This window comes from Duganella guangzhouensis (assembly GCF_009674535.1).
Lineage (GTDB): Bacteria > Pseudomonadota > Gammaproteobacteria > Burkholderiales > Burkholderiaceae_D > Rugamonas > Rugamonas guangzhouensis.
Map to the genome: position 1 here is coordinate 1 of NZ_WKJK01000004.1, position 57,671 is coordinate 57,671.

46 protein-coding genes (1 of these 46 running past the window's edge) are annotated in these 57,671 nt (G+C 59.4%); 24 read left to right on the plus strand and 22 right to left on the minus strand.

What is annotated here, in order from left to right; translation table 11 throughout:
- Positions 1 to 341: 341 nt before the first annotated feature.
- Positions 342 to 767, minus strand: coding sequence for a GFA family protein (locus GJ699_RS35425; RefSeq protein WP_154375159.1), 426 nt, complete (start codon positions 765 to 767; stop codon positions 342 to 344).
- Between the two features lie 180 nt (positions 768 to 947).
- Positions 948 to 2,048: an ATP-grasp domain-containing protein gene (locus GJ699_RS08660; protein ID WP_154375161.1), complete on the minus strand. Its 1,101-nt coding sequence runs from the start codon at positions 2,046 to 2,048 to the stop codon at positions 948 to 950.
- A 482-nt stretch (positions 2,049 to 2,530) separates the two neighbouring features.
- On the opposite strand from GJ699_RS08660, the gene GJ699_RS08665 reads away from it, so the two are divergent.
- On the plus strand, positions 2,531 to 3,391 hold the full coding sequence (locus GJ699_RS08665) for a helix-turn-helix domain-containing protein (protein ID WP_154375163.1): 861 nt from the start codon (positions 2,531 to 2,533) through the stop codon (positions 3,389 to 3,391).
- A gap of 14 nt (positions 3,392 to 3,405) precedes the next feature.
- Here the strand turns inward: GJ699_RS08665 and GJ699_RS08670 are convergent, their stop codons facing one another.
- From GJ699_RS08670 to GJ699_RS08700, 7 genes are all read right to left on the minus strand, one after another.
- A complete protein-coding gene (locus GJ699_RS08670; protein WP_154375165.1) occupies positions 3,406 to 4,842 on the minus strand; it encodes a sensor histidine kinase in 1,437 nt (478 codons plus the stop codon).
- 251 nt (positions 4,843 to 5,093) lie between these two features.
- Positions 5,094 to 6,410, minus strand: coding sequence for a cation:proton antiporter (locus GJ699_RS08675; RefSeq protein WP_154375167.1), 1,317 nt, complete (start codon positions 6,408 to 6,410; stop codon positions 5,094 to 5,096).
- Positions 6,411 to 6,517: 107 nt separating this feature from the next.
- Positions 6,518 to 7,588 (minus strand): L-histidine N(alpha)-methyltransferase, encoded by a 1,071-nt coding sequence (gene egtD / locus GJ699_RS08680; RefSeq protein WP_229262023.1) that lies wholly within the window; start codon positions 7,586 to 7,588, stop codon positions 6,518 to 6,520.
- Between the two features lie 14 nt (positions 7,589 to 7,602).
- Positions 7,603 to 8,817, minus strand: a complete 1,215-nt coding sequence (egtB, locus tag GJ699_RS08685; RefSeq protein ID WP_154375169.1) for an ergothioneine biosynthesis protein EgtB — start codon at positions 8,815 to 8,817, stop codon at positions 7,603 to 7,605.
- A complete protein-coding gene (locus GJ699_RS08690) occupies positions 8,814 to 10,274 on the minus strand; it encodes an efflux transporter outer membrane subunit (protein WP_154375880.1) in 1,461 nt (486 codons plus the stop codon). The genes egtB and GJ699_RS08690 overlap by 4 nt, the downstream gene beginning before the upstream one ends.
- A gap of 61 nt (positions 10,275 to 10,335) precedes the next feature.
- On the minus strand, positions 10,336 to 13,533 hold the full coding sequence (locus GJ699_RS08695; RefSeq protein ID WP_371867505.1) for an efflux RND transporter permease subunit: 3,198 nt from the start codon (positions 13,531 to 13,533) through the stop codon (positions 10,336 to 10,338).
- Positions 13,534 to 13,544: 11 nt separating this feature from the next.
- Positions 13,545 to 14,738, minus strand: coding sequence for an efflux RND transporter periplasmic adaptor subunit (locus GJ699_RS08700; RefSeq protein WP_195763503.1), 1,194 nt, complete (start codon positions 14,736 to 14,738; stop codon positions 13,545 to 13,547).
- Positions 14,739 to 15,346: 608 nt separating this feature from the next.
- Between GJ699_RS08700 and GJ699_RS08705 the strand changes: the two genes are divergently transcribed.
- The 8 genes from GJ699_RS08705 (at position 15,347) to GJ699_RS08740 (ending at position 22,783) form a co-directional block, all read left to right on the plus strand.
- Entirely contained in the window at positions 15,347 to 16,297 is a 951-nt protein-coding gene (locus GJ699_RS08705) for an alpha/beta hydrolase family protein (RefSeq protein ID WP_154375173.1), read from the plus strand.
- A 15-nt stretch (positions 16,298 to 16,312) separates the two neighbouring features.
- On the plus strand, positions 16,313 to 17,437 hold the full coding sequence (locus tag GJ699_RS08710) for a PrnB family protein (protein ID WP_154375175.1): 1,125 nt from the start codon (positions 16,313 to 16,315) through the stop codon (positions 17,435 to 17,437).
- Between the two features lie 7 nt (positions 17,438 to 17,444).
- Entirely contained in the window at positions 17,445 to 19,013 is a 1,569-nt protein-coding gene (locus tag GJ699_RS08715) for an NAD(P)-binding domain-containing protein (RefSeq protein ID WP_154375177.1), read from the plus strand.
- A 74-nt stretch (positions 19,014 to 19,087) separates the two neighbouring features.
- The gene (locus GJ699_RS08720; protein WP_154375179.1) at positions 19,088 to 19,618 is read left to right on the plus strand and encodes a cupin domain-containing protein; all 531 of its coding nucleotides are present in this window, start codon (positions 19,088 to 19,090) and stop codon (positions 19,616 to 19,618) included.
- Between the two features lie 105 nt (positions 19,619 to 19,723).
- Positions 19,724 to 21,088, plus strand: a complete 1,365-nt coding sequence (locus GJ699_RS08725; protein ID WP_154375181.1) for an FAD-dependent oxidoreductase — start codon at positions 19,724 to 19,726, stop codon at positions 21,086 to 21,088.
- Positions 21,078 to 21,734, plus strand: coding sequence for a glutathione S-transferase family protein (locus GJ699_RS35295; protein WP_154375183.1), 657 nt, complete (start codon positions 21,078 to 21,080; stop codon positions 21,732 to 21,734). The genes GJ699_RS08725 and GJ699_RS35295 overlap by 11 nt, the downstream gene beginning before the upstream one ends.
- An 83-nt stretch (positions 21,735 to 21,817) precedes the next feature.
- The gene (locus GJ699_RS08735) at positions 21,818 to 22,105 is read left to right on the plus strand and encodes a YciI family protein (RefSeq protein WP_154375185.1); all 288 of its coding nucleotides are present in this window, start codon (positions 21,818 to 21,820) and stop codon (positions 22,103 to 22,105) included.
- A 72-nt stretch (positions 22,106 to 22,177) separates the two neighbouring features.
- Positions 22,178 to 22,783, plus strand: coding sequence for a DNA-3-methyladenine glycosylase I (locus GJ699_RS08740; protein WP_154375187.1), 606 nt, complete (start codon positions 22,178 to 22,180; stop codon positions 22,781 to 22,783).
- Between the two features lie 707 nt (positions 22,784 to 23,490).
- Here the strand turns inward: GJ699_RS08740 and GJ699_RS08745 are convergent.
- Complete coding sequence (locus GJ699_RS08745; RefSeq protein ID WP_154375189.1) at positions 23,491 to 24,492, minus strand: TniQ family protein; 1,002 nt, start codon at positions 24,490 to 24,492, stop codon at positions 23,491 to 23,493.
- Between the two features lie 244 nt (positions 24,493 to 24,736).
- Here GJ699_RS08745 and GJ699_RS08750 point away from each other — a divergent pair, with 244 nt between their 5' ends.
- On the plus strand, positions 24,737 to 25,162 hold the full coding sequence (locus GJ699_RS08750; RefSeq protein ID WP_154375191.1) for an organic hydroperoxide resistance protein: 426 nt from the start codon (positions 24,737 to 24,739) through the stop codon (positions 25,160 to 25,162).
- Positions 25,163 to 25,221: 59 nt separating this feature from the next.
- Positions 25,222 to 25,677 (plus strand): GNAT family N-acetyltransferase, encoded by a 456-nt coding sequence (locus GJ699_RS08755; protein WP_154375193.1) that lies wholly within the window; start codon positions 25,222 to 25,224, stop codon positions 25,675 to 25,677.
- Here GJ699_RS08755 and GJ699_RS08760 read toward each other — a convergent pair.
- Complete coding sequence (locus GJ699_RS08760) at positions 25,674 to 26,906, minus strand: sensor histidine kinase (protein ID WP_154375195.1); 1,233 nt, start codon at positions 26,904 to 26,906, stop codon at positions 25,674 to 25,676. The two genes, GJ699_RS08755 and GJ699_RS08760, sit on opposite strands and share 4 nt — an antisense overlap.
- Positions 26,896 to 28,269, minus strand: coding sequence for a sigma-54-dependent transcriptional regulator (locus tag GJ699_RS08765; protein ID WP_154375198.1), 1,374 nt, complete (start codon positions 28,267 to 28,269; stop codon positions 26,896 to 26,898). The genes GJ699_RS08760 and GJ699_RS08765 overlap by 11 nt, the downstream gene beginning before the upstream one ends.
- Positions 28,270 to 28,438: 169 nt before the next feature.
- On the opposite strand from GJ699_RS08765, the gene GJ699_RS08770 reads away from it, so the two are divergent.
- Genes GJ699_RS08770 through GJ699_RS08790 form a run of 5 tightly spaced genes read left to right on the plus strand, consistent with a single transcriptional unit; the run spans position 28,439 to position 37,644 of the window.
- A complete protein-coding gene (locus tag GJ699_RS08770) occupies positions 28,439 to 29,737 on the plus strand; it encodes an efflux RND transporter periplasmic adaptor subunit (RefSeq protein ID WP_229262024.1) in 1,299 nt (432 codons plus the stop codon).
- 32 nt (positions 29,738 to 29,769) lie between these two features.
- A complete protein-coding gene (locus tag GJ699_RS08775; RefSeq protein ID WP_154375200.1) occupies positions 29,770 to 30,450 on the plus strand; it encodes an ABC transporter ATP-binding protein in 681 nt (226 codons plus the stop codon).
- Positions 30,447 to 32,840, plus strand: coding sequence for an ABC transporter permease (locus GJ699_RS08780; RefSeq protein ID WP_154375202.1), 2,394 nt, complete (start codon positions 30,447 to 30,449; stop codon positions 32,838 to 32,840). The genes GJ699_RS08775 and GJ699_RS08780 overlap by 4 nt, the downstream gene beginning before the upstream one ends.
- Positions 32,841 to 32,844: 4 nt before the next feature.
- A complete protein-coding gene (locus tag GJ699_RS08785; protein WP_154375204.1) occupies positions 32,845 to 35,241 on the plus strand; it encodes an FtsX-like permease family protein in 2,397 nt (798 codons plus the stop codon).
- 3 nt (positions 35,242 to 35,244) lie between these two features.
- Positions 35,245 to 37,644: an ABC transporter permease gene (locus GJ699_RS08790; protein ID WP_154375206.1), complete on the plus strand. Its 2,400-nt coding sequence runs from the start codon at positions 35,245 to 35,247 to the stop codon at positions 37,642 to 37,644.
- A gap of 50 nt (positions 37,645 to 37,694) precedes the next feature.
- Here the strand turns inward: GJ699_RS08790 and GJ699_RS08795 are convergent, their stop codons facing one another.
- The gene (locus GJ699_RS08795) at positions 37,695 to 38,552 is read right to left on the minus strand and encodes an FKBP-type peptidyl-prolyl cis-trans isomerase (RefSeq protein WP_229262025.1); all 858 of its coding nucleotides are present in this window, start codon (positions 38,550 to 38,552) and stop codon (positions 37,695 to 37,697) included.
- Between the two features lie 113 nt (positions 38,553 to 38,665).
- On the minus strand, positions 38,666 to 40,546 hold the full coding sequence (locus tag GJ699_RS08800; RefSeq protein ID WP_154375209.1) for a potassium transporter Kup: 1,881 nt from the start codon (positions 40,544 to 40,546) through the stop codon (positions 38,666 to 38,668).
- 205 nt (positions 40,547 to 40,751) lie between these two features.
- Here GJ699_RS08800 and rarD point away from each other — a divergent pair, with 205 nt between their 5' ends.
- The 3 genes from rarD (at position 40,752) to GJ699_RS08815 (ending at position 44,035) form a co-directional block, all read left to right on the plus strand.
- A complete protein-coding gene (rarD, locus tag GJ699_RS08805) occupies positions 40,752 to 41,627 on the plus strand; it encodes an EamA family transporter RarD (RefSeq protein ID WP_154375211.1) in 876 nt (291 codons plus the stop codon).
- Positions 41,628 to 41,697: 70 nt separating this feature from the next.
- Positions 41,698 to 43,365: an energy-dependent translational throttle protein EttA gene (gene ettA / locus GJ699_RS08810; RefSeq protein WP_154375212.1), complete on the plus strand. Its 1,668-nt coding sequence runs from the start codon at positions 41,698 to 41,700 to the stop codon at positions 43,363 to 43,365.
- Positions 43,366 to 43,735: 370 nt separating this feature from the next.
- Positions 43,736 to 44,035 (plus strand): hypothetical protein, encoded by a 300-nt coding sequence (locus GJ699_RS08815; protein ID WP_154375215.1) that lies wholly within the window; start codon positions 43,736 to 43,738, stop codon positions 44,033 to 44,035.
- Positions 44,036 to 44,114: 79 nt separating this feature from the next.
- Here GJ699_RS08815 and GJ699_RS08820 read toward each other — a convergent pair whose 3' ends face one another.
- From GJ699_RS08820 to GJ699_RS08830, 3 genes are all read right to left on the minus strand, one after another.
- Positions 44,115 to 44,717 carry an outer membrane beta-barrel protein gene (locus GJ699_RS08820; protein WP_154375217.1) on the minus strand — a complete coding sequence of 201 codons (603 nt, stop codon included), beginning with the start codon at positions 44,715 to 44,717 and terminating at the stop codon, positions 44,115 to 44,117.
- A gap of 185 nt (positions 44,718 to 44,902) precedes the next feature.
- Positions 44,903 to 46,621, minus strand: coding sequence for a methyl-accepting chemotaxis protein (locus GJ699_RS35125; RefSeq protein ID WP_154375219.1), 1,719 nt, complete (start codon positions 46,619 to 46,621; stop codon positions 44,903 to 44,905).
- A 78-nt stretch (positions 46,622 to 46,699) separates the two neighbouring features.
- On the minus strand, positions 46,700 to 47,296 hold the full coding sequence (locus tag GJ699_RS08830) for an alpha-ketoglutarate-dependent dioxygenase AlkB family protein (RefSeq protein ID WP_154375221.1): 597 nt from the start codon (positions 47,294 to 47,296) through the stop codon (positions 46,700 to 46,702).
- A 43-nt stretch (positions 47,297 to 47,339) separates the two neighbouring features.
- Here GJ699_RS08830 and GJ699_RS08835 point away from each other — a divergent pair, with 43 nt between their 5' ends.
- The gene (locus GJ699_RS08835; RefSeq protein WP_154375223.1) at positions 47,340 to 47,921 is read left to right on the plus strand and encodes a putative pterin-binding protein; all 582 of its coding nucleotides are present in this window, start codon (positions 47,340 to 47,342) and stop codon (positions 47,919 to 47,921) included.
- Here GJ699_RS08835 and GJ699_RS08840 read toward each other — a convergent pair.
- The 5 genes from GJ699_RS08840 to GJ699_RS08860 all read right to left on the minus strand — a co-directional run bounded on the left by GJ699_RS08840 (position 47,912) and on the right by GJ699_RS08860 (position 52,168).
- Positions 47,912 to 48,274, minus strand: a complete 363-nt coding sequence (locus GJ699_RS08840) for a hypothetical protein (protein WP_154375225.1) — start codon at positions 48,272 to 48,274, stop codon at positions 47,912 to 47,914. The genes GJ699_RS08835 and GJ699_RS08840 overlap by 10 nt on opposite strands.
- Positions 48,275 to 48,520: 246 nt before the next feature.
- Positions 48,521 to 49,348: a Rossmann-like and DUF2520 domain-containing protein gene (locus GJ699_RS08845; protein WP_154375227.1), complete on the minus strand. Its 828-nt coding sequence runs from the start codon at positions 49,346 to 49,348 to the stop codon at positions 48,521 to 48,523.
- 3 nt (positions 49,349 to 49,351) lie between these two features.
- Complete coding sequence (locus GJ699_RS08850; protein ID WP_154375230.1) at positions 49,352 to 50,098, minus strand: MgtC/SapB family protein; 747 nt, start codon at positions 50,096 to 50,098, stop codon at positions 49,352 to 49,354.
- A 7-nt stretch (positions 50,099 to 50,105) separates the two neighbouring features.
- Complete coding sequence (locus GJ699_RS08855) at positions 50,106 to 50,357, minus strand: hypothetical protein (RefSeq protein WP_371867506.1); 252 nt, start codon at positions 50,355 to 50,357, stop codon at positions 50,106 to 50,108.
- A complete protein-coding gene (locus GJ699_RS08860) occupies positions 50,354 to 52,168 on the minus strand; it encodes an aminopeptidase P family protein (protein ID WP_154375234.1) in 1,815 nt (604 codons plus the stop codon). The genes GJ699_RS08855 and GJ699_RS08860 overlap by 4 nt, the downstream gene beginning before the upstream one ends.
- Positions 52,169 to 53,289: 1,121 nt before the next feature.
- Here GJ699_RS08860 and GJ699_RS08865 point away from each other — a divergent pair.
- The 4 genes in view from GJ699_RS08865 to GJ699_RS08880 are tightly spaced (at most 14 nt apart) and all read left to right on the plus strand, a layout consistent with a single transcriptional unit that may run on beyond the window.
- Positions 53,290 to 55,194: an AMP-binding protein gene (locus GJ699_RS08865; RefSeq protein ID WP_229262048.1), complete on the plus strand. Its 1,905-nt coding sequence runs from the start codon at positions 53,290 to 53,292 to the stop codon at positions 55,192 to 55,194.
- Positions 55,195 to 55,208: 14 nt separating this feature from the next.
- Complete coding sequence (locus GJ699_RS08870; RefSeq protein ID WP_154375886.1) at positions 55,209 to 56,030, plus strand: ABC transporter ATP-binding protein; 822 nt, start codon at positions 55,209 to 55,211, stop codon at positions 56,028 to 56,030.
- Complete coding sequence (locus GJ699_RS08875; RefSeq protein ID WP_154375238.1) at positions 56,027 to 56,929, plus strand: branched-chain amino acid ABC transporter permease; 903 nt, start codon at positions 56,027 to 56,029, stop codon at positions 56,927 to 56,929. The genes GJ699_RS08870 and GJ699_RS08875 overlap by 4 nt, the downstream gene beginning before the upstream one ends.
- 3 nt (positions 56,930 to 56,932) lie before the next feature.
- Positions 56,933 to 57,671, plus strand: the 5' portion of a protein-coding gene (locus GJ699_RS08880) for a branched-chain amino acid ABC transporter permease (protein WP_154375240.1). The gene runs 320 nt beyond the window's last position; the window shows 739 of its 1,059 coding nt (coding positions 1–739); it begins with the start codon at positions 56,933 to 56,935; the stop codon falls past the right edge of the window.

Below are 57,671 nucleotides of genomic sequence, written 5' to 3' on the forward strand. Positions count from 1 at the left end.
TTTGAAGCAGCTCCATCTGGAACTGAAAGAACTCGGCTATGAAGGGTCATACGACCGCGTGGCGGCGTTTGCCAGGCAGTGGAAGGCGGGTCAATTGGAATGGGTCAATTCTGCGAGCAAACGAACACGTTAAGCCCATTTAGCCTGACCAGACGGCCGTAATATCCCTCCTGAAATTCGTCGGGAAGAGTTGCGGGGTAAAACAATACAAAGTCCTATTTCACCGTGCGATGTCAACGGAAATACATTCATGTTTGAGCCGTACATCAAGACAATTCGGACGGCGTAGGCACGCAGTATAGACTTGAGCTGGACTAGGTTCAATATGGAAAGTAAGCTGGTTATAGATAACGCACTTCCTCTGGTGGCGTCTCCCAGTTGTCGTTCTTACCGTCTAAGTACGTGATTGGAGCATTCACGAGCTCTTCAGGCGTCACATCGTCAAGGCAAGTTAGATTGACCGCGTAGAACTCTCCCCACCGAGGCGAGCGTCCGATTCCGAAAGAACGAACTCCGCAATGTTTGCAAAAAAGGTGTTGGTCCGTCTTTGTTAAAAATTGATATTTAGTTAGGTCGCCCTCGCCAGACATTAATCGGAAGGAACTTGGCTTAACTATGGCAGGCCAGAACCTTGCCTTAGAACAAATTGAACAGTTGCAGCGTATGGTTCCTTGGCTCAGGTCGATGTCCGCCTCAAATCGAACCGCACCGCAATGGCAACTGCCATGATAAGTTTTCACTTTCGCTCCACTTACTTGAGATGCCATCGACTTTAGCAGAGGGTTGCATATACAGCAACCTCTCTCGACCCGCTGCCGCGACAAGCTAAACAGGCAACTCCGAGGCTTGGTTGCGACACTTGCCAATGCATTTTCCGATCACACATCAATGCATTCTTATCAAAGTAGCGGTGTCGAAAAAACAAGGACGACGTCTCAGACGTACATTTAGTGCGATGGGGCCAGACCACTTCCATTGGCCAGTGCGACTACCACGGCAAAGCCTCCTCCAGGGGTGCGAAAATTGGTGGTCTGTCCCTGGAACATGCGAGCTGACATCAATTGCACCTTTCCATCGTAGACATAGTTGCGCACATCAACTTTCAGTTCCGTCGCTTGGCCCGCAACGAGAATACTCCGCACACTGGGCGGCACAAATTCCTGTGCGACATAAGTAGCGTTTAAAATTTCCTGCCACACTCTGCGCGTAAGTTTATCGCCGCGATAGGCCCCTTTGCTTCCAAATCCAGCGGCCGGCTTGAAGAACAACTTTCGGCGGCGCTCCCATAGCGATTCGCTGTTCTCAGCATTCACTAAAGTCGTGCGCGGAATGCCGGTCCTTAGCACATCGCGCAGCGTCTTCGGGACCTCCCAAGAACTGAGCAGCGACTCATCGCTCAGCACCGCAAGGATACGTTTGTCAGCATACATCGCATGAGCTCGAGGATGCGGCGTCAACACCACTTTGTCCTCAAGATATGCCATTCGCAGTGCCGTACTAAACGGCTTCTCGAGCGAGAAGTCCGTCAACCGGTTATAGACCAGATCGATCTTTTGTTCTCCGCACCACAAAGCCTCATCGTGATACTCCAGCGCCGCCGGATCCACCACAACGGCATGGACTCCGGCACGCCGAAACAATGCCGCGAACAACTCAAATTCTGGGTACAGAAACTGTTCTTCCGGCGTCTCGTCGACAATCGCGATGCCGCGCAAAGGCGCGTCACCGCGCTGGAGACGCCATTCCTCAAAGAACATTTCTAGGAAGGTACGTTCTTGCGACGACAACACTCCGTCCGCATCTGCGCACGGCGTCCCCTGCTGCAGGCCCAAAGTTCTCACCAGATGCGCATTGAGCAATGCACCGCCTGCGTTGGTGTTGATTTCGATCAATTGAGGTTCACCTTCGCCGAGGTGGAAATCGTAGCCAAAAAACACCCCGCGCGCGCCCTTTTCGATGCTGGCAATATCTGGAGACCACTGTCGCACGTGAGCCTGAAACGCTGGCAGGGCCACGACAGACTCGATTGAAAAAATCAGTTCTGCCATCGATCGAGCCTGAGCGTGTGTGACGCAATACGGCGCAGGTGAAAACAAATGCGGACGCCCTATAACGTCCAGTACGGAGGGAGGGACCTGGGCATACCAGGTATGGTCCTGGTTACGCGAGGACACCAAGGCTTGGCTACTGCTATCTGCGTTCAAATGAATTGTCATTGCAGGAAATCCTCCAGAATTCAAAGGCAACACGCGGTAATTGTTGCAAATGCTATCATTTTTCACATGTAGTTGTCAGATTTTTCCTTAAATGCTAACTTTTATAAAAAAGTTAAAATTTAACATCATTTAACACCATTTAACGCAAGTACCGTGTAAAATCAGCAAGAAAATATTGTCGTGAAATTTCCATTTCATGCGTATTTTGGATATATTTACTTGACGCCTTTCAGGCATGCAGTAGCCCAGCGAAGACTCAAGAACAGAGACATCATGTTGATAGTTAATTAAATTAACAATAAGGAACATCAGAGATGCGATCCACTGGCGGCACTTCTTCCCCCCTCGACTGTATCCAAAAGGCAGTGCATGGCTTGATGACACGTCATGGCGTATCACCAAGGCAGCATTCGAACAAGCTGGCCGAAATTCTCGCGCTAAGCTATTCGCAGGCGCACCGTATCCTCAATGGCGGCGACTGGACCATCCTCCAGCTATCTTCGGTCGCCGAGCATTTCGGCGAGAACCTACGTAGTTTGCTAGTCGGCCCAGAGACGCCTGTGGTGATTTCGCTGGGACCTGACAAGGAATCGCGCGAAGCGGATTTCATTATCGGAGAACATCATCTACCCTGTCGGGTTACGCTTGGGGCACAGCTATTCCATCCGCCGCGCAATGTCGACTATGTTGCGCTCGAGACCCCGGATGGATTAGAAATCGTCGCCTCCGATCTCTGTCCGGAACATGCAAAGAAATTCAAGATTGAGCGTATCGAGATTTCGATACGCCAGCCCAACGCCCCAGCCATTGCCGTGGTGGACGATGAAAAGCCGTCCGCCGACAACCTGCGCGATTACCTGAACGATTGCGGCTTCCAGGCCACTGCTTTCTATGATTCGGTAGCGCTCGAAAAAGCAAACCAAGAGCGCAAATTCGACGGCTATGTCATTGACTGGATCCTGGGCGAGCAAACCTCTGAATCGCTGATCCAGCAAATCCGCACCTCCGTCAATCCCAGCGCGTCCATTATCCTGCTGACCGGCCAATATGACTCAAGCCGCATGAACGTCTCCGAGGTAGCTAGGGTTGTCCGCCAGTTTGACGTGGTCTATCAGGAAAAACCAACACGTTCGCCGGTCATTGCGGCAGAACTGTCCAAGGCGTGCGACTGCTGAAACTGTCGGGAAATCTACGCTTGCGGCGCGCCTGGCTGCGCGCCGCCGGATGATGTCAGTAGGTCTACCGGCAGCAGGACGCAGAAACGAGTCCCGCGTCCTAATTCGGAGACCACCGTTACCTTACCGCCCAACAACGCGACCAGCCGTTGCACTATCGCAAGTCCCAAACCCGCCCCGTCAAGTCGGCGTGACGCCCCGTTATCAAGCTGAGTGAACGGCTCAAACAAATGCGGTAGATTTTCTGGCGCAATCCCTGGACCAGCATCCTCCACGGTAAGTTTGAGCTGCCACGGCGCCTGATCGCTTTCCTTTTCCAGCACTAGTTCGGATGACACCGTAACCGGTCCCGCAGATGCATATTTGATTGCATTGCTAACCAGATTCGTCAAGATTTGCTGTATACGGTGGGCGTCGGCTACGATCATATAGTCTGACCTAGGGCCAGCCTGCTCCAGTCCCAGGCCCTTCCCCTCTGCCTGAAACTTCAGATCGTTAAGGACGCGCTTGACTAGCTCGTTCGGCGTGAACTCATTGCGCCGTAAAGCGACGCGCCCGGATTCCAGTCTGGCATATTCGGTCAAGTCCTGCATGTGCGCCTGTAGGCGGCTAGCACCGCTATTGAGCCGTTCAATCACCTCCAATTCGCGCGCGGTCTTGATGCGGCTGGCCAGCAAATCAACTGACGAAATAATGGTCTGCAATGGCGACTTCAATTCGTGACTGACGATCCCTAGCACCGTGGTCTTGGCAAACACCTCTTCCCGCAGCCGGGCCATCTCGCGGCTGTGCTTCTGTGTCAATTCGTCACAGGCATGCTGAGCCTTACGGTACCACCGCTGCTCAATCAGATAGGTTAGCAGGCCGAGCACCAGAGCCGTCCACAGCACCAGCCAGCACTTGAACAGACCGCGGCGCCTATCCTCATCGCCACTCAACGACGAACGCAGGCGCTGTATTTCCTCAAAATGCGCCGTGGTGGCGGCATCTTCTGCCGCACGCCGCAGCTCCTCCAAATGAAGCGCCAGCCCGTCCCCATCGTCGCGCCCTTCCTGCAGGCTGGTCAAATCAGCCTGTACCCGTAGCATCAATTCGCGCAAAATACCATCCGTTGCCTGACCCGAACGGGCAATGTTGCCGGTGCCTGCCTCCCGCAACTGCGATGTCAGCAGCTGGTACTTAGCTTCGAGCTCCTGGTAAGAGCGAGCCAACCGAGAAGTATCATGCTCCAGCCCGCTTGCATACCGGATTGTCCGTATCTCCAATTCGTCAAGCTGACCGCGGAACTTGCTGACAGCCCACAAGTATTCACCGATTGAGGCGCTCGCTGTGGCATCGCGCCCTGCGAATAACAAGCTGGAACCGAAGATGGTGGCAGCGATGGTGGCGAGCATAGCCGCGAGCAGGCAGGAGGCTACCAATATCCAGGAATAGCGTAGTAGTCGTTTCATTTCACCAAAACATGGATGACTTCACGGCGCGAGCCACAGCGGAATTTGTGACCGCCGCAGCCCAACTCATTTCGCCACGCGCGTCCCCGCCATTCCTGTCTTGCAGCTCGCACCACCGGGAAACTGCCTAGGCTTAAAAGCTCAAACCGCGATTGTCGTAGAAATACGTGCATTTCTCAATGGTGCAATCATCTTCCCGTGCGTTACAAGCTGCAAGTACTATCGAAAACCGTGAAATCAGCCGCAATGTGTCAGGCATCAATTCCCACAGGAATCAAATGTCCCATGCGCGGCAAGCGATTTCTCAACGCCGGGCCGGTCATGATGGTGGTCGCGATGGCCATTATCACCAGCATGGTAAACACATCGCGCGGGATGAAGCCAAGGTCAAAGCCGATGTTTAGCACTATCAGCTCCATCAATGCGCGCGTATTCATCAACGCACCGATGGTACTGCTCTCACTGGCGCTGAGCCCTCCCAGGCGCGCACCGACGAATGCTCCCCCCAGTTTGCCCAACGTTGCAGTAACCAAGAACACCAGGCACCAGCTCCACAAAGTCATGGTATCCAGCCCTGCGATATTGGTCCGCAAGCCAGTGTAAGTGAAGAACACCGGCAGAAAGAACACCATCACGAAGTCACCCACGGATTTCTTCCATGCTTCGACAAACGCGTGATTGTCATGCATCAGGACGCCCATCATGAATCCACCGAAAATTGCGAAAATTCCGATCTTGAATGTCGCCATGGCTGACAGGAAGATTAGCGCCAGCATGATTGCCATCAAATCACCACTGATTCGCGCCTGTTCAAATGCGAACCTCTTCATCAATCGACGTAATATCGGACGGACGGCGAATAGGCAGATTAGACAATACAAGGCCAGGCTTCCGAGTTGCATCAGCGTGTGCTGCAAAGAGAACTGGCCAAGGGCGAGAGAAGAGATTACCGCTAAGAGTATCCAGCCGACGACATCGTTTACCGCCGCAGCACTGATGGCAATCGCTCCAACATGGGTACGAGTCAGCCCATACTCAGCCATAATGCGCCCCAAGATCGGCACCGCCGTAATCGACAGCGCAGTGCCAACAAATAGGCTGTACGGCAGCACCGGTACATCCGACGCCAGATACGGAGCTGACAGAACGCCCAAGCCGATGCCCAACGCGAATGGCAAGCCAATCGACAGTATCGAAATCCAGCTAACCGCTTTACGGTTACGCTTATCGGTTAGGTGCGAAAATTCAAAATCCATCCCGATCTGGAACATCAGCAAGATCAAGCCAATCTGGCTAAGGATGTTAATCGGGAGTGACGGCGCACTTTTGAACAAGAAGTCTGCCACATCAGGAAATACTTGCCCCAACAGCGACGGCCCCAAAATCAGGCCCGCGATCATCTCACCAACCGCGCGCGGTTGGCCAAAGTTGCGCGCAATCTGGCCAGCGATACGGGCGACGACCATGATGATCACTAGTTGAATTAGTACAAAGAACAACGTGTGTTCTAGCGCGTGTACCGAAGAAGCCGCCGACGCGGCCGAGGCTACTACGTTTGCATTACTCATTTCGTCCTCTTGGCTAAGGTGATGGTCATGGCATAACGCCATGGCAGTTAATTGACGGCAGCATGCTGCTGCAACTGCCCCGCGTGCATAAGAACTGCAAGCAGTAGCTAGCAGGTCATGAACCCTGGCCAGCCAACTGAAAAAATTGTTGCGGGCGATGCGCTGCGCGTAGCTTGCTGAGTGCGCGCCCGCAAGATGGCGATCGCGTACAAGCCGAAGTCGTCAGTAATGACATTGGCGACATCGAAACCGCTGGCCACAGCCAGCTGTGTGATCATTTCCGTCGAATATTTCTGCGACTGCTCGGTATATATGGTCTCGCCGCAAACAAAGTTGAACTCGCGGTCCAAAATGCGGCTACGTACTGTCTGCCGGCGCTTGCTGACCAGGAAGCTCCGTGCCGTCCCGTCTAAAGGCGAATAGCTGGCGTAATGCGAGAAATGCTCGGTATCGAAATCCATCTCCAACTCACGGTTCAGACGTCGCAGCAGATTCATGTTGAACGCCGCGGTAACACCCTGCGAATCGTTATATGCCGCCAAAATCATGCCAGGATCTTTTTTGAGATCCAACCCAAGCAACAGCACATCACCCACCAGCAATCGCGACCTCACCCGTGACAACAAATCGACAGACTGCTTCTGATTTAAGTTGCCTAGGTTGCTGCCAAGTAGCATGACCACCTGCCGATGCGAGGGTGGCGTTCCAGGCCAGCGCTCGAAGTAGTCTCCCTGGATAGGGCGGAGCGGAAGCGCTGGCAGCTCCGCTTGAAAGCGTCGCTGCAAATCAGTCAGCGCGTGTTTCGATACATCGATCGGGTGGTATGTGCACTGGACACCTTGGCGCAGTAGCGCCTCGCAAAGTGAGACGGTTTTTGCGCCGTCGCCGCTGCCCAATTCAATGAGATCCACCGCAAGTGCATCCGGCGCGATCCACTTTGCCAGTTCGCCTGACTGATTGTGGAGAATGCCAAGCTCCGTACGCGTCAGGTAATATTCCGGTAACGCCATGATGTGCTGGAATAAACGTGAGCCTTCATCGTCGTAGAACCACTTCGACGGTAGGAATTTCTGTTCTGCGCTTAGCCCGGCAATCACATCTCTCGCCAACGCTGCATCGACTGCCAACGTGGTTGCCGGACGTTTCGCGTGGTTCAGCGCTAAATGCATTTCTATCATGGTATATAGTCCGCTCAAACTTGGCTGGCCTGAAGGTCCCGGGCAGGGCGAATCCCGGTGTACTGCCAGCGCATATGGGGTGGAAAGAAATTGCGGTAGGTCGATCGCGCATGGCCAACCGGCGTGGCAAAGGAAGCCCCACGCAAAACCATTTGATTCAACATGAACTTGCCGTTGTATTCGCTAGCAGCACCAAGGTAAGTCTTGAAACCGGGGTACGGAAGATAAGCACTGCCGGTCCACTCCCAGCGCTGGCCCCATAAAAATTTCGGCGCTACCGCCTCCCATTCGAACTCGGTGGGCAGACGCCAGCCAGCCCAGCAGCAAAATGCGGAGGCTTCAAAGAAGCTGACATGCGTTACAGGTGCTTCTGGCAGCAGCGCACGTTGGCCCGCCAGCGTGTAATGCTCCAGATCGGTGCTCCCGGCCCTGGATGTGCGCCAGTAAAGCGGCAACCGATCCGAATGGTGCTGCAACCAGTCCCAGCCTTCCGCATGCCAGAACTCGAAACGCCGGTAACCTCCGTCAAGGATAAAGGCTTGGTATTCCGCATTAGTCACCAACGCGGACCGCACCTGCGTGGCGGGAACCAACACTGCATGCCTCGGTTTCTCGTTATCAAATGCGAAACCGATGCCACCGTGACCGATCTCGCATAGGCCGCCAGCAAAATCAATCCACTCGCGGCGTAGCGACAAGTCCTCTCCCGCATGCTCGCTAAACGTATCGACCACACCGTCAACAACGCTCTCATAAACCGGCGTTAGCGGATTCATGCCCAGAATGTACTTGATATCGGTGAGCAGCAGCTCCTGATGCTGCTCTTCGTGCTGCAACCCCAGCTCCACCAGTTCAGTTGCTTCGGGTGACAACGTCGCCTCCAGCAATGCCAGCATCGCCCTGTCGACATGATGTCGATAGGCCAACGTCTCCGCCACCGTCGGCCGGCTCAAGCTGCCGCGCAGATCGCGGGCAATACGCGCCCCCTGGCTTTCGTAATAGCTATTGAAGATATAACTATAAGCGTCATTAAATACCCGGTATCCCGGGCTAAAACGCACCAGCACAAGCGTTTCAAAGAACCAGGCTGTGTGGCCAAGATGCCATTTAGGTGGGCTAACCTCGATCACAGGCTGCGGCACGTGGTCCTCTGGCACCAGCGACGCACAGAGAAGCTCCGTGCGCCGGCGAATTTTGCCATATCGACTAGCCAAGGCAAGCATAGTCATGGCACCCTCTGAGTGCCACCGCCTGCCAATTGCAGGCTACCCTCATCGCCGGCCGTCTCTACCGCACTAACAGGTAGACGCTCCGGCCAACCTCCAGCCATGGCCCTATATAGGGTCACTGCGGCCACAGCGCTCCGGGTACGGCTGTCAGCCGAGGCCTCCTGCGCTTCCAGCAATACCCGTTCAGCGTCAAGCAGCTCGTACAGGCCGATCTCACCAGCCTGGTAGCGCAGGCGCGCCAATCTGGCCGCCTGCGCACTGTCTTGGGCAGCGCGGGAGAGCATATCGTCTTCGCTGCGGGTACGGGAATAACGCACTAATGCATTTTCAGTATCCTCCAGTGCCAGCAACACAGTCTGCTGATAATGCGCCAGTTCAGCGCGAGCATCCGCAGAACTCGCCGCAATACGAGCCCGCACTCGTCCGACATCAAGGAAGGACCAGTCAATGCCCAGCAAGCCGTAATTCGACTGGCTGCTACTGCGGAACATGGCGTCGCGATGGAAAGCTTGATATCCCAGCAGTCCGCTAAAGCTAAGGCGTGGAAACAGAGCAGCCTTCGCCACGCCGATATCTGCGGTCGCCGCATGTAGGCGGGCTTCGGCGGCGGCGATATCGGGTCGGCGGCGCAAGACGTCGGCGGGACTGTCTGGGTCGATGGAGGCAGGCAAAGCAGGCAGCGGACGTGCAGTGCTCAATTCCGTCTGCAGCATTCCAGGAGTTCTCCCCGTAAGCACCGCCAGGCGATGTTGTGTCACCGCGATCTGCGCCTCCAATGCTGGCTCGCGAGATGCCGTCATTTCGAACTGTGCCTTCGCACGTGTCGCATCAAACTCCGTCCCTCGTCCCGCCTTTAGACGCACATCCACCAGATCCAGCATCTGCCGTTGATTGCTGATGTTTTCACGTACCACACGCAGGCGTTCCTGCAGTCCGCGCAGCTCCATATAACTACGGGCAGTGTCCGTGGCAATCAGCACCTGCATGCCGGCCAGGTCGCTGGCACTAGCGCTGACCAGAGCGCTCCTGCCTTCCACCTCACGCCGCACTCGGCCAAACAAGTCCAGCTCCCAGCTGGCATGAACGCCAGCATCATAAGTGGCATGGCTGCGCGGAAAGCCGTACGATTGATCCTCGCTCACTTTCTGGCGTCCCAACTCGGCACGCGTAGTCAGCGTGGGAAGATAATCAAATTTGCTCTCCGCCAGCAAGGCATTGGTGCTGTCATAGCGCGCCAATGCGACGCGCAGATCTGCATTGCTAGCAAGAGCTTGTTCAATCAATGCGTTCAACTGCGCGTCTTCAAAGTGCTCCCAAAAGACCGTTCCCGCCTTCTTTTCTGCTGGTGCCGCAGCAATCTGGTTACTGAATTTTTCAGGCACGGCCGAAGCTGGTTTGTGAAAATCTGGCCCGACAGCACAACCGGATAGCGCAGCCAACCAGACAGCCATCGTCATGATCTGGCTGCGTGGGCGCACCAATCTCCCGGCCCTATTAGGCTCACGCGCATATGTCATATCAATCATGAGTGTTCTCCAGGACAGGTTGATGAGGAGCGAGCGGCGCAGTCGCCTGCGCCTTGCGCCAGCGCATACCAAGGGCGTCACCTAGCCTGCGCAGCGATACATAAAATATCGGTGTCAGGAACAAACCAAACAGCGTCACGCCCAGCATGCCTGAGAAGACCGTTACACCGGTTGCCGCGCGCACCTCACTGCCTGCCCCATGGCCTACCAGCAGCGGCACCGAGCCAGCAATAAACGCCAACGAAGTCATTAAGATCGGACGTAGACGCAGCACACTGGCACGCAATGCGGCTTCGGTGATGCTCATCCCATTTTGTTCCAGCTCACGCGCAAACTCGACGATCAAGATGGCGTTTTTGCTGGCCAGCCCCATCAGGACGACCAAGCCCACCTGGACGAAGATATTGTTATCTCCGCCGCTGAGTTTTACTCCCAACAAGGCTGCACACATGCAGACCGGAACGATCAGCAGCACGGCGAGCGGCAACGTCCAGCTCTCATACAGCGCCGCTAATACCAGGAACGCCAGCAAGATCGCAAATAGGAACACCACTGGCGCCGAGCCGCTCTGCATCACTTGCTGATAGCTCAGATCGCTCCATTCGAGTGTGACCCCGGTTGGAAGAACTTTGCCAGCAATACCGTTCAGCGTGGCGATCGCCTGGCCTGACGACATTTGACGCGGATCAGCATCACCAATCAGATCCGCCGCCGGATAGCCGTTGTAGCGCACCACTGGATCGGGACCGTAGCTCGAAACCACATTGACCATCGAACTGATCGGTACCATTTCCCCTTGGCGATTACGGGTGAAAATATTGCCGATATCTTCTACACGCTGGCGATGAACGCTATCTGCCTGTGCCATGACGCGATAGACGCGGCCGAACTGGTTAAAGTCATTGACATATACAGATCCCAGGTAGGTCTGCACACTGTCAAATAGATCGTTCAAGGCAACGCCCTGAGCCTTGGCTTTGACTCGATCAACCTCAATATCCAGTTGCGGGATATTGGCCTGGTAGGCGCTGACTGGAAAGCTCATGCCTGGTGTCTGAGCAACCGTACCACGGTAGGAGTTCAAGGCATCCTGTAGCGCGCCATAACCTAGTCCAGAGCGATCTTCCAGGAACAAGGAGTAGCCAGAGCCGTTGCCCAAACCTTGAATCGCGGGGGGCAGCATCGCAAACGCGTAGCCATTCTGGATGCGAGAGAATTTCTGGTTCAGCTCAGCATTAATGTCAGCGATGCTGCGCTTACGCTGATCGAAAGGTTTCAGGATTACGTATGCTGCCGTCATGTTCGGGGTGCTGGTTTGCTGCAGGGCATTCATGCCGGGATAGGCCGAAACAGTCTCCACACCATCCACACCGCGCGCGATCTCAATGAGCTCGCGTGTCACAGCATCTGTGCGAGCCAGAGAAGCACCTTCCGGCAGTTTGGCACCAGCGAATAGGTAGAGTTTGTCCTGATTCGGGATGAAGCCTTCCGGTACCGCCTGGAATAGGTACGCAGTCGCGCCCATCAGCACAGCGTACACGAAGAACACCAGGCCGCGGCGATGCATACTGCGCGTGACAACGCCTTCATATGCCGCCGAGCCGCCTTGGAAGAATCGATGCAATGCATCCAATGTTCGCGCCAGCACACCATGGGATGTGGCAGACTGCTGTCGAACAGCGGCGTGCGGTAGCAGCAACTTCGCGGCCAGCGCTGGCGACAGCGTCAGCGAATTGACCGTCGAAATCACCGTCGAAATGGCAATCGTCACGGCAAACTGCTTATAGAACTGGCCTGTCACCCCTGACATAAAGGCCATCGGGATAAATACCGCGCACAACACCAGCGCGATCGCGACGATTGGCCCTGATACCTCCTTCATCGCCCGATGCGCGGCGTCGTTTGGCGACAAGCCCTTGCCTATATTACGCTCGACGTTTTCCACCACCACAATGGCATCGTCAACCACGATACCGATCGCCAGCACCAAACCGAATAGGGTCAGCGTATTGATGGAATAGCCGAACAGGTACAGGCCGGCGAACGTGCCAACAATGGACACTGGTACAGCAACCAGCGGAATCACGGAAGCACGCCAGGTACGCAAGAACAGGATTACCACCACCACCACCAGCACCAGCGACTCTAGCAGAGTGAGTTTGACTGCATTGATCGACTCGCGCACAAACGTTGTTGGATCCCACACGGGTTTGTAACTAATCCCCTGAGGGAAATTACGCGACAGTTCATCTAGCTTGGCATACATAGCTTTTGCCACCGTCAGCGCGTTGGCTCCCGGGGACAAGAAGATGCCTATAGTCGCCTGATTCTGATTGTCGACAATAGCGCGCAAGCTGTAGTCGCCGGCACCCAACTCAATGCGCGCCACATCAGACAACTTTGTGACCTGACCGTCCGAACCGCTCTTAACCACGATATCGCCGAACTCCCCCTCACTACGCAGGCGACCACGCACATTGATCGACAACATGTAGTCACTGGTAGACGGATTCGGCTCAGCGCCAAGCTGACCAGCCGACACCTGGACGTTCTGTTCGCGGATAGCACGCACCGCATCACTAGCAGTTAATCCGCGCGTGGCCAGCTTATTGGGATCAAGCCACACACGCATCGCGTAATCACCGGCACCGATCAGTTTGATATCACCAACCCCCGCTATCCTTGCCAGTTCATCCTTGACGTGTAGCGTGAGGTAGTTACGCAGATACAGCGAATCGCGCTTATTATCAGACGACAGCAGGCTTACATACATCAACGGCGTGGGTGACTGTTTCTGGGTCGTCACGCCATATTGGCGCACCGCCTCAGGCAAGCGACTAAGCGCTTGGCTAACCCGGTTCTGTACCCGCACCGCCGCCGTATCTGGAGGTACGCTCGGCTGGAAGGTCACTACCACCTGCAAGCTACCATCCGAGCTTGCGACCGACTTCATATACGCCATGCCGTCAACGCCATTGATCGCTTCCTCTAAAGGCACTGCAACCGATTCAGCTATCTCCTTAGGGTTGGCGCCCGGATAGACCGCCCTTACCACGACACTTGGCGGTACCACTTCCGGATATTCACTAGTAGGCAACAACGGTATTGCGATCAACCCCAGTAGGAAGATCACGACCGACAGGACAACGGCGAAGGTCGGGCGATTAATAAAGAATTTTGGGAAATCCACCGGCGTCCTCCTTATTTGGCCACACTGGCAGGGTTAGCCGCCGTGTTCAGAGTAGCCCGCACAGGTTTGACTGGCATCCCCGGGTAAAAGATCTTCAGCGTCCCGCTGACGATCACCTGGTCATTCGGGTCAAGTCCAGACCGCACGACACGCATCGCATGGCCCTGTCCCGACTCATCAACCAGCGGACCAAGCACCAGATCCTTGCGCATTGCCTTGTTATCCTTGCTGACCACGTAAATGAATTTTTTGTCCTGGTCGGTTAGAACGGCCTTGTCATCGATCACCATCGCTTTGAATTGTCCGCTGCCGTCCAGCTTTACTCTCGCATACATGCCCGGGGTAAGCGTCTTGTCGGCGTTTGGCAACACCGCGCGGATACGGATGGTCCCTGTATTGGGGTCGATGCGGTTATCGAGAAAATCGACTTTGCCGGTGCGCGGGAAGTCCACCTCGTTTGCCACGTTGACGCGAACGAAGTCTGATCCACTGCGCTTGCCGCTGTTTTGCAGGCGGCTCTGGTAACGCTGGTAGCTCTTTTCGTCACAATCGAAATACACATACATTGCGTTCTGCGAGACGAGCGTGGTTAATACGCTCTGGTCCGCCTGGGCGAGATTGCCAACCGTCAGCAAGGCGCTACTGACACGCCCCGCCACCGGAGCACGCACCTCCGTGAAACTGAGGTCAAGCTTCGCTTTTGCCAGCGCCGCTTCGGCACTGTGGACATCGGAATTCGCCTGCGCCAAGGCCGCCTTTCGGTTGTCAAATTCCTCACGCGAGATCGCATTGACACCGATCAGCGTCTGCGCCCTGTCCACCTGCGCACTCGCCAGTTCTGCCGCAGTCCGGGCATGCTCCAGACGCGCTGAAACGTTATGCAGCTCCGCCTGATACGGCCGCTGGTCAACCAGGAAAAGCAGGTCGCCTTTTTTGACCTCATCGCCTTCCTTGAATGCCATCCGCTCGATGTAGCCACTTACGCGTGGCCGTACCGCCACCGAATCGATCGCACTCACCCTGCCATTAAACTCATCCCAGCTATGCACATCGCGCTCCTGCACCTCCGACACCATGACTTCGGGTGCAGGCATTCCCCCACCACCGGACGCCACGCTGGAATTGCATCCTGCCAGCGGCATTGCGGCGGCAGCTACGCAAAGCAACTGCAATCCTAGCCAAACATTGTTGTGTCTTAATTTCATTTCCAAACTCCTATAGCGGTGAAATTGGGAAACAGCTGTTACTTGAGAGCAGTCTCGAAATGGCTTTGTCGTGGCCATGATTACCGCCAAGACAAGATTGCAAGAATTTAAAATTGTTGCAATTTACCCACAACTTGCCAACGTTCCAGGAATCATCCATCTATCGCCAAACGATTCCATCGACTCGTTGCAAGCTCAGATGAGCTGTCAGGGCATTCAAATAATTTCCATATAATGCAAATATAGATGCCTTGCTCATAGAAAAAGCTGAATCAATTAGCTCTAAACGACATTAAAAATCAAATTTAGCTTGATATGGAATGTAGATCGAGCAATAGTTTCACGTCAAGCCATTTAGTTTATTTTTTTCATAGCTTTTTTACCAATCACCGTGCTAGGATGCAGCCATAGCTCGCAAATATTGCAAATGAACACATAATTCACAAGAAAAACACGTACATTCTGCGTGAATATTGCCTATTTGAACTAAATCTAGACTCCTGCAGTAAAAATTGGAGATATTTTTGAATTTTATTTCCATTAAATGGAAATATCATCGAAAAGTGATGTTGCTGTAACCGTAAAATTTTTGACTTTTGAGGTCCAAAATGACATACGCATCAGACACAACAATCAACGAGAAGAGTGTTCCTGCGCAAAACGCGCTGGACGGACGTCAGGTGGCGGCACTCGAGCCATCGATCGACATAGTCAGCCGTCCGCAACCATCCGCCAGCACGCGGTTTCGTTACGGCAATGCCAGCAGCCAATTTGCCGAATTGCGCGTCCCAGGCGGCAGCGGCGTCTATCCGGTGGTGGTGGGCATTCATGGTGGCTGGTGGCGCGCGGGGTATGGTCTGGAGACCCATTCCCATCTGTGCCATGCCTTGACCGAAGCCGGATATGCCAGCTGGAATATTGAATATCGCCGCCTGGGCGAACCTGGCTGCACTTGGATGGAGACGCTGGAGGATGTCGGCAGCGCTATCGACTATTTGGCGCGTATTGCAGACGATTACGCGCTCGATCTGTCTCGTGTTGTGACTTTGGGCTTTTCCGCCGGCGGGCAACTGGCGATGTGGGCGGCAGCACGTCCCAATCTGCCTCGCGCGCATCCGCTGCGCACACCAGCACCGTTACCCATCAAGGCCGGCGTCTCCCTCGCAGGTGCGCTTGACCTCGCACGCTGCGCAGAACTTGGTTTGAGCAATAACGTGGTGCAGGAGTTTCTGGGAGGTGATGTCGCTACTGTGCCGCATCATTACGCATACAGTTCGCCCATCGAACTGCTGCCGCTGGCCATTCCTCAGGTCCTTATCCATGGTACTGCAGACAGTTCCGTCCCACATGAGATTAGCGAGCGCTATGCGGCGGCGGCGAGCGCCAGCCGCGACAGCTGTGAACTGATTCTGTTGCCGACAACAGGACATTTCGAGCTGATTGATCCTCGCTCGGATGCCTGGGATGTGGTGCACCGCACGGTTGATAAGTTGACCCTGTCCACCGCTTCCGCAAGCGAACCATACAGCCCCTTATCGACTCCCGTTCAATCCAACTGAAAGGAATTTTGAGCCATGCAACAGGCCATCCCCCAACGGGCATTCCTGCCCGAAACAGACCCGCTACTTCAACTACCCAGCGCATTTAGCGCCTGGGATGAAACAGCTGCTGAGTTGCCCAGGCTGCTGGCCGCAGGGCGCGCGCGCGAAATGCTGGCACGCCTGCCACGACTCGATCCGCAGGCACTCGAAACTGCAGGAGAGCGCGAGCGAGCGCTTGGGATTCTGTCGCTATTCGGCCATGCAGCTGTCCACGAAAGCTGGCGCCAAGCTTCGGCAACGACTGTGCCGGCCAGCATCGCTGTTCCTTGGGTGAGCCTTGCATTGGCCATGAGACGCTTTCCAGTTCTAACCTACGCTTCACATGGGCAGAATAATTGGAAGCGCATCGACCCCAACGGCCCGATTCAGCTCGGTAATCTCGCCGTGCTGCGCAATTTCTTCGGCGGTCTCGACGAAAACTGGTTCGTCGCCACTCACGTCGAAATTGAAGCTCAAGCCGCACCGTTGGTCAGGTCTGTCGTGACAGGTCAGCAAGCAGTTGCTACGAAGGACCAGAGCAGTTTGCTTCGCGCCCTGCGCAGTATCGCCGACACCCTTGATGCCATGCACGCAACGCTGGTACGCGTACGAGAAAACTGTGATCCATACATTTTCTTTACGCGTGTTCAGCCATTCATGCAAGGAATGAAAAATGTGGTGTATGAAGGCGCTACTGAATATGCGGGCGTGCCGCAAAATTTTGCAGGGGGCAGCGGTGCTCAGAGCACGCTGATGCCGCTACTTGACGCGGCGCTCGGCGTGCGCCATGCAGGCGACGCCCTGATCACTTACCTGCATGAGCTACGGCGCTATATGCCGCACGCGCATCAGGAATTTTTGACGCAAGTCGAACAGGGGCATTCGATCCGCGACTACCTGATCACGCTGCACGATCGTAGTCTCAACGAACAATACAACCGCTGCATCGAAGGCCTAGGACGCTTCCGCGAAGAGCACCTGGCCATCTCGGTCGAATATATACAAAAACCCGCGCGGCAGCAGGCCAGCCTACGTGGAGAGCACGGAACCGGCGGATCACCATTTGTCGGCTATTTAGAGAAGCATCGCAAGGAAACTTTTGCCAACCTTTTACAGTGAGGTCAACATGAGCAATGAGATTTACGATTACATTATTGTGGGAGCGGGACCCGCTGGTCTCCAACTGGGATATTTCCTGAAACGTGCAGGAAGGAAGTTCATCATATTGGAAAGTGGCCCCTCCGCCGGTACTTTTTTTAAACAGTACCCGCGTCACCGCAAACTGATCTCCGCCAATAAAGTTCACACCGGCTACGACGACAGCGTACGTAATATGCGCTGGGATTGGAATTCGCTAATCAGCGACGATGAAAGCCTGCTGTTCAAACACTTTAGCCGCGAGTTTTTCCCTAGTGCTGACGTAATGGTCGACTATCTGCAGGCATACGCAGAAAGGCTGGATTTGCCAGTGCGCTATGACGCGCGGGTCGAGCAGATTTCCCGCAACGAACACTTCAGCGTGCGCACCGCCGATGGGGAAACGGTTGCCGCTCATCGCCTGGTGATGGCAACCGGCGTCAGCCAGCCCTACATTCCCGACATCCCTGGCGTCGAGCATGCGGAAGTGTACACCGACGTTTCAGTGGAACCTGAAGACTTTGCCGGCCAGCGAGTGCTGATCGTCGGAAAAGGCAATTCAGCCTTCGAGACAGCCGACAACATCATCGGCACTGCGTCGCGCATCTATGTCTGCAGTCCTACTCCGATCACCCTGGCATGGAAGAGCAAGTTCGTCGGCCACCTGCGTGCCGTCAACAACAACTTCGTTGATACCTACCAGCTGAAGCTGCAAAACGTCATGCTGGACGCCGAGCTGGTTGGCGTTAAGAAAAAGCAAAACGGTAAGCTGGAAACCACCTTCCACTACGTCCATGCCGATGACGAAGTGGAGGTGATGGAATTCGACCGGGTCATCCTGTGTACCGGTTTCCGGTTCGACGCCTCGCTGTTCGATGCCTCATGCCGCCCCGAACTGGCGATCAAAAACCGCTTCCCAGCCCAGACCAGCGCCTTCGAATCGAGGAACGTCAAAGACCTGTATTTCGCCGGCACCATCATGCAAGAGCGTGATTTTAAGAAAAAACAGTCCGGCTTTGTCCACGGATTCCGCCACAACGTCGAGGGCCTGTTCAACATCCTCGAATCGCGCTACTTCGGCACCCCATTACCTGCGGAGATGTTGGCGGCCCACCCCAGCAAGCTCGCAGCTGCAATTCTGGCTCGGGCTAACCGCAGCCCCGGCATCTGGCAACAGACCGGTTTTCTGTGCGATGTCATCGTCCGCTCAGCCGATGGCGAGAGCTATCTGTACCACGAAAATTTGCCGACCCAGTATGTGCACGACAGCCACTTAAGCAAGAACAAGGAGTACTACGTCGTGACGCTCGAATTCGGCATCGACATCATCTACGCCAGCCCCGATCCGCTGGCAGTAGAACGCATCCACAAAGATGACGTGGAGCGGGCGCACTTGAGCACAGGCATCCATCCGATCATACGCCGCTATTCCCACGGACAGCTGCAAGCCGAACACCACGTAGTAGAAGACATTATCCCGGAGTGGGATGAGGAAGCGGTTCATGTGAAACCACTTGAGCAGTTCCTCGCCAGCACGGAGCTGGCAAAAGCCGCCTGAATCGATTTGGGTTGGTACGCCAGCCCAGGTTTTGTAGCACCGAAGTTGTCCCTTAAACTTTTTAGGAGAAGCAAATGTCCGGTATCACCCCGTTCGAACTCGCCACCCATCCTACTGCAGGCAAAACCATGTTCCAGCTACCTAAACTGGAATGTAAAATCGTCCATGGTATTCCTTACGAGGCGGGCTCCACCGAAACGAAAAAGCCACACATTCCTGGCACCGGGGGGAAGCCTGTTGAAGGCATCACACCGGAAACCACCGGCTGCCGCGAAATCACCTTCTCGCTGTTCGAGCTGGCACCGGGTGCTGAGGACGGTCCTGTCCATATCCATGAGCACGAGACAAGCGGCTACGTTGTCAGCGGTGCGCTGGCATTGATGCACGGTGATGGCCTTGAAAAGTATGAAATTGCCAAAGCCGGTAGCTTCGTCTTCGTGCCGCCGGGTGTGCCGCACTTTATCGAGAACGCCAGCCAGGAAGAGCCTTGCGCCGTGCTGCTGACACGCTACGTCACTGAAACGGACACCACCGCAGTCATCCTGCCGGACATGGAAAAGTTGCGTCTCGCCCGCAAACAACATCTCACTGCTGCGGCTGCCTGAGCGCACCGCTCACTTAGGCCATAGGCCGTGCTTCCACCTGCATCCAGCGCAGCGGTTGCACGGCCTAATGCAAGCGATTCCACGTTCATCCAGAGGAGGAGCTCTATGAAACGACCACAGCACATAGCAATAGTAGGCGCTGGCCTCGTGGGCTGCATGCTGGCGACGCTGCTTGCCCGGCGAGGCCACATGGTCAGTGTGTTCGAAAAGCGCGAAGAGTCCGCGACCCTGACCAATTCGACCGGCCGCTCCACGCATCTGGCTATTTCAGCGCGTGGATGGCGAGCCATTGAAGCTATTGACGCCGGACCTGAAGTGCTGAGATCAGCACTGCCCCTGAAGGGACGCCGTATTCATTCAGCAAATGGCATGGAACAAATCTTTCAGCCCTACGGAGACGACGAGCAAGCCATTTTCGCGATTCACCGCAATGTGCTTAATCGTATTTTGGCCCGGATTTGCGCCAGCACTGCCGGCGTAACAATGCATTTCAGCCACCAATGCATGCACGTTGACGCGTCCGGCGGCGTACTCGAGCTGACAAACAGTTTGACTGGCGAAGGTCTGACTGTCCAAGCCGACTATATTTTCGCGGCCGACGGCGCCTTTTCCAAGGTACGCGAACGGGCCACCGGGAGTACGCGCATCCGTAGCGCAGTACAATTCGAATCGTTCGGCTACAAAGAAGTGACAATACCCGTTGCAACTGCGGCTAGCCTTGAACCCGACGCCATGCATGCCTGGCCACGCGGGGAAGTGTCGTTGTTTGCTTTTCCCAATCCAGACCGCACATTCACCGCAACCCTGCTCGCTCCATTTAAAGGTCCGAATGGCTTTACCAATATTTGCACTGCAGAGGATGTGGAGCGCGTATTCGCCCAGCGCTTTCCCGACGTAGCCGCCGGACAGCTGTGTGCGGAATTGCTTGCTAATCCAGTTAATTCACTAGTCACCGTCCGCTGCACGCCCTGGACTATCGACGGCCGCTTGGCGCTGCTGGGCGACGCGGCTCACGCCATGGTGCCCTTTCTTGGTCAGGGGATGAACGCCGGCTTCGAAGATTGCATGGCAATCACAGAGATGCTCGACCAGCACGACGAGGACTTTCGTGCAGTATTGAGTCGCTACGAGCAGTTGCGGAAACCGCATTGCGACGCAGTTACCACAATGTCTGCCAACACATTCGATGAACTGACCAAGCAGGTCGCCAGCGCCCACTTTCACCTGAAAAAGCAACTGGAGCGCACAATTCACAGGCTGTACCCGGAGCGCTTCGTTCCACCATACGAGCTGATCGCGTTCACCCATGTGCCGTATGCCGAAGTACAACGACGCATAGAGCAGCTGGATAACATCGCTGAAGAGCTGGTAAGGCGTATTGGCCCCCAAGGTATGCAGGACGAAAATACTGTCGAGCACCACATCCAAACTTATATTACCGAATTAACGGGAGACGCGTGTGAAGCCTAGACTCATCAGTACCAAGCTATGTCCTTATGCCCAGCGCTGCGCCATCGTATTAGCGCACAAAAACGTCGCCCATGAGATCGAATTTATCGACCTTAACAACCCGCCGGCGTGGTTTCAGGACGTCTCTCCTCTGAAAAAAGTCCCGGCCCTGGTGGTCGGCGTTCACGCATTTTTTGGCTCGTCGGTAATCAACGAATATCTTGACGCACAGTACCCGCAACCGCTGCACCCGATCAATGACCTGGAAAAAGCCGTAAACCGCAGCTGGATCGAGTTCGGTGGTGAATGTCTCTCCGATATCGGTGCGATGATGCTGAGCAAGACCGAGCAGGACGCCACCAATGCCCGTGCTGCACTGCTCAACAAATTCGACCATCTTGAAAAGGTTGTCGGTACAGGTCCCTACTTCAACGGTTCCAGCTTCTCGCTGGTGGATGCTGCGTACGCCCCCTCTTTCCAGCGGATCGACTACCTGAATGCACTGTGGCCTGGCGCCTGGGATGCGCAGCGCCATCCGAAGACCATTGCCTGGAAAGACAACCTGCTGCTACATCCGGCAGTGGTGGAGTCCACCATCGGTGGCCTGAGGGAGCTGTTCTATGATTTTATTCGACGCCGAGAGGGCTATGCTACGCGCTTTATGTGAACCATTGCACAGTCTAGCGTCAATGTTAATATTTTGGTAAATTCATCATTACAATCCATCGCACCACAATATAGGAGCACTCGATGTTTATCGTCCTACTGAAATTTTCCGACAACAAGAGCCGTGCAGGCGACTTCATGCAAGGTCACAATGACTGGGTAAAGCAAGGCATAGACGATGGCAAATTTTTGCTGGTCGGCAGCATTAAACCCGGCGCTGGCGGCGCAATCATTGCAATCGACAGTTCGCTGGCCGCATTGCAGAATCGTGTCAACACCGACCCATTCGTGATCGAAAATATCGTACGTGCCGAGATCCTAGAGATTGCTCCCGGTCGATACGACGACCGCCTAGCATTTCTGGCTGAGTGACATTAACGTGGCCACCGCAACCGCGCAAAAGCATGGCCGCGATATAGCAACTACTAAAGAAAGGAGTTCTCATTGAATACCGTCATCATCGAAGAAGATGGCAAGCCACGTTGCCGGTGGTGCACAGCAGCCCCGGAGTTTCTGCACTATCACGACGTGGAATGGGGCTTTCCAGTTGTTGATGACATCCGCCTCTTTGAAAAAATCTGCCTCGAAGGCTTCCAGTCCGGCCTGAGCTGGCGGACTATTCTCGCCAAGCGCGAGAATTTCCGCCTCGCGTTTCATGGTTTTGATTTCAATAAGATCGCATCTTATACCGAACGGGACGTTGCCCGGCTACTCGCTAACGAAGGTATTGTCCGGCACCGCGGCAAAATTGAAGCAGTCATCAACAACGCCAAGCGCGCCAAAGAGATGGTCGCCCAGGAGGGATCGCTTGCTGCTTTCCTATGGAAGTATGAACCAGCAACTGGCGACCTGGCACCGCCACAGAGCGCGTCAACCTCGTCAGAATCGCACACGTTGTCGAAGGACCTGAAAAAGCTTGGTTGGAAATTCGTCGGTCCGACTACCGTCTATGCATTCATGCAAGCTATGGGGCTAATCAACGATCATGCTGATACGTGCGTCATTCGAGAGCAGGCTGAACGCGCACGTCAGCAACTCAAGCGTCCATGACGTTTTTGGCGAACGAATTTCGCAAAGCAGATATCGGTCTGCCGCACCAAGGCGCTCCTACATCGCCGGCTACTAGTAAGCTGTCACGATAGGCTTCCATCTATGAGAGATCTGACAATGTGATCGAGCTTTTCCGATGCCGAGTACGTCAGCGAGGAGAAACTAGCGGCACGACCGGGCTCCAGCCAAGAAATACTCTCAACGTATCAGGATGTAGCTAAGTAGAGGCGCCACAATTCGAAATCATACTTCTGCTATCGCCTTTGATGCCGCCACCGCGAAGCTCATGCGATAAATCCTCCATGAACAAAGATGCTTCCTCTACCGATCTGGATTGCACAAATACCCCCGACACGAGGCACTCGTCTAGCTGCGTGGGTTCTAGCAGCTGACGCCCGAGTGACCGTGCAGTCATTTCATCCAAATTTCACCTTCGCCTTTCCTCAACCTACGGATCTGATCGCAAAAGCACTTCTCTACCATCGCAAAATGGTTAGCTCTATGAGAATCGCCTGCGCACTACTGAGCGCTCTCTGAGTTCGCTCTACTAAGCAATCGATCTCTGTTCGCCCGCTTTCGAGCGCCCGATAGCCAAGCAACATATTTCAGATTTTTCCAAGATTCACGGAACATGAACTTTGGAAAAATCTGAAAATACGGACGTAGGCGGCGGCGCCCCCCTTGCAGATGGCGGGACCGTGATCATTTTAGTTGAAGCGAGTAGAACACCAGGCTGCGAGTAATAATTGTTCGACAGGCTGAATTTTTCTCAACGGACTGGCGTAACGTGATAACAGACTGTGGCTTTCATCCAGCGTTGAAGGCAGCCAAGCAAAATCAACGCATCTTCTGAATCGCGTTAGGAATTCATGGAAGCTTTTGCTTAGATCTAAGGCGTTCGAAATGTGAATGCTACGTAGCTTTGCATGGGGTGTAAGTACGCCTGCTGCTCTTGCCTCATGTTGAAATTTCCCCCTTGCTTCAGCTACTTGTATAGTTCCATCTTCGTTATTTAAAGTGAGAGCATTGATAAATTCAGTGAGCCACTTAAAATTATCGACGTCCTGCTGTGTCTGCAAATGGATAGGAAGTGGACAGAAATCTTGCATCCCAGGTGTAAGCCAATGAAAGCCTTGCCGCTGCGCTAGCGGTGGTGCCGCTACTAACAGTGGTCGGGCATGCTCCAAACAGATCCATGCGCCGGGATACTGATGCGCCAGCCGCCAATACGACATTCCAATGTTCTTCTGATCCTCCCTGACGCAGTCAGGGCATCCTTTCAAAGGATGGTAAGCTCTGAACCGACCGACCGAGAGGCCCAACGGGAAGTTGAGCATGTTCGCAGCAGGCTTTCTTCTCGCTTCAATCAATCTTTTGTCGCTGCCAGACAAGAAAATTTTATAAAATCGATAATGTGTATGGTAGTTCAACACATATTCTGCAGTGCCAAGCGCTTCTTCTGTCCGCCTAGCGAAAACATCTATCTCTCGGAGATCGTCATGCAAGCTCGTGCCTGAGGCGGTGCCGAAAAAATCGCTAATCACTGCTTCAGGCGCTGCCATACCTCTCAGAAAATGGTTTCTTGCGATCAAGCTGTATAGGCTCTCCCCAGGTAACCAATCCAAGACAAGTCCCTCTATTGGATCAAGCTGCGCGACTCTACGATCATTTTCTTCGGTACACATCTTTTTCTGACTATATTTGTTCATTTGCGACTATATTTTTCTTTTTTCGACTTTTTTTGGTTGGATTATTTCAGTCTTCCAGACGGCGGGTATAAAAAATCTGTTTAAAATAGCTTGCTATTAGATCGCGCGCTATGTATAGTGTGTACATGGGCGCTGCGAACAGCGCAAGTTGTAGTAGATTAGCAAGCTGTTATGCCTTACGGTAGATAGCAAGCGATTTAATAGTTGACTATATTTGATGTATCACTCACTGAAAGGAATCATCATGTCGCTCGAAAAAGTTCTGTACACCGCACACGCTAAAACCACTGGCGGCCGCGAAGGCCAATCCGCTTCGTCGGACGGCCATCTGACCGTCAAGCTGAGCACCCCGAAAGAACTGGGCGGCGGTGGCGGCGAAGGCACCAACCCTGAACAGCTGTTTGCCTCGGGCTATGCAGCCTGCTTCATCGGCGCGATGAAATTCGTCGGTGGCCGCGACAAGATCGCCGTGCCGGCTGACCTGTCGGTGGAAACCTCGGTCGGCATCGGCCCTCTGCCAACCGGCTTCGGCATCCAGGTTGAGCACAAAATCTCGCTGCCAGGTCTGGACCGCGAAACCGCGCAGAAACTGGTCGACGCCGCGCACATCGTCTGCCCGTACTCGAACGCCACCCGTGGCAACATCGACGTCACCCTGACCATCGTTTAATCGGCCAGGTCGGCCGGTGTCACTTACAATCGCTGTTTTGACCTATCGGGGAAAACAAGATGATTGAGTGGCACTGGCTGGCGTTTGACGATATTCCGCGCGCGGACTGGTATGAGGTGCTGAGCCAGCGGCAGGAGGTGTTCATCCTTGAGCAGACCTGCCTTTATCCCGACATCGACGGTGCCGATCCGGTCTGCCATCACTTGATGGGCTGGCGCGAGATCGACGGTCAGCGCACGCTGGTGGCTTACCTGCGCTGCGTGCCGCCGGGCGTGAAATACGACGAGATGTCGCTCGGACGCGTGCTGACCACGCAGGCCGGGCGCGGCTCCGGCATCGGCCGCGAGCTGCTGGCCAAGGCGATTCCACTGAGCGAGGCGCTGCATCATGGCCATGCGTTCCGCATCGGCGCGCAAGCGCATCTGGAACAGTTCTATGCCAGCTTTGGCTTCCGCAAAGTGACCGAGCCGTATGATGAAGACGGCATTATGCATATCGACATGGTGCGTCCTTAAAAGGTCAGGATGAAGCGCGCGCCGGCGCCGACCCGGCGCGCATAGCGCACCGTGCCGCCGTTGGCGTGCACCAGGTGCCGCACCATCGCCAATCCAATGCCCCTGCCCTGCTTTTTGGTTGAGAAGAACGGGGTGAAGATGTGGGCGGCCAGCGCTTCCGGCACGCCGGGACCGTGGTCTGTCACTTCGATGCGCAGGCGTCCGCCGCGACTCAGGCGCGCGCTGACCTGGGCTTGCGGTTTTTCTGTCGCCGCTTCGGCGGCATTCTTCAGCAGGTTGATGAGGGCTTGCTCCAGCTGCCCCGGATCGATCATCACTTCCAGCGACGCTGGCTCCACCGAGAAGGTCAGTTTGCCGCCTTGCGCCTGCCATTGCGGGGCGAGTAGCGCGTGCAGGCGTTCGAACAGTTGTTCCAGCAGCACGCGCTGCGGCTGCGCTTGCGGCACGGTGGACAGGCTGCGGTAGCTGCCCACGAAGTCGACCAGGCTGGCGGCGCGGCGGGCGATGGCGTCCAGCGCGGTGTTCAGATCAGCGTGAATGTCGGGCGGCAGGCTGACGGTGGCTTCGTCCAGCAGGCCGCAGGCGGTGCGCGACAAGGAGGCGACCGGGGTCAGGGAGTTCATGATTTCGTGGGTCAGCACTTGCACCAGTTCGCGCCAGGCGTTGAGGGCTTCGGCTTCCAGTTCGCTTTCCACCGGCATCAGCGCGGCCAAGCGTTGGCTGGCGCCTTGCACGGTGAGGGCGGAAATGGCGACCAGCGCGCGTTCGGCACCGCGTTCGGTGTCGAAGCTGACCAGTTGACGTTGGCCGACCGGTTGTGCGGCCAGTAATTGATGCAGCTCCTGTGGCGCGATGGCGCGGCCAGGGGCCAGCAGGCGCCGGGCGCTGGCGTTAAGCGGGGCGACTGCGCCCTGGCCGCTGGCGTGGTCGATCTGGAAGAGAGCGATTGGGGCGTGTTCAAGGCGGGCTTCCAGCGTCATGATGGCGCTGGCCGGTGGCTGCGACGATGCGCCAGGTGCGGCCTCGCTGTGCTCCATTCGCGGCAGGCGCGGGGCGAGGCGGCGCAGGAATTGCCACAGCAGGCTGGCCGGGGCGATAGCGAGCAGGCCGCACAGGACGATGCGGCGCGACTCGGGCGCGGATGACAGCAGGTCGGCGGCGGCTGTCAATGCCATCAGCCCGACCGCGCCGGCCGCCACGCCCAGCTTGAGCGCGCGCTCAGATGCCATGCTTGCCCAACTTGCGATACAGCGCCGCGCGGCTGATGCCCAGCGTCTTGGCGGCGTGGCTGATGTTGCCGTTGAACTGGGACAGCGTCGCCGCAATCGCGGATCGTTCTATGGCTTCCAGCGTCATGTCGCCAGCAACCGCGCCAGCGGCGATGGCGGGCGCCAAGCCGGCCTCCTGGCCAGCGCTGGCGACGACAGCGGCACCGCTGGTGGCAAGCGCGAAATCGGCGAGGCCATATTCCGTGCCCTGTCCGAGGATGACGGCGCGTTCGCAGGCATGGCGCAGCGCGCGCACATTGCCGGGCCAATCGTGCCGCGCCAGCGCGTCCATTGCGGCGGCGGAGACATTGCGCGCCGGCCGCTGATACTGCGCCTCATACAGCTTCAGATAATGCGCCGCCAGCAGCGGCACGTCCTCGCGCCGCTCGCGCAATGGCGGCACCCGCAGCACAATGGTATTCAGCCGGAACAACAAATCCGCCCGAAACACCGACGGATCGAACAAGCGCGCCTCATCCAGATTGGTGGCGCTGATGATGCGCACGTCGATTGCCTCCGGTTTGTCGGCGCCGATCGGCGTTACCTCGCGCCGCTCCAGCGCCGTCAACAGCTTGGCCTGCGCCGCCAGCGGCATATTACCTATCTCGTCCAAAAACAGAGAACCGCCGCGTGCCGCCTGGAAGCGCCCCGCCCTGTCAGCCTTCGCATCCGTGAACGAACCCTTGCGATGCCCGAACAACTCACTCTCAAACGTCGACTCGGGCAGCGCGCCCATGTCCACCGCCAGCAGCGTGCCGGCCGCGCGCTTGGAGGCCGCATGAATCGCCCGCGCCACCAACTCCTTGCCGACGCCATTCTCACCCAGCACCATCACATTCGCCTCGGTCGGCGCCACGCTGGCGATCAGCGCCTTCAACTCGCGCATCGCCCGCGACTCGCCCATCAGCTCCGGCGAGCCAACGGCGCCGCCTCGCAAGGCCGCGCGCCGCGCCAGCGCCTGATCCACCGCCGCGATCAGGCGCGCGTTATCCCACGGCTTGGTGATGAAGTCCCCCGCCCCGCGCTTCAGTGCCTCCACCGCCAGTGGCACATCGGCATACGCCGTCATCGCGATCACCGCCGGTGGCTGCGTCTGCGCACGCAGCAGATCGAGCAGCGCCAAGCCCTCCGCGCCATTGATACGGCCCGGCGTGAAATTCAGATCCAGCAGCACCACGTCCGGCACGCCGCGCGCCAGCAATGCCGGCAAAGCGGATGTGTCGGACAGCGTGGCCACCTGGCCATAGCGCCGGCGCAGCAGCAATTGCGCTGCGGTGGCGACATCGGCATCGTCATCGAGAATCAGGATATGGGCGGAAGTCATGTGGCCATTCTAGCAGCCGAAAATCACGCTGTGGTGGCCCCGCGCGCGACACACGCGGACACTGTCCACTAGCGAACAGGCGGCGGTGTTCGGAAATGAACACTTACCCGCTCCGGCCGCGCTAAAAGCGGCTTTTTGGCCATGGCACACGGTTTGCAGTAAGGCGGTTATGCACATCAAAAAAAATCCTGCCATCGCCACACCACCCGCCAGCGGCGCGGCGATGGACATCATCGTCCCGCGCCGGCGCGGCAAGCGCATCGCCATCGCGGTCGGCACGGTCACGCTGATCGCCATCGCCGCCGCGCTGCTATGGCACTGGATGCCGCGCGGCCTGCAAATCGACGGCAGCGATCTGCGTATCGGCCAGGCCGCGCGCGGCGTGTTCGTCGACGAAATCGTGGTGCGCGTCAATGCCGAACCGCTCAACGCCGTGATCCTGGACGCGGTCGAATCCGGCCGTGTGGAAGAAGTGTTCGCCGCCGATGGCGCGCTGGTGAAAAAGGGCCAGCTACTGTTCCGCATCTCCAACCCGCAGCGCAATCTGGAACTGCTGGCGCGCCAGTACGAACACTCGGTCAGCACCTTCAACCTGTCCAATCTGCGCGTGCAGCAGCAGGCCAGCGCCAGCGACCATCAACGTCGTCTGGACGACCTGCAGTTCGCGCTCGACCAGGCGCGCAAGCAGCACGCCCGCAATGCCAGGCTGGCGGCGCAGGGCTTCATCTCCAGCGTGGCGCTGGAAGAATCCGAGGACAAGCTCGCGCAGCAGGAGCGCGCGCTGAAACAGGAGCAGCAGGCCAATGCCGCCGAATCGAATGTGCGTCAGCACGCCGAGCAGCAGCTGGAAGGTTCGATTCGCGGACTGGACTCGGGCCTCAAGCTGGTCTCCGCCACTGTCGACGCATTGGCGGTGCGGGCGCCGGTGGCGGGACGGCTGACCAACTTCCGCCTGCAGGTGGGTGAATCCATCGCCACCGGCAAAAACATCGGCCGCATCGACGATCCGGAGCGCTTCAAGCTCACCGCCAGCGTGGACGAGTACTACCTTAACCGCATGGCGGTCGGCCGCCACGGCAGCGTCAAGCAGGATGAACGCAACTACGCGGCCGACATCAGCACCATCTACCCGCAGATCAAGGATGGTCGCTTCACCGTGGAGCTGGTGTTCACCAACGGCCAGCCGCCAGTGCTGAATCCCGGCCAAGGACTGGACGCGCGCATCACGCTGGGTGAATCGGCGCCGGCGCTGCTGCTGCCCAACGGCGCTTTCATCAACGACAGCGGCGGCGCCTGGGTCTACGTGCTGGATGCGGCGGGCCGCAGCGCCGAACGGCGCACGGTGCGCGTCGGCCGCCGCAACAACGGCCAGATCGAAGTGCTGGATGGCCTGGCGGCGGGCGAGCGGGTGATCCTGTCCAGCTACGCCGCCTACGGAAATTCACCACGATTGCAGATAACGCAGTAACCTTTCACTACTCTCACCATAAGGCAGCGCACATGCTCAAACTCGTCGGCATCAGCAAAGTTCACCAAGCGGGAGAAGTCCAGACCACGGCGCTTGACCGCATCGACCTGGAAATCGAGGCGGGCGAATACGTCGCCATCACCGGGCCGTCCGGCTGCGGCAAATCCACCATGCTCGGCATCCTCGGCCTGCTGGACAAGCCAACGCGCGGCGAATACTGGTTCGAAGGCCAGAACGTGGCCGGCTGGAGCGAGGCGCAGTTGAACAAGCTGCGGCGCGGCCGCATCGGCTTCATTTTCCAGAGCTTCAATTTGATCGAAGAACTGACCGTGTTCGAAAACGTCGAACTGGCGCTGGAATACAACGGCACGCCAGCGCGCGAACGGCGCGAACGCGTGACGGCCATGCTCAACAAACTGGGCGTCGGCCACCGCGCCAAACACCGGCCGTCGCAACTGTCTGGCGGCCAGCAGCAGCGGGTAGCGATTGCGCGTGCGCTGGTGTCCGGCCCCGCCGTGCTGCTGGCCGACGAACCGACCGGTAACCTCGACAGCGCGCACGGCGATGAAGTCATGCGCCTGCTGCGCGACATCAACGCCGAAGGCACGACGGTGGTGATGGTGACACACTCGCCCGACCACGCCGCGCAAGCCTCGCGCACCCTGAATCTGCTGGACGGCCGCGTTATGGTCGATGCGCTACAGGCAGCATGATGCTGCGCGACTTCCGCATCGGCTGGCGGCTGCTGGTGCAGCAGCCGGCTTACTCGCTGGTGGTGATCGGCGGGCTGGCGGTGGGCTTTGCCGCCTGCTTCCTGTTGTTCGGCTATGTGGCGTTCTGCCTCAACTACAACAGCCATATTCCGGACAATGACCGTCTGGTGATGATTAAGGCGCGCATCAACCTGATCCCGCGTCCGACATGGAATCTCGATGTCGCCCTGAATCTGCGCGACGCCGCGTTGAAAAGTGGACTGGCAAGTGATGCCAGCATCGCCGAGTACACTAATCGCCACACCATGCGCGCAGGGACCGAGCTGCACGCCGTGACGCTGATGGCGGTGGATCCGGTGGCGCCCAAACTGTTTGCCCTCGCAGCACAGGAAGGCGATCTGCAATCTGCGCTTACACAGCCAGACGGGGTGGCACTGACGCGCAGCGGCGCCGCTAAACTGTTCGGCTCCCGGCCAGCCTTAGGGCAGCAAGTCAGTTACGGCAACACCACGCTGCAGGTGCGCGCGCTGCTGCCTGATCCGCCGGCCAACAGCAACGAACGCTATGAAGCGCTGGTGGGTTCGGCCAGCAGCGCCTGGGACGAGCGCAACGAGATCGCCAGCGGCAATGAGATGGGGCATGTCTATGTCAAACTCAAACCCGGCGCCTCGATAGCAGCACTGGCGATGCTACTGCAGGCAGATGTGGAAAACACGCCTTTTGTCCACGACCTGAAAAATTCTTCGATGGCGTCTGGCCTCAACGGTCGTAACGTCACCGACATCCGCCTCGTAACGGTGCGCGACCTGTATTTCGATGACGACCTGGCCAGCAGCGGCAGCGACGACTATGGCCATCGCAGCAGCGTCATCGGCCTGGCCGCAGGCGGCTTGTTGATATTGGCGCTGGCTACCATCAACTACATCAATCTGGCCACCGTACGCACCCTGCGCCGCCAGCGCGAAATCGGCCTGCGCAAACTACTCGGCGCCAGCGCGGCCCAACTGGCACGCCAGTTCCTTGGCGAGGCAATACTGGTCACCATGCTGGCCGCTTTGGCAGGCATGCTGTTGGCCTGGCTGCTGCTGCCAACCTTCTCCGACCTGCTCAACCGCGACTTCACCAGCATGTTCACGCCATCGCATGTGATGGCGGCGCTGGCATTCAGTTGCGTCATCGGGCTGGCGGCCGGCGCTTATCCCGCCTGGGTGGCGCAGCATGCACTGCCGGCGGTGGTGCTGGCGGGACGCGACAACAGCGAAACCGCTGCCGGCCTGTGGGCACGACGCGTACTGACAGTCCTGCAATTCGCCAGCGCCATGGCGCTTTGCGCCGCCACGCTGGCGGTCAGCTGGCAGACCTGGTATGCCAGCCACGCTTCACCGGGCTTCGATACACGCCATTTGCTGGTCTCGCACCTGGCCTGGGGCGCGGAAAACCAGCCCGCCAGCGACGCCTTTCTGGAACAGTTGCGCCGCGTACCCGGTATAGAAGGCGTGGCTACCATCACCGAGGCGGTGGGACGTGATGGCAACAAGCGCGTGGACATGCTGACCACCAAGGGCGGCAACCAGATCACGATCGAGTCCAAGGGCGTGAGTCCCAACTGGTTCGATGTGATCGGCGTGCAGCCACTATTCGGCCGCTTCTTCCATGCCAACCTGAATCCGCATGATGAAAAGGACAGCGACGGTGTGGTCCTGAACAGCTCTGGTGCATTGGCGTTCGGCTTCAAGACGCCGCAGGAAGCTGTTGGCCAGACGCTATCCGATGGCATACAGGTGATCGGCATCGCACCGGACATTCGCTTCCAAGGTCTGTATGCCGCGCCTGTGCCACTGATGTTCCGCGTCCGCGCCAACGTCATCGTGATGATACGCACCAGTGCCACGCTGGAAGCGGCTTATCGCAGCATTGAACCGGTATGGCGTCGCAACTTCCCCAACGCCATCCTCGACCTCAAGACCCAGCAGGCGATCATCGCGGATCGCTACGCCGACGATGCGCGTCTGATGCGCATCCTGGCCATCTCCAGCGCCATCGCAATCACGCTGGCGGCATTCGGTATCTACGTGCTGTCGGCCTACAGCGTGCAGCGCAGCCGGCGCGAGATCGTGATACGCAAGCTGCACGGCGCCGGACCGCGCGACATCGCGCTGATGATGATGCGGGAATTCGGCCTGCTGGTCGGCGCCGGTGCGGTGATCGGCCTCCCGCTTGCCGCCATCGCCACACAGCGTTATCTGGCCAACTACGCCGAACACGCGCCGATCGGCGGCTGGACGCTGCTGGCCGCACTGTTGCTGGCGATTCTGGTCACGCTGCTGGCCACTACCCGCAACACCTGGTCGGCCATGCGCATGCCACCGGTACTCGCTTTGAAAGATTGATCCTATGACCTTGCGCGACTTTCGCATCGGCTGGCGGCTGCTGGTGCAGCAGCCGGCTTACTCGCTGGTGGTGATCGGTGGGCTGGCGGTGGGCTTTGCCGCCTGCTTCCTGTTGTTCGGCTATGTGGCGTTCTGCCTCAACTTCAACAGCAGCATCCCGGATAATGATCGCGTGGTCGCGGTCAAGCAGCGCATCAATGTCTTTCCGCGTCCCGATTGGCAGTTGATAGCGCTGCTGCGCTTGCGCGACGTGGCGCGCGATAGCGGCATGGTCAGTACCTCCATCATGATGCGTAATCTGGACACACCATTGCGCGCCGGTGCCGAGCTGCGCGCGCTCGATCTGCAAGTAGCCGATCCGGATTTCCGCACACTGTTCGGTATCCATGCCATCGAAGGCGATCTCCAGGCTGCGCTGACGCAACCGGATGGCCTGGCGCTGACGCGGCTCGCCGCCGCCAAGCTGTTTGGTACACGACAGGCGCTGGGACAAAGCGTGCAAGCCGGCGACGTGACGCTGCAAGTGCGCGCCCTGCTGCCCGATCCGCCGGCCAACAGCAGCCTGCAATATGAAGCGCTGGTCGGCACCGCCAGCAGCGCCTGGCCGGAGCGCGATACGGCGTTCAGCAAGAATGGACGCGGCAGGCTGTACATGAAACTCAAACCGGATGCCTCGCCCGCCACACTGACGGCGCTGCTGCAGGAGGCCAGCGAGCGCGATCCGTTCAATCAGCGCATGCGCAACGGTGCCATGGGCAAAAGCCTGAATGGCCGCAATGTCGCCGACATTCGCCTGCTGCCGCTACGCGATGCCTACTTTGACGAGGACATGGCGGCCAGTCGCAGCGGTGAAAGCTATGGCCGTCGCAGCAGTGTCTATGGCTTGGCGGCGGGCGGCTTGCTGATCCTGCTGCTGGCGGCGATCAACTACGTCAACCTGGCCACCGTGCGCACGCTGCGGCGTCAGCGCGAAATCGGCCTGCGCAAGCTGCTCGGCGCCAGCGCCGGCCAGCTGATACGCCAGTTCCTCAGCGAGGCGATCCTGACTACGCTGCTGGCCGCCGTCCTCGGGCTGATGCTGGCGTGGCTGCTGCTGCCAACCTTCTCGGACCTGCTCAACCGCCGGCTGGATGGCATGTTCACGCCGCTGCATTGCGTGATCGCGCTGGGCTTCAGCATCGTCATCGGCGTGTGCGCCGGCGCCTATCCGGCCTGGCTGGCGCGGCACGCATTGCCGGCCACCGCGCTGGCGGGACGCGACAACAGCGAAACCATGGCCGGCCTGTGGTTGCGCCGCGTGCTGACCGTGCTGCAATTCGCCAGCGCGATGGCGCTCAGCGCAGCCACGCTGGCCGTCGGCTGGCAGACCTGGTACGCCAGCCATGCCTCGCCGGGACTGGATATCGCACGCCTGTTGCTACTGGACCTGCCGGGCGACAGGGGCGGCAAGCCGGCGGCCGACGCCTTCCTCGATCAATTGCGGCGCCTGCCGGGAGTGGACAGCGTCGCCACCATCTCCGAAGCTGTGGGACGCGATGGCCTCAAGATCATCAACGTCACCGCCACAAGGGACGGCAATGAGATTCCATTGGAAGCCAAATACGTCAGTCCCAACTGGTTCGACGCCAATGGCTTGCGGGCGCTGTATGGCCGTACCTTCAATCCGCGCATCGATCCGCACGACGACAAGGACATCGGCGGCGTGCTGCTGAACGCCGAGGGCGCGGCGGCGCTGGGCTATGCCACGCCGCAGGAAGCGGTCGGCCAGACGCTGCCGCCGGCCGGCGCGCAGATTATCGGCATTGCGCCGGAGGTCCGCTATCAGGGCCTGCACGCGCCCTCCAAAGCGCTGGTGTACCGCGTGCGGTCAGGTGAGGTGGTCATGCTGCGCACCGCGCTGTCACCGCAAGCGGCATACGCGCTGATTGAACCGCTATGGCAGCGCAACTTCCCCAACGCCATCCTGGAAATTCAGACGCAGCAAGCGGTGCTGGCCAACCGCTACGCCGGCGACGCGCGTCTGATGCGCATCCTCGCCATCAGCAGCCTGACCGCGATTGCGCTGGCGGCGTTCGGCATCTACGTACTGTCGGCCTACAGCGTGCAGCGCAGCCGGCGCGAAATCGTGCTGCGCAAGCTGCACGGCGCCGCCGGCAAGGATATCGCGCTGATGCTGGCACGCGAGTTCTCGGCGCTGGTGGCGGCCGGTGCCATCATCGGCCTGCCGTTGGCGGCGCTGGCCACGCAGCGCTACCTGGCCGGCTATACCGAACACGCGCCGGTCGGCATCTGGACGCTGGCGGCCGCGCTGCTGCTGGCGGTGCTGGTGGCGCTGCTGGCCACTACCCGACACACGCTGACGGCCATGCGCATGCCACCAATGCTCGCCCTGAAGGATTGAGTCATGATGAACTTCCGTATCAGCTGGCGCCTGATGCTGCGCCATCCGCTCAGCACCGCCGTGGAGCTGCTTGGCCTGGCGATCGGTTTTGCCGCCTGCTTTCTGCTGCTCGGCTTTGTGGCCTACTCGTTCAACTACGACCATGATGTGCCGGAGCGCGATCACGTCTACGTCATCAAACACCGGCTGAACTTCATCCCGCAGCCACAATGGCTGGAGTACACGCCGTTCCCGCTGCGCGAGGTGGCGCTGCGCAGCGGACTGCCGTTGCAGGCCAGCGTGTGGTGGCCGGTCAAGGTGGTGCAGAACGTCCAGGGCAAGCTGCGCGAGGTGGAGATCACCACGGTCGATCCTGAGTTTGAGCAGATCGCCGGGCTGCGCGCGCTGCAGGGCGATCTGCATCAGGCGCTGACCCGGCCCGACAGCGTGGCGCTGACGCAAACGGCGGCGCGACAACTGTTGGGTACCGCCGATGCGCTAGGCCGCACCATCGTCATCAACCTGCAACCGCTGCAGGTGCGCGCGGTGCTGCCGGACCGGCCGATCAATAGCACACTGCAGTTCGGCGTGCTGGTCGGCATCGACACTGCACTGTGGACCGAGCAAGAGCAGCAAGCCGCGCTGACCAACTGGATGGGTATCTCCGGCCGCATTTATGTGAAGAGCAGCGCCAGCCCGCAGGCGCTGCAAAAAGTGCTGCAGGACGTGATCGACAAAGCGCCATGGGACAACCTGTCGACGCCGGAAATGAAGTCGGCGCTGGCCGGGCGCAAGATGGTCGACATCGCCCTCGGTCCGCTGTCCGAGGCCTATTTCGATCGTAGCGTCGCCAACACCATGGGCACCGGCCCGCGCGGCGACATGCGCATGGTGCTGGCGCTGGGCGCGGCCGGCTTGCTGATCCTGCTGCTGGCGGTGATCAACTACATCAATCTGGCCACCGTGCGCACCTTGCGGCGCCAGCGCGAGATCGCGGTGCGGCGCGTGATGGGCGCCACCACGCGCCAGCTGCTGGCGCAATTCATGACCGAAGCGATGACGTTGTCGCTGGCCGCCGCCACGCTGGGGGTGCTGCTGGCGTGGCTGCTGCTGCCGCTGGCCAACGAGCTGCTGCAACGCCAGCTGGACGGCATCTTCACGCCTTCGACGGTGGCGGCCTGCCTGGCCTCCGGCCTGCTGGTGGGCGCGCTGGCCGGCGTCTATCCGGGCTGGCTGGCGCGTGGCGTCGACATGCAGGCCACGCTGGCGCAACGCAGCGGCGAGACCGCCGGTGGCGCCTGGCTGCGGCGGGTGCTGACCGCGCTGCAGTTCGCCGCCGCGATGGGCATGGGCAGCGTGGCGCTGGCGGTGCTGTGGCAGACCCGCTTTGCCGCCTCGGCACCACCGGGCTTCGATCCGGCGCCGCTGCTGGTGATCGATAGCCAGATCGCGCTGAATCTGCCGCCCGCGCCGGCGCTGCGCGAGGCGCTGGCACAGTTGCCGGGCGTGGCCGGTGTGGCATCCAGCCTCAATGTCCCCGGCCGCGACGACCACACCGGCACGCGCGGCAGCACCACCGTCAAGCGCGTGGATGGCAGCAACGTGGCGCTGGCGATTCAGTTTGTCGACGCCGACTTTTTCAACGTCTATGGCCTGCGTCCGCTGAACGGCAGACTGTTCGACCAGCGCGAACGCGCCACCGCCGACGATGGCGAGAAAAACGTGGTCATCAACCTGGCGGCGGTCAGCGCGCTGGGCTGGGCCTCGCCGCAGCAGGCGCTGGGTCAGCGCATCAACGGCAGCCCATGGCGGGTCATCGGCGTGGCGCCGGACCTGATGTGGGAAACCCTGCGCGATCCGGTGCGGCCGATGATGTACGAGCAGACGCTCAGGAGCGGCCTGCTGACCGTGCGCCTGAACCGCCCCCGGGCCGAGATGGAACCAGCCATCGCCGCCGTCTGGCAGCGCTACTACCCGGCGCAACCGGCGGTGATCCGCAGCGCCGGCAGCTACTACCAGCTGGCCTATAGCGACGATTTGCGGTTGGCGCGCATGCTGGCCTGCGCCACGGCGGTGGTACTGGTAATGGCGGCCTTCGGCACCTATGTGCTGGCGGCGCACAGCGTGCAGCGGCGCGCGCGCGAGATCGTGCTGCGCAAGCTGCACGGCGCCGGCCGCGCCGCCATCGCGGTGCTGGTCGGCCGCGAGTTCCTGCTGCTGACGGCGGTGGCGGCGCTGCTGGCGCTGCCGCCGGCCTGGCTGGCGATTGCACGCTATCTGGCGCCGTTCACGGCGCGCTCGCCGCTCGGCCACTGGGCGCCACCGGCCGCGCTGGCGCTAGCGCTGCTGGTGGTGGCCGGCGCCGCCGCGCGCCACACCTGGTCGGCCATGCAAATCGCGCCGGCGCGCGCGCTGCGCGAATAAAAAAAGCGGCCCGCAGGCCGCTTTGGTGCTGGCGCCGGGCGCCGTGATGCTTACTTGATGGTTTCCACCGTGATGTCGAATACCAGCGCCGAGTTGGCTGGAATCAGTACCACGCCGCTGGAATCGTATTTCACAGTCGTGCCGTAGGCTTCGCTGGCCGGGATGACAATGGTGCGGGTGCCGCCCACCTTCATGCCGATCATGCCGGTGCTGAAGCCGGTCACCACCGAGCTGCTGCCCACCACCACGCTGAGCGCGGTATCGGTGCTGGCGGTGTTGGTGTCGAACTGGGTGCCCTTGCGATTGGTGCGGGTGCCGTCATACAGCCAGCCGGTGTAGCGCACGGTGACGGTGTTGCCGTTGGCAACCACGGCGTCGCCGGTGCCGACGGTTTCGGACAGCGTGGTGGTGGTGCTCGGTGCCGGGGTGCTGACGATGTACACGCCCTTGGTCACGTTGACCATCTCGAAGTCATACACCATCGGCGAGTTGGCCGGAATCGCCGGATAGCCCTTGGTTTTGTCGGCGTCGCGCGAGCTGCTGCCGTAGGCGTAGGCCGCCGGCAGGATCACGGTGACCTTGCCACCCGGCTGCATGCCCAGCAGCGAACGGTCCCAGCCGGTCAGCAACGCGCCCACGCCGACGGTGGCGGTGTAGGTGCCGCCCGAGAAGTCGGCCGAGGTCTCCACCAGCGAGCCCTTGAAGTCGGACTTGGTCGAGTCGTACAGATAGCCGGTGAACTTGAAGGTGATCAGGTCGCCCGCTGCGGCCACCGTGCCGCTGCCGGTGGCAACCGTGGTCAGTTTGTAATCCGGCTGCACGATGGCAGCGGCTTCAGTTACTTTCTTGCCGCCGCCGCAGGCGGTCAACACCACTACGCAAACCGCAGCGGCGATAAATTGCAACATCGCTTTCATATTTACCTTTGATGGAATTCGTATTCAGGTAGTCCCGGCGCAGAAGTTTATCAGATGACACCCCATGTGCTCCCGGCACTACATTCGGTTACATTATTTTGTATTCAAATTTCCACTTGCGTGCCAAGTTCAATCACACGGTTGGGGGGAATCTGGTAGTAGTCGGCGGCGCCGCGCGCATTGCGCGACATCGCCACAAACAGGTGCTCGCGCCAGGTCGCCATGCCGGAGCCGGGCGCCGAAATCACGGTCTGGCGGGCGATGAAGAAGGAAGTCTCCATCATCTCGAACGGCAAGCCCAGGCATTCGCACAGCGCCAGCACGCGCGGGATGTCCGGCTCATCCTTGAAACCGTAGTAAATGTTCAACTGGTAGCACTGGTGGCCGAGGTCGGTGACCTTGACCTGCTCGGCCTCGGCCACATACGGTTCCTCGATGATGTGCACGGTCAGGAACACCACCCGCTCGTGCAGCACCTTGTTGTGCGACAGGTTGTGCAGCAGCGCGTGCGGCACGCCGTCGCTCTCGCCACGCATGAAGATAGCAGTGCCGTAGACCCGGGTCGGCGGCGCCACGAACAGCGAGGACAGGAACTCTTCCAGCGGAATCGCGTGCTTTTGCAGGTTTTCAAACACCAGCTCGCGGCCGCGCTTCCAGGTCAGCATCACGGTGAACAGCACCACGCCCAGCAGCAACGGGAACCAGCCGCCGTGGAACAACTTCAGCGTGCTGGCCGAGAACAGCGCGATGTCGATGGCGATGAAGAAACCGGTGGCGGCCAGGCACAGCGCCAGCGGCAAATGCCAGCGGTAGCGGATCACGAAGAAGGTCAGGAAGGTGGTGGCCAGCATGGTGGCGGTGACCGCGATGCCGTAGGCGCCGGCCAGCTTGTCGGACGAGCCGAAGCCCACCACGGCCAGCAACACCACGATCATCTGCAACCAGTTGACGGCCGGGATGTAGATCTGGCCGATCTCGCTGGCCGAGGTGTGCAGGATGCGCATGCGCGGCAGCAGGCCCAGCGCGATGGCCTGCTTGGTCATCGAGAAGGTGCCGGAAATGGTGGCCTGGGAAGCGATCACCGCCGCCAGCGTCGACAGTACCACCAGCGGGAACACGCTCCACGCACCCAACTGCTGGAAGAAGGGATTGGAAATCGCGTCCGGATGCTGCAGCAGCAGCGCGCCCTGGCCCAGATAGTTCAGCGCCAGCGCCGGGAACACGATCATGAACCAGGCGGCGCGGATCGGCTGCTTGCCGAAGTGGCCCATGTCGGCGTACAGCGCCTCGGCGCCGGTCAGCGACAGCACTACCGCGCCCAGCGCGACGAAGGCGATGCCGCGATTTTCGTACATGAAGTGCAGCGCGTGCCATGGATTGAGCGCGGCCAGGATGCGCGGCGCTTCGACGATGTTAATCACACCCATCACCGCCAGCGCGATAAACCATACCACCATGACGGGGCCGAAGAAGCGGCCAATGCCGGCGGTGCCGTGGCGCTGCATCGCATACAGCGTGATCAGCACGATGATGGTCAGCGGCACGATGTACTGTTCCAGCCCGGGCGCGGCCACTTCCAGACCCTCGATCGCGCCCAGCACCGAGATGGCCGGGGTGATCACGCTGTCGCCGTAAAACATGGTGGCGCCGAACACGCCCAGCAGCATCAGCGGATAGTGCCAGCGCGGTGCCGCCTTGGTGACCGAGTTCAGCGCCAGCGCCATCAGCGCCATGATGCCGCCCTCGCCACGGTTATCGGCGCGCAGCACCAGCGTGACGTATTTGAGGGAGACGATGATGGTCAACCCCCAGAAAATCAGCGAGATGATGCCCAGCAAATTGCCTTCGCTGAGCGCCAGGCCATGCTCGGGATCGAAAATGGTTTTGAGGGTGTAGAGGGGACTGGTACCGATGTCGCCGTAGACGATGCCGACAGCCGCCAGCGTAAGTGCCGCGAGACTGCTTTTCTTGTGTTGCTCGGTCAAGATTGCACCTGTTGTTGTTTTGGTGCATTGCACAATAGGACAAGGCTACGCAAAAGGCAAGGAGATTTTGGCATACGAAAGCATTCAAAACAGTCAATATCGAGAGTGTACGCCGCTGCCGCCGGAAGTGCGAGTGCCGCGCCTGCGCGCCACGCCCGGATCAGCGATAATGGCAGACCGCCCCGCCTTTTTACCCTTAAACCAGATGAATCCAGGTATTTTGTACGCTACCCTCGCCTTTTTGTGCTGGGGGCTGTTTCCGTTGTATTTCCACGCCATCAATGAAGTGCCGCCGCAGGAAATCCTGGCGCACCGCATGCTGTGGTCGCTGCTATTCCTGGTGGTGGTGCTGACGGTCCGGCAACAATGGAAATGGCTGCCGAAAGTACTGGGCCAGCCGCGTATTCTGGCCAGCTTTGTCGCCAGCGCGCTGCTGCTGACCGCCAACTGGGGCGTCTACATCTGGTCGGTCAACAATGGCCACGTCATCGACGCCAGCCTGGGCTATTTCATCAATCCGCTGGTGAATGTGCTGCTGGGGCTGGTGGTGCTGAAGGAAAGGCTGCGCCGTGGCCAGTGGATCGCGATCGCGGTGGCGGCCAGCGGCGTCGCCTGGCTGACCTGGCAGGCCGGCCAGTTGCCGTGGATTGCCCTGATTTTAGGCATCACCTTCGGCGGCTACGGCTTGCTGCGCAAGACGGCGGCGCTGGCCGCGCTGGAGGGGCTGTCGCTGGAAACCATGATTTTGTTCCCGCTGGCGCTGGTGTATGTCGCCTGGCTGACGCTGCATGGCCAGAACACCTTCCTCAACACGCCGTATGACAGCACGCGCTGGCTGCTGGCGGCAGCCGGACCGATCACCGCCGTGCCACTGCTGCTGTTTGCCGCCGGCGCGCGCAAGATCCCGATGGCGGCGCTGGGGCTGATTCAGTACCTGTCGCCGACCATGCAGGCGCTGCTGGGCGTGTGGGTGTTCCACGAAGCGTTTCCGACGGAGCGCATGGTCGGCTTCCTGATCATCTGGGCCGCGCTGCTGCTGTATGTGGCCGAAGGGCTGTGGGTCGGGCGGCGCGCCAAATAGTGGGAAGATGGCGGGATTTAGCGTATCCTGTCGTCCTTCCCTGTACTTCTACCAACATCGAAAATTCCCAATGGCAAATTACGTCTATACCATGAACCGCGTGGGCAAAATCGTCCCACCGAAGCGCCAGATTCTGAAAGATATTTCGCTGTCCTTCTTCCCGGGCGCAAAGATCGGCGTGCTGGGCCTGAACGGCTCCGGTAAGTCGAGCTTGCTGAAGATCATGGCCGGCATCGATACCGACATCCAGGGCGAAGCGCGCCCGATGCCGGGTCTGAACATTGGCTACCTGCCGCAGGAACCGCAGCTGGACCCGGAAAAAACCGTGCGCCAGGAAGTCGAATCCGGCCTGGGCGAAGCGTTTGAAGCGCAAGCCAAGCTGGAAGCCGTGTACGCCGCCTACGCCGAGGAAGACGCCGACTTCGACGCGCTGGCCAAGGAACAGGAACGGCTGGAAGCCATCATCTCCGCCGCCGATGGCGGCAATCTGAACCTGCAGCTGGAAATGGCGGCCGACGCGCTGCGCCTGCCACCATGGGAAGCCAAGATCGGCGTGCTGTCCGGTGGTGAGAAGCGCCGCGTGGCGCTGTGCAAGCTGCTGCTGTCCAAGCCGGACATGCTGCTGCTCGACGAACCAACCAATCACCTGGATGCGGAATCGGTGGAATGGCTGGAGCAATTCCTGGTGCGCTTCCCTGGCACCGTGGTCGGCATTACCCACGATCGCTACTTCCTCGACAACGCCGCCGAGTGGATTCTGGAACTGGACCGCGGCCATGGCATTCCATGGAAGGGCAACTATTCGTCGTGGCTGGATCAGAAACAGGCCCGTCTGAAGCAGGAAGAGGCGACCGAATCGGCGCGTCAGAAAGCGCTGGCCAAGGAGCTGGAATGGTCGCGTCAGAATCCAAAAGCGCGTCAGGCCAAGTCGAAAGCCCGTTTGGCCCGCTTCAACGAGCTGAGCGAGTACGAATACCAGAAGCGCAACGAGACCCAGGAGATCTTCATCCCTGTGGCCGAGCGTCTGGGTAACGAAGTAATCGAGTTCAAGAACGTGTCCAAGGGCTTTGGCGACCGCCTGCTGCTGGACAATGTGTCGTTCACGATTCCGCCGGGCGCCATCGTCGGCATTATCGGCCCGAACGGTGCCGGTAAATCGACCCTGTTCAAGATGATTGCCGGTCTGGATCAGCCGGACAGCGGTGAAGTCGTGATCGGCAAGACCGCGCAAGTGTCGCTGGTCGACCAGAGCCGCGACGCGCTGGGCGATGCCAAGACCGTGTTTGAAGACGTGTCCGGCGGCGCCGACGTGCTGAGCGTGGGCCGCTTTGAAATGCCATCGCGCGCCTACCTGGGCCGCTTCAACTTCAAGGGCGCCGACCAGCAGAAGATCGTTGGCAATCTGTCCGGTGGTGAGCGTGGCCGTCTGCACCTGGCGAAAACGCTGCTCAAAGGCGGCAACGTGCTGCTGCTGGATGAACCGTCAAACGATCTGGACATCGAAACCCTGCGCGCGCTGGAAGACGCGCTGCTGGAATTCGCCGGCTCGGTGATGGTGATCTCCCACGATCGCTGGTTCCTGGACCGTATCGCCACCCACATCCTGGCATTCGAAGGCAACTCGCAGGTCACCTTCTTCGACGGCAACTACCAAGAGTACGAAGCCGACAAGAAGAAACGCCTGGGTGAAGAAGGCGCCAAACCAAAACGCATCCGCTACAAGCCGCTGACCACCTAATCAGCAGCACAAACAAAAACCCCGCCCCCGGCCTGAGCACGTTCAGGCCGCTGGCGGGGTTTTTTGTTGCATGACAATCTGCTCATTCTCCAGCTGCGCACAATAGCAAGTCTGACTTTGTTTAGGAGTCCGGCTATGGCCCTACGTTCTCTTAGCACGCAATTCACGCAATTTGAGGAACGCAGTAGAATCGAATTCGATGAATCAGGATGGGAGCAGATGTTGAGCGGGCCTCAGTGTGCTTGGACTTCGAGCGCTTTTTCGCCCGCAAACGACGCAGACCCTCTATATTGCCGTGGTGTTTTCTCATCGTATCGATCGTGGCGACCACCGTCCTCTATCACCTTCAGGCCCTCAAGGAGATCGAACCATGAACGCCAGGCTTGAACAAATCTTCAGCAACCGGTTTCGTCTCATGCGGAAGCTGTATGAAATCAACGATGGTATTGCGGAACATCGCGGCGCCGATCTTTTCGCGGTCGGTAAGGAACTGAAGATGGGTGATATTGTAACCATCGATACCTTCGATTTTCTCGAAGACGAAGGCTTGGTGAAATGGATAGCCATCGGTGAAATTTCAATTACGCAACGCGGCGTTCGTGCAGTTGAAACGGCTCTGGATCACAGGATCACGGCGTACTTTCCGGCTGATATCGCTGACAAGGTATGAAAAAGCCCGCCCCTGCCTGAACGCGTTCAGGCAGGGGCGGGCTTCAGCAGCACACTTGAAGGTTTAAGCCGCGATGCGCTTAGAAGTTGTAGCGCAGGCCGGCGGTGACGGCACCCGCTTTACGGCCGACGTCGATGTCGTTCTTGCCGTAGTTTTCATATTCCAGCGACACTTTCACGTTTTTGGTCAGCGCGTACTCGCCACCCACCGACGCGTACAGCGCGGTTTTCTCGTTGCTGCCGCTCACTGCGGCGATGCCCGAGGTGCTGACGCTGTTGTGGTTGCGCGCTACACCCAGTTTGGCGAACACGTCGAAGTCACGCGCCACTGGCCAGGTGCCTTTACCGGCAACATAGTACGAGTGCGAGTCGGTAGTCAGGCCGCCCGCAGAACCATTGGTCGAGTAGGCGTAGCTGCGCTTGCCGAAGTCGGTGTAGCCGGCTTCGATCGCCCAGGTGTTGTCGACGTTGTAACCACCGTAGATTTTGCCGGCAGCCTTGGTACCGCTGTGGTTGTCACCGCTGACGGCGCCCGCACCGGCGGCGTCGAAGTCATAACGGCTACCGACCACGCCAGCACCAATGTAGGCGGTGCCGGCGGCGTCCTGATTGTTTTGAGCGTAAGCAGCGGTACCGCTCAGAGCGGCGGCGGAAGCGATTACAGCAAACAGAATTTTTTTCATGATTTTGATCTTTCAGCAAAAAGTTGAAGCGGACTTGCTTGGGATCGCAGTTGCTATCGAATTGCGATGTGTCCAAGATAGCACCCGAATCAACATGCGTCGCCACCGAATTAGTAAGAAGTGTGACGAGATGTAAGCCGAACGATCAATGGCAAATTTCAAGATACGCCAAACTTAGAGGAGGCTTAAAATTCCTCCCAATCCGTTGTCAATTCCTTAACGGATGCCTTGCGCGGCGCCGGCAGGGGCAGGCGCGGTGCCGCCGGCCGCGCTGTCACCGTCTTGGGCCGTGACACCGCCGGCGCCCGGACCAATGCCGGCGCAGCAGCAGCAGCAGCAGCAGCCTGCTCGACGCGGAACACGCTGACCAGCTCGGCCAGCTTGCGCGCCTGGTCCTGCATCGATTCCGACGCCGCCGCCGATTGTTCCACCAGCGCCGCGTTTTCCTGCGTCACCTGGTCCATCTGCACGATAGCCCGGTTGATCTGCTCGATGCCAGCGGTCTGCTCGCTGCTGGCGGCCTGGATGTCGGCCATGATGGCGGTCACGCGCTGGATGCTGGCAACGATCTCGCGCATGGTCACGCCAGCCTCGTCGACCTGACGCGCACCGGCGCCCACCTTGCTGACCGAATCGTCGATCAGCTGTTTGATTTCCTTGGCCGCCGCCGCCGACCGCTGCGCCAGCGTGCGCACTTCCGACGCCACCACCGCGAAGCCGCGCCCCTGTTCCCCGGCGCGCGCCGCCTCCACCGCCGCATTCAGCGCCAGGATATTGGTCTGGAACGCGATGCCGTCGATGGTGCCGATAATGTCCGCCATCTTTCCGGACGAGGCATTGATGGCGCCCATGGTGCCGATCACCTCGTCCACCATGGCGCCGCCCTTCTGCGCCACGCTGGATGCCGAACGCGCCAGCTCGTTGGCCTGGCGCGCATGGTCGGCATTGGCCTTCACGGTCGAGGTCAGCTGCTCCATCGAAGACGCGGTTTCCTCCAGCGCCCCGGCCTGGGTTTCAGTACGCGACGACAAGTCCTGAGTGCCGCTGGCAATTTGCGCCGACGCGGTAGCGATGGTGTCGGTACTGGTGCGCACCTGGCCGACAATACCGCCCAGACTGTCGCGCATCGACTTCATCGCAAACAGCACGCTGCGGCTGTCGTTCTGGCGCAGTGTCACATCCACCGTCAGATCGCCATCGGCGATCTTGCCGGCCACCTTGGCGACATCGCCCGGCTCGCCGCCCAGCTGCCGCGTCAGCGCGCGCGTGATCAGCGCGCCCAACGCCAGCCCGGCCACCAGGCTGCCCAACACCAGCGCGATCATCAGCTTCAGGCTGAAGTGGTACAGCTGCGCGGTGTCACGCGCCTTGTCGGCGGCGCGGTTTTCCTTTAACTCGGTCATGACGTCGAGCCGCTTGTCGAGCGCGTCGGCCTGGGTGCGCGCCACCAGATGCGCGCGGCTGGTGGCGTCAGCGCGCTGCGCCAGCGGCTCATTTTCGGCAATATCCAGCGCGGCGATGATGGCGCGCTTGTAGTCAACTGCGGCGGCCTCGTACTCCTCCAGCAGTTTCTTCCCATCCGGGGTGACGAAAGTGGGACGCGCCTTGGCCAGATAGTCCTCCATCACGCCCAGGTATTTGTTGACGTCGCCACGCACCCGGTCGCGCTCTTCCTTCGAGGTGGCGGCCAGGAAGGTAGTGCGCGAGCGTCCCGCGTAAATCAGGTTGATGTTGGCTTCCTTCACGTAGGACAGCCCGAGCAAATCTTCGTTGTAGATTTCATCGGCAGCGCTATTCAGCTTGCTCATGCTGACGATGCCGATGCAGGCGACGATGGCGCCGACCACCGCCACGAACGTGAATCCAATGATGAGTTTGGTACCGACTTTCATGTTGCTAAACATAGGTCCTCCCACGGTGAGGATCTACGATAGCAGTGCCATGCCCGGCTTGTCTGCCGGGATGAATCGTGCGCGCAACACTTACAAAATCAAGCGGAACGTCAGATTGATGCGCGGCCCGCGCGGTGTGCGTTCCTTGTTGATGCCGTGCAGCCAGTGTTGTTGCAACGCGCCCGCCATCAGCAGCAGACAACCATCGCCCAGCGCCAGCTTGACGGTCTTGGGCAACTGGCGGTGCTTGAGAATGAAAGTGCGTGGCGCGCCGAAGCTGACCGAGGCGATCGCCGGTTGCGGCCCCAGCTCGCGCTCGTCATCGGCATGGAAGCCCATGCTGTCGCGCTCGTCACGATAGTAGTTCAGCAGCACGCTGTTGAAGCGACGGCCGGTGGCGCGCTCCACCGCCTGTTTGATGTGCAGTTGCAGCGCCGTGAACGGTTGCGGATGAAAGGTCTTGCCGGAATAACGATAGCTGGCCTCGCCATGCCAGGCCGACAGTCGCGGTTGCATGTGCAGTTTGCCCCACACCTGGATCTGTTCGGCGCGCCAGTCGGTCTCCGCCAGCAGGCGGCGCATCACCTCGTCGGGCGCCAGGTCCAGCGCCAGGCGCTGCTGGAACCACAGTTCGCCATCCTCGATCGGGATCGCGCTCAGGCTGGTGTCATCGGCAAATAAGTCCATGCGCGGTATGATACCGGCACCTGATTATTCACGGAGTGCTTGCATGAAGAAACGCCAGTTCCTGTCGACGGCCGCGCTGGCCGGCTTGTCCAGCGCCGCCTTGACGCCGGCCCACGCCGCCACCGCCGCCGGCCCCACCCTGCTGACCATCACCGGCGCCATCAGCAAGCCCAATCGCGGCAAGCTCGATCCGGCGCGCGATGTGATGATGGTCAAACAGAAAATCAGCTTCGAGCAGGCGCACGCCTTCGATTACGCGGCGCTGGCGGCGCTGCCGGCCATCACCATCAAGCCGACGCTGGAATACGACGCCAAACCGCACACGCTGCGCGGCCCGCTGCTGCTGGACGTGGTGCAGGCGGCCGGCGCCAGGCTGAACGACGATAGCCGGTTGATTTTGCGGGCGGTGGATGGTTATGCGGCGGCCGTGACGGTCGCGCAGGCGCGCGCGCAACGCTGGATCGTGGCCACCCAGATGGATGGCGCACCGATGGCGCTGGGCGGACTGGGCCCGTTATGGGCCTTGTGCGAGGCGGATAAAGTGCCCGAGCTGGCCGCCCTGCCCCTGGCGGGACGTTTCGGCGGCGCGCCGTGGGCGCTATACCATATCGAGGTTCAGGCGTAAGCTTCGGCCAGGCTCATTACACGCGGAGTGATGGTGATGCCGACGCCGCCGAACAGCGCGTTCAGGGCTGCCATATTGGCTTCCATCTCTTCGCTCTTCCAGCCTTCGAACAGGTCGGTGCCGGCTTTCTGGAAGTGCAGGTCCAGTACCTTGCCGCGGTCCTTGTGGGTGTAGCCGCCGCTGTAGGTCTGCTTGAAGCCCAGCGCGGTCAGCTGCGCCAGTACATCGGTGGGAGGATTGTCCGGATCAGTTGCCATAAACACGCCGAAGGTCTTGCCTGGCGGTTTGGCGGCAATGTCTACATCGTAGATTCCAGGCGCTTTCGTGACGGTCGTACTTTTCAGAAATAACATGTTCTTACCCCTACTTATCCAATTTTTGGCGCCAGTGAAGCTTTCAGATTGATTCTTGTAGAAAACATTCTAAGAAACAAGCTTATTGCTAATTCGGAGGTTTGTCGACTAATCCCGCCACTTATTTATATATTCGTACCAATCACACCGCACTGGTGTTGTCCGGGACAAAGTCCCGCGCTACGCTACATCTACTTAAAATATAGTTGTTAGGTAGTAATTTGCAAGAAGATACGCACTATTTGCCTATTTTGCGTGTTTTCTCTTTGCCAAGTCTGTGGTCGGCGCGATAAGAGACCGATACAACGCTCCGGTCGGCGCGTCCCAAGCTGACACCGCTTCCTGCTGGCGCGCCACTGTGGCCAGGTCGCCGCGCGCGATCGGTCCGCTCAGCGCCGCCGCCGCGCCGAGCCGGAACACATTGGCCATCGATTCGGTGGCCAACGGCTGCGCCAGCTGGCGCGCCACCGCTTCCGGGATGCCGGCCGCCTGATAGGCACGCAGCGCGGCGTCCAGCACAGTCACCAGATAATTACTCGCGAAGACGGCCGCCGCGTGATACACCGTCTTAGCCGCCGCATCGATCGTCACCGGCTGCGCGCCGATTGCCTGCAGCGCCGGCGTCAGCACGGCCAGCGCGCCGTCGTCGCCCTCGATGCCGCAAAACGTGCCGGCAAACTGCGCCGCCACCCCGGCCGGGTCGGCAAAGCTGCGAATCGGATGCACGCTGGCCACCAGCGCGCCGGCGTCGCGCGCCGCTTGCAGGCGGTCCGAGGCCAGCGCGCCGCTGCAATGAAACACAATACTGTCCTTGAGCGGCACCGCCCGCGCCAGCGCCGCGCAGGCTGGCACGATCTGATCGTCGCCCACCGCCAGTATATGGATCGCGGCTGGCTGCAATTGCGCATAGTCGTCGATAGCGCTGCCGGCGCCGATGAAATCAACCGCCTGCCGCGCCGAGGTGGCCGAGCGCGTCAACACCTGCTGAATGCGGAAGCCATCCTGCGCCGCCAGCAATCGCCCCAGCACCCGTCCCACATTGCCGGCGCCGATCAGATTCACAGTCATGTTCATGGTTCAGTTACGGGCGTGGGTCAGCTGGAAGCTGTGGATACCATCGAATTCAGCCAGCTCGGCCGACAGCACCGACATCGGCGCGCCGCTGCGCTTGCTGAAGGCGATGGCGACAAAACGCCATTCCTGCATGCCGCCCGAACTGCTGATCATCATCGAGCCGCTGGCGATTTCGTAACCGCGCTGCGCCGCCATAGTGCGCAAGGCTTGCTCCTGCGGCCGGTAGCCGGGCTTGAAGCACATGGTGATGGCGATCGCATGGCGCGACGGCAGCCAGGCTTCAAGCCGGGTCAGATAAATCATCGAGCCGGCGCTCAGCAGCGCCAGGCCCATGGCGCCAGCGTAGAAGCCAACGCCCACCATCACGCCGATCACCGACGAGGCCCAGATCGAAGCGGCGGTGGTCAGGCCGCTGATATTGAAGCCTTCGCGCATGATGACGCCGGCGCCCAGAAAGCCGATGCCGGTGACGATGCCCTGCACGATGCGGGTTGGATCGGAACTGATCAGGTATTGCGACACATGCCCGCCGAACCAGTGCGCCGGATAGCCGCCGATCACGGTCAGCGCGGCCGAGGCCATGCACACCAGGCCATAGGTGCGCATGCCGGCGGCGCGGCCGTGGTACGAACGCTCGTAACCGACCAGCAGGCCGAGCGCCAGCGCGCCCAGCAGGTTCAGCAAAATCACCGCGTTGGTGGCCAGTTCGGAATGCGACCAATAGGCTTGCAGAAAATCGAGTGCGGGCATGATCGCCTTATTTTTTGGTCAGCTGTTTTTCGAAGGCGACATCCAGCTTGCTGATGCGCTTGGGCGCGGGCGGTGCGATGCCGTTGACGAAGGCGACAAACTCGTCCAGCTCCATCGGCGGGTTCAGCGGTGGATTGCCGGCGCCATCGGACAGGAAGAAATGGCCGCTGCCGGTCACCGACATCGAGTATTTCTGGTTGCCGGTGCGATTTTTCAGGCGATCGATGGCCGAGGTAGCTCTAGTTGCGCGTCCGCTCACAGTGTCTCCGTGCGTTGATTCAGCCAGGCCAGCGCATCGCCGGCCAGCAGTGGTGCCAAGCGCTTGCGCACCGTGGCGTGGTAATCGTTGAGCCAGCGTTTCTCATCGTCGCGCAGCAGCGTGGGTTCGATGCAGCGGGTGTCGATCGGGCACAGGGTCAGCGTTTCAAAGTTGAGGAATTCGCCAAACTCGGTCTGGCCGGCCGGGCGATTCAGCACCAGATTCTCGATCCGGATGCCCCAGCGGCCGGGCCGGTACAAACCCGGCTCGATCGAAGTAATCATGCCCGGCTCCATCGCCGTCTGCGGCTCCGGCATCGTCGATGGCGAGATCGATTGCGGGCCTTCGTGCACGTTCAGGAAATAGCCGACACCGTGGCCGGTGCCATGGCCGAAATCCAGCCCCTCGGCCCACAGCGGCGCGCGGGCGATGGCATCCAGCATCGGCGACTTGGCGCCGCGTGGGAAGCGCGTGGCCGACAGCGCGATCATCCCCTTCAGCACCAGCGTGAAGTCGCGCCGGTGCTCGTCGGTAATGCGGCCGACCGCCACTACACGGGTGATGTCGGTGGTGCCGCCCAGGTACTGGCCGCCGGAATCGATCAGCAGCAGGCCGTTGCCTTCGATGGTCGCATGGCGCGCCTCGGTGGCACGGTAATGCATGATGGCGCCGTTCGGGCCGAAACCGGCGATGGTGGCAAAGCTGGGGCTGACGAAACCGGGGCGGCGAGCGCGCGCGGCGGTGATCTGTTTGTCAATGTCGACTTCGGTCAGCGGCACGCGGTCTGGGTTGGACAGGGTCTGTTCCAGCCAGGTGAAGAATTCGCACAGCGCGGCGCCGTCCTGCTCCATGGCGGCGCGCACGTGGACCGCGTCCTGCTCGCTCTTGCGCGACTTGGCCAGCGTGGTCGGGTTGATCGCTTCGATCACTTTTACCTTGGACGGAATCCACTGGCGCGTGCCGTAGGTGACACGGCGCGGGTCGAGCAGCACGCTGGCCTCGGGCGGCAGGGCGCCGAGAGCGGCGGCGGCCGACTCGTAGGAGGCGACGTCGATGCCTTCATCGGCCAGCGCGGTGCGCAGTTCCGGCGCGATTTTGCCATCGGCCACGTACAGCGTGGCGCGGGTGGGGGTGATCAGGGCGTGCGACAGGAAAATCGGGTTGAAATTGACGTCGGCGCCACGCAAGTTGAACAAATAGGCAATATCGTCCAGCGTGGAAATCAGGTGGCGGTTGGCGCCGGCCTGCTGCATGGCGCTGCGCAGATCGGCCAGTTTGCCGTTGCGGCTTTTCGAGGCGTACGGCGGCAGATGCTCGTAGACCGGCGCGGCCGGCAGCGCCGGACGGTCGTTCCAGACCTGGTTCAGCAAGTCGAGATCAGTGCGCAGGGTGGCGTCTTTGGCATCCAGCGCGGTTTGCAGCAGGCGGGCAATGGCCAGGCCGAGCACGGCGCCGTCGACGGCCAGCGTCTGGCCAGCTTTCAGATGGCTACCCAGCCAGTCGACGTATTGCACGCTGGCGCCGGAGGTCAGCTTCATCAGCTGGATGCCGGTTTCGGCCAGTTGCTGTTCGGCCTGGGTCCAGTAGCGGGCGTCGGTCCACAGGCCGGCGAATTCCGGGGTAATGATCAGCGTGCCGACCGAGCCGGTGAAACCCGAGACCCATTCGCGGCCCTGCCAGCGTTCGGGCAAATATTCCGACAAATGCGGATCGGCGGATGGAATCATCAGCGCATCGACCTGGTGCTGGCGCATGGCCGCGCGCAATTGCGCGAGGCGTTCGGCGACTTGGGAGGGGTCTGGAGTATTCATGGGAAAGTTTCTAAATTGCTTGTCGCTATGATACCGCGATTACCTGAAACGTAGTCTACCGCTTTGACGCGCCGCAAAGTGAGATGGGGACCAAATACTTAAATGGCTCAGCTTATTATATCCATAACTGCGGCCTATATTAATCATGAGCGTCTCATTTCAAACCGGAAACCCGGCTGGAATACAGCTTCATCACTGGATTCCATCAAAGAAGCCGAGGGTATGTTTCGAGGCACAAAAAGCAGCGTTGAGTTATAAATTCCAATGGAAACTGTCACGGCTACGATGATTATCATTGATGAAAATGTGAAGCCTGATTATATTTTCTCCCCAACGAAATCAGTGATAGCCAATTCAGAACAAATAGATATATCAGCATCGGCGGGCAATCGCGAATTACGTCGTCAACGGTAGAAAGGCTTTCTAAAGTTGGATGAGGCTATAGGAAACACCGGATCGCTGGCAGGAGCGGCTAAGGAAGGGCATCTAGGCCCGGCTTCGTGCCGAAATTTGGCAAGTTCGTGCCAATAACTAGCATGAATCGAACGCAAAAAAGTCCGCTAAGCCTCATAACACCGTGATCTCTCCACATTCAGAATGCGAATATACGCGTCAGACCCCAATGCCGTTAATTTAAGCGCCGTCGTCCCGGCGAAAGCCGGGCGGTCCGCCGCTGCGGCCCATGCTGAATTTTCCTGGCATCTGCCCTATGGATTCCGGCTTTCGCCGGAATGACGAAGGGCAATATCGGCCATTAGCGTCAAACCCAACTGGCACGTTGGTCCGGCGCACATGATAATAATTCCAGCTCTCATAAAAAAGAAACGATTTTCTTTAGCCCTACCCCACATATTTTTCGCCATATATTTACCTTACGGAATACACAACCAAAGGTGTCGGCCTCGATGCGCGCCAGTCAGCGCTGGAGGTCGATTGTAGAGCGTAAAAATTCCTTTAAAGTAATTTAAAAATTTTTGCGGCGCACCATGAAAAAGTCGGGCAATTGTCGTAGAAAAGACAACTTGCGCCCCTGTAGCACGTTAATATCGTCACACAAAAAGAAGCAGCAACAGGAGACACTGGTGCAAACAGAATACGAGACTTTTCCTCGCCGCTTGCTGATGCACGGCCAGGTCAGGCCAGCTCGGCCCGCATTTCGTGAAAAGTATCTGGGCATCTGGCAAAGCTGGACCTGGGCCGACGTCAACGCCGAGGTGCGCGCGCTCGCCTGCGGACTGGCCGCGCTCGGCTTCCAACGCGGCCACCACCTGGCCATCATCGGCGACAACCGCCCGCGCCTGTACTGGGCCATGCTGGCCGCGCAATGCCTGGGCGGCGTGCCAGTGCCGCTGTACCAGGACGCCCCCGCCGCCGACATGGCCTATGTGCTGGAAAACGCCGACATCCACTACGCCATCGTCGAAGACCAGGAACAGGTCGACAAATTGCTGGAATTGCAAGAAATCTATCCCCACATCCGCCATATCGCCTACGACGACGAACGCGGCATGCGCCACTACCGCCAGCAAAGTTTGCTGTCCTTCGCCAAGCTGCAGGAAATGGGCCGCGCATGGGACCGCGCCCACCCCGGCTTCTACGAAGCCTCGGTGGCCGAAGGCCGACCGGGCGACAACGCCATCATCCTCTACACCTCCGGCACCACCGGCAAGCCCAAGGGCGTGTGCCAGACCCACGCCGCGCTGCTGGCGGCCGGCACCGGCGGCGTCGGCTTCGAACAGTTGACCGACCAGGAAGACATCCTGTCCTACCTGCCCATGGCCTGGGTGGGCGACTGCCTGTTCTCGTTCGCCCAGGCCATGACCGCCGGTTTCACCGTCAACTGCCCCGAATCCGGCGAGACCATGATGACCGACATGCGCGAAATCGGTCCCACCTATTACTTCGCTCCGCCGCGCGTGTTTGAAAACATGCTGACCACGGTAATGATACGAATGGAGGACGCCGGTGCCATCAAGCGCCGCATATTCCACTACTTTATGGCGGTGGCACGCCGCTGCGGTGCCCAAATTTTAGACAACAAACCGGTGCCGCTGGCCGAACGCCTGCGTTATGCCCTCGGCCAGATGCTGGTCTACGGACCGCTGAAGAATGTGCTGGGCATGTCGCGCATCCGAGTCGCTTACACCGCCGGCGCCGCCATCGGGCCGGATCTGTTCCGCTTTTACCGTTCGATCGGCGTCAACCTGAAACAGTTCTACGGCTCCACCGAAACCTGCGCCTATATCTGCTTGCAGCCGGACGGCCAGATCAAGTTCGACAGCGTCGGCCTGCCGGCGCCCGGCGTCGAGGTCAAACTGGCCGACAACGGCGAAGTGCTGGTCAAGTCACCAACTTTAATGGACTGCTATCACAAACGCCCGGACGCCACGCAGGAAGCCATCGACGCCCAAGGCTACTTCCACACCGGCGACGCCGGCCTGTTCGACCAGGACGGTCACCTGAAAATCATCGACCGCGCCGCCGACGTTGGCCGCATGAACAACGGCGCCATCTTCGCGCCCAACTACGTCGAGAACAAACTCAAGTTCTTCCCCTTCATTAAAGAGGCGGTGGTGTTCGGCCATCAGCGCGACGCGGTATGCGCCTTCATCAACATCGACATCGAAGCAGTGGGCAACTGGGCCGAACGGCGCAGCATCGCCTATTCCGGCTACACCGATCTGGCCGCGCATCCCGCCGTGTATGGACTGGTGCGCGAATGCGTGGAACAGGTCAACGCCGACCTGGCCGCAGAGCCGGCGATGAGCGCCACCCAAATCCACAGCTATCTGGTGCTGCACAAAGAGCTGGACCCGGATGACGATGAGCTGACCCGCACCCGCAAGGTACGCCGCAAATTCATCGCCGAGAAGTACGCGCTGCTGATCGATGCGCTCTACAGCGGCAAGACCTCGCAATACATTGAAACCCAGGTCAAGTTCGAGGACGGCCGCAGCGGCGTGGTGAAAGCGGACCTGAACATCGCGCCGTGCAAAACCTACCCTGCCGTACAGGCAGCGGCATGAGCGGAGAGGCAGATATGCGGATGAACGAGCCAGAAGCCCATTTCGGCACGGTGCGCAGGCCCGCTGGCCCGGTGATACTCGACCTGAAAAACATCTCGCTATCCTTCGGCGGCGTGAAGGCACTGACCGACATTTCGTTCGACGTGCGCCAACACGAAATCCGCGCCATCATCGGCCCGAACGGCGCCGGCAAAAGCTCGATGCTCAACGTGATCAACGGCGTGTACCGCCCGCAGCAGGGCCAGATCGTGTATCGCGGCGAAGTGCGCAAGAACATGGACGTGCATGCCGCCGCCAAATCCGGCATCGCCCGTACTTTCCAGAACATCGCGCTATTCAAGGGCATGACTGTGTTGGACAACATCATGACCGGCCGTAACCTCAAGATGAAATCGAACTTCCTGCTGCAGGCGCTGTACTGGGGACCGGCGCGGCGCGAGGAAATCGCCCACCGCATCAAGGCCGAGCAAATCATCGACTTCCTGGAAATCCAGGCGATCCGCAAGACACCGGTCGGCCGCCTGCCCTACGGTCTGCAAAAGCGCGTGGAGCTGGGCCGCGCGCTGGCGGCCGAACCAGAGATTCTGCTATTGGACGAACCCATGGCCGGCATGAACGTGGAGGAGAAGCAGGACATGTGCCGCTTCATCCTCGACGTCAACGACCAATTCGGCACCACCATCGTGCTGATCGAACATGACATGGGCGTGGTGATGGATATCTCGGACCGCGTGGTGGTGCTCGATTACGGCAAGAAGATCGGCGACGGCACGCCGGACCAGGTACGCGGCAACCAGGACGTCATCAACGCCTACCTCGGCAAGGGCTGCGCATGAATCTCAACTTCTTCTTCGAAGTGCTGATCGGCGGCCTGCTGTCCGGCGTGATGTACGCGCTGGTGGCGATTGGTTTTGTGCTGATTTACAAAGCATCCGGCGTATTCAATTTCGCGCAAGGAGCGATGGTGTACTTCGCCGCGCTGACCTGCGTCGGTGTGATGGAAAAATTCGGCGTCTCGCTGTGGATCGCGGTGCCGGTCACCGTCGCCGTGATGATCGCGCTGGGCGCGGCGGTGGAGCGTGTGGTGCTGCGGCCGCTGGTCAACCAGCCGGAAATCGCGCTGTTCATGGCCACCATCGGCCTGGCCTTCTTCCTGGAAGGGCTGGCGCAGCTGATGTGGGGCGCGCAGGTGCGCAAGCTGGAACTGCCGATCGAAGACGTGCCCTCGCAGTACCTGATGGACCACTACAACATTCTGGTATCGCAGTTCGACATCATGGCGGCGGCGGTGTGCGGCCTGCTGGTCATCACACTGGCGCTGCTGTTCTCGAAAACCAAAGTGGGCCGCGCACTGCGCGCGGTGGCGGACGATCACCAGGCCGCGCAAGCGGTCGGCATTCCGCTCAAACGCATCTGGGCCGTGCTGTGGGCGGTGGCCGGGCTGGTCGCGCTGGTGGCCGGCATGCTGTGGGGCGCGCGCAATGGCGTGCAGTTCGCCCTGACCTTCGTCGCGCTGAAGGCGTTGCCGGTGCTGATCCTCGGCGGCTTCACCTCCATGCCGGGCGCGATCGTCGGCGGGCTGATTATCGGCGCGTCTGAAAAACTGGCCGAGGTGTACATTGGTCCGATGGTCGGCGGCGGCATCGAAGGCTGGTTCCCTTACGTGCTGGCGTTACTGTTCCTGCTGGTGCGGCCGGAAGGGCTGTTCGGCGAAAAAATCATCCGGAGAATCTGAGCCATGTTCTACCGCGAAGCAGGACAATTCAAAACCAGTTACGAGGCCGATGGCCAGATCTTCCCCATCCTGCAGGACCGCATCGCCCTGCTGATGTTGATGGCAGCGGCCATCGTGGTGGTGCCGCTGGCCGCCTCGCCATACGTGCTATCGGCCATCCTGATTCCGTTTTTGATTTTTTCGCTGGCCGCGCTGGGACTGAACATCCTGACCGGTTACGCCGGCCAGCTGTCGCTCGGCACCGCCGCCTTCATGGCAGTCGGCGCCTTCGCCTCGTACAACTTCATCCTGCGCATACCGGGCTTGCCGGTACTGCTGGCGTTCGTGCTGGGCGGCTTGAGCGCGGCGCTGGTCGGCATCGCGTTCGGCCTGCCGTCGCTGCGCATACGCGGCTTCTATCTGGCCGCCGCCACGCTGGCCACGCAGTTCTTCGTGGTCTGGTGCCTGACCAAGATTCCCTACCTGACCAACTACAGCGCTTCCGGCGTCATCACCGCCCAGCCCATCGTCATCCTCGGCTACGCCTTCGACTCGCCGGGCCGCAAATACCTGCTGGTGCTGGGCGTGGTGGCGCTGATGGCGCTGCTGGCCAAAAATATGATCCGCTCCAACGTCGGCCGCTCGTGGATGGCAGTGCGCGACATGGACGTGGCGGCCGAAGTGATCGGCTTTCGCCTGATGCGCACCAAGCTGCTGGCGTTTGCCGTCAGCTCCTTTTACTGTGGCGTGGCCGGCGCGCTGT

What these genes read in the sequence shown, in the direction of transcription:
- GJ699_RS35425 (WP_154375159.1), bottom strand. Translation starts at nt 767, where the DNA reads ATGGCATCTCAAGTAAGTGGAGCGAAAGTGAAAACTTATCATGGCAGT.
- GJ699_RS08660 (WP_154375161.1), bottom strand. Translation starts at nt 2,048, where the DNA reads ATGGCAGAACTGATTTTTTCAATCGAGTCTGTCGTGGCCCTGCCAGCG.
- GJ699_RS08665 (WP_154375163.1), top strand. Translation starts at nt 2,531, where the DNA reads ATGCGATCCACTGGCGGCACTTCTTCCCCCCTCGACTGTATCCAAAAG.
- GJ699_RS08670 (WP_154375165.1), bottom strand. Translation starts at nt 4,842, where the DNA reads ATGAAACGACTACTACGCTATTCCTGGATATTGGTAGCCTCCTGCCTG.
- GJ699_RS08675 (WP_154375167.1), bottom strand. Translation starts at nt 6,410, where the DNA reads ATGAGTAATGCAAACGTAGTAGCCTCGGCCGCGTCGGCGGCTTCTTCG.
- egtD (WP_229262023.1), bottom strand. Translation starts at nt 7,588, where the DNA reads ATGATAGAAATGCATTTAGCGCTGAACCACGCGAAACGTCCGGCAACC.
- egtB (WP_154375169.1), bottom strand. Translation starts at nt 8,817, where the DNA reads ATGACTATGCTTGCCTTGGCTAGTCGATATGGCAAAATTCGCCGGCGC.
- GJ699_RS08690 (WP_154375880.1), bottom strand. Translation starts at nt 10,274, where the DNA reads ATGACGATGGCTGTCTGGTTGGCTGCGCTATCCGGTTGTGCTGTCGGG.
- GJ699_RS08700 (WP_195763503.1), bottom strand. Translation starts at nt 14,738, where the DNA reads ATGAAATTAAGACACAACAATGTTTGGCTAGGATTGCAGTTGCTTTGC.
- GJ699_RS08705 (WP_154375173.1), top strand. Translation starts at nt 15,347, where the DNA reads ATGACATACGCATCAGACACAACAATCAACGAGAAGAGTGTTCCTGCG.
- GJ699_RS08710 (WP_154375175.1), top strand. Translation starts at nt 16,313, where the DNA reads ATGCAACAGGCCATCCCCCAACGGGCATTCCTGCCCGAAACAGACCCG.
- GJ699_RS08715 (WP_154375177.1), top strand. Translation starts at nt 17,445, where the DNA reads ATGAGCAATGAGATTTACGATTACATTATTGTGGGAGCGGGACCCGCT.
- GJ699_RS08720 (WP_154375179.1), top strand. Translation starts at nt 19,088, where the DNA reads ATGTCCGGTATCACCCCGTTCGAACTCGCCACCCATCCTACTGCAGGC.
- GJ699_RS08725 (WP_154375181.1), top strand. Translation starts at nt 19,724, where the DNA reads ATGAAACGACCACAGCACATAGCAATAGTAGGCGCTGGCCTCGTGGGC.
- GJ699_RS08735 (WP_154375185.1), top strand. Translation starts at nt 21,818, where the DNA reads ATGTTTATCGTCCTACTGAAATTTTCCGACAACAAGAGCCGTGCAGGC.
- GJ699_RS08745 (WP_154375189.1), bottom strand. Translation starts at nt 24,492, where the DNA reads ATGAACAAATATAGTCAGAAAAAGATGTGTACCGAAGAAAATGATCGT.
- GJ699_RS08750 (WP_154375191.1), top strand. Translation starts at nt 24,737, where the DNA reads ATGTCGCTCGAAAAAGTTCTGTACACCGCACACGCTAAAACCACTGGC.
- GJ699_RS08755 (WP_154375193.1), top strand. Translation starts at nt 25,222, where the DNA reads ATGATTGAGTGGCACTGGCTGGCGTTTGACGATATTCCGCGCGCGGAC.
- GJ699_RS08760 (WP_154375195.1), bottom strand. Translation starts at nt 26,906, where the DNA reads ATGGCATCTGAGCGCGCGCTCAAGCTGGGCGTGGCGGCCGGCGCGGTC.
- GJ699_RS08765 (WP_154375198.1), bottom strand. Translation starts at nt 28,269, where the DNA reads ATGACTTCCGCCCATATCCTGATTCTCGATGACGATGCCGATGTCGCC.
- GJ699_RS08770 (WP_229262024.1), top strand. Translation starts at nt 28,439, where the DNA reads ATGCACATCAAAAAAAATCCTGCCATCGCCACACCACCCGCCAGCGGC.
- GJ699_RS08775 (WP_154375200.1), top strand. Translation starts at nt 29,770, where the DNA reads ATGCTCAAACTCGTCGGCATCAGCAAAGTTCACCAAGCGGGAGAAGTC.
- GJ699_RS08780 (WP_154375202.1), top strand. Translation starts at nt 30,447, where the DNA reads ATGATGCTGCGCGACTTCCGCATCGGCTGGCGGCTGCTGGTGCAGCAG.
- GJ699_RS08785 (WP_154375204.1), top strand. Translation starts at nt 32,845, where the DNA reads ATGACCTTGCGCGACTTTCGCATCGGCTGGCGGCTGCTGGTGCAGCAG.
- GJ699_RS08790 (WP_154375206.1), top strand. Translation starts at nt 35,245, where the DNA reads ATGATGAACTTCCGTATCAGCTGGCGCCTGATGCTGCGCCATCCGCTC.
- GJ699_RS08795 (WP_229262025.1), bottom strand. Translation starts at nt 38,552, where the DNA reads ATGTTGCAATTTATCGCCGCTGCGGTTTGCGTAGTGGTGTTGACCGCC.
- rarD (WP_154375211.1), top strand. Translation starts at nt 40,752, where the DNA reads ATGAATCCAGGTATTTTGTACGCTACCCTCGCCTTTTTGTGCTGGGGG.
- ettA (WP_154375212.1), top strand. Translation starts at nt 41,698, where the DNA reads ATGGCAAATTACGTCTATACCATGAACCGCGTGGGCAAAATCGTCCCA.
- GJ699_RS08815 (WP_154375215.1), top strand. Translation starts at nt 43,736, where the DNA reads ATGAACGCCAGGCTTGAACAAATCTTCAGCAACCGGTTTCGTCTCATG.
- GJ699_RS08820 (WP_154375217.1), bottom strand. Translation starts at nt 44,717, where the DNA reads ATGAAAAAAATTCTGTTTGCTGTAATCGCTTCCGCCGCCGCTCTGAGC.
- GJ699_RS35125 (WP_154375219.1), bottom strand. Translation starts at nt 46,621, where the DNA reads ATGTTTAGCAACATGAAAGTCGGTACCAAACTCATCATTGGATTCACG.
- GJ699_RS08830 (WP_154375221.1), bottom strand. Translation starts at nt 47,296, where the DNA reads ATGGACTTATTTGCCGATGACACCAGCCTGAGCGCGATCCCGATCGAG.
- GJ699_RS08835 (WP_154375223.1), top strand. Translation starts at nt 47,340, where the DNA reads ATGAAGAAACGCCAGTTCCTGTCGACGGCCGCGCTGGCCGGCTTGTCC.
- GJ699_RS08840 (WP_154375225.1), bottom strand. Translation starts at nt 48,274, where the DNA reads ATGTTATTTCTGAAAAGTACGACCGTCACGAAAGCGCCTGGAATCTAC.
- GJ699_RS08845 (WP_154375227.1), bottom strand. Translation starts at nt 49,348, where the DNA reads ATGAACATGACTGTGAATCTGATCGGCGCCGGCAATGTGGGACGGGTG.
- GJ699_RS08850 (WP_154375230.1), bottom strand. Translation starts at nt 50,098, where the DNA reads ATGCCCGCACTCGATTTTCTGCAAGCCTATTGGTCGCATTCCGAACTG.
- GJ699_RS08860 (WP_154375234.1), bottom strand. Translation starts at nt 52,168, where the DNA reads ATGAATACTCCAGACCCCTCCCAAGTCGCCGAACGCCTCGCGCAATTG.
- GJ699_RS08865 (WP_229262048.1), top strand. Translation starts at nt 53,290, where the DNA reads ATGCACGGCCAGGTCAGGCCAGCTCGGCCCGCATTTCGTGAAAAGTAT.
- GJ699_RS08870 (WP_154375886.1), top strand. Translation starts at nt 55,209, where the DNA reads ATGCGGATGAACGAGCCAGAAGCCCATTTCGGCACGGTGCGCAGGCCC.
- GJ699_RS08875 (WP_154375238.1), top strand. Translation starts at nt 56,027, where the DNA reads ATGAATCTCAACTTCTTCTTCGAAGTGCTGATCGGCGGCCTGCTGTCC.